54 protein-coding genes (2 of these 54 running past the window's edge) are annotated in these 57,671 nt (G+C 40.0%); 34 read left to right on the top strand and 20 right to left on the bottom strand.

Going from position 1 to position 57,671, the window contains the following annotated elements:
* Positions 1-498 carry the 3' end of a DUF5117 domain-containing protein gene (locus ED557_09410; protein ID RNC83977.1) on the top strand. 1,914 nt of this gene lie to the left of the window's left edge, so 498 of the gene's 2,412 nt are visible here — the last part of the coding sequence; its start codon lies off the left edge, out of view; it ends in the stop codon at positions 496-498.
* A gap of 97 nt (positions 499-595) precedes the next feature.
* A complete protein-coding gene (locus tag ED557_09405) occupies positions 596-1,186 on the top strand; it encodes a leucyl/phenylalanyl-tRNA--protein transferase (protein RNC83976.1) in 591 nt (196 codons plus the stop codon).
* Here the strand turns inward: ED557_09405 and ED557_09400 are convergent.
* The 4 genes from ED557_09400 to ED557_09385 all read right to left on the bottom strand — a co-directional run bounded on the left by ED557_09400 (position 1,170) and on the right by ED557_09385 (position 4,287).
* A complete protein-coding gene (locus tag ED557_09400) occupies positions 1,170-1,700 on the bottom strand; it encodes a class I SAM-dependent methyltransferase (protein ID RNC83975.1) in 531 nt (176 codons plus the stop codon). The two genes, ED557_09405 and ED557_09400, sit on opposite strands and share 17 nt — an antisense overlap.
* A gap of 143 nt (positions 1,701-1,843) precedes the next feature.
* Entirely contained in the window at positions 1,844-3,031 is a 1,188-nt protein-coding gene (locus ED557_09395; protein RNC83974.1) for a hypothetical protein, read from the bottom strand.
* Between the two features lie 19 nt (positions 3,032-3,050).
* Positions 3,051-3,725, bottom strand: a complete 675-nt coding sequence (locus ED557_09390; protein ID RNC83973.1) for a hypothetical protein — start codon at positions 3,723-3,725, stop codon at positions 3,051-3,053.
* Positions 3,718-4,287 (bottom strand): RNA polymerase sigma factor, encoded by a 570-nt coding sequence (locus ED557_09385; protein RNC83972.1) that lies wholly within the window; start codon positions 4,285-4,287, stop codon positions 3,718-3,720. The genes ED557_09390 and ED557_09385 overlap by 8 nt, the downstream gene beginning before the upstream one ends.
* Before the next feature lie 172 nt (positions 4,288-4,459).
* Here ED557_09385 and ED557_09380 point away from each other — a divergent pair, with 172 nt between their 5' ends.
* Entirely contained in the window at positions 4,460-4,861 is a 402-nt protein-coding gene (locus tag ED557_09380; GenBank protein ID RNC83971.1) for a four helix bundle protein, read from the top strand.
* 23 nt (positions 4,862-4,884) lie between these two features.
* Here ED557_09380 and ED557_09375 read toward each other — a convergent pair whose 3' ends face one another.
* Positions 4,885-5,970 carry a DNA polymerase IV gene (locus ED557_09375; GenBank protein ID RNC84048.1) on the bottom strand — a complete coding sequence of 362 codons (1,086 nt, stop codon included), beginning with the start codon at positions 5,968-5,970 and terminating at the stop codon, positions 4,885-4,887.
* 142 nt (positions 5,971-6,112) lie between these two features.
* Here ED557_09375 and ED557_09370 point away from each other — a divergent pair, with 142 nt between their 5' ends.
* From ED557_09370 to ED557_09360, 3 genes are all read left to right on the top strand, one after another.
* Positions 6,113-6,511: a hypothetical protein gene (locus tag ED557_09370; GenBank protein ID RNC83970.1), complete on the top strand. Its 399-nt coding sequence runs from the start codon at positions 6,113-6,115 to the stop codon at positions 6,509-6,511.
* A gap of 49 nt (positions 6,512-6,560) precedes the next feature.
* Positions 6,561-7,313, top strand: a complete 753-nt coding sequence (locus ED557_09365; protein ID RNC83969.1) for a hypothetical protein — start codon at positions 6,561-6,563, stop codon at positions 7,311-7,313.
* An 81-nt stretch (positions 7,314-7,394) separates the two neighbouring features.
* Positions 7,395-8,801 carry a Glu/Leu/Phe/Val dehydrogenase gene (locus ED557_09360; GenBank protein RNC83968.1) on the top strand — a complete coding sequence of 469 codons (1,407 nt, stop codon included), beginning with the start codon at positions 7,395-7,397 and terminating at the stop codon, positions 8,799-8,801.
* A gap of 41 nt (positions 8,802-8,842) precedes the next feature.
* On the opposite strand, the gene ED557_09355 is transcribed toward ED557_09360, so the two are convergent.
* Together ED557_09355 and ED557_09350 are read right to left on the bottom strand one after the other, a co-directional pair.
* Positions 8,843-9,301 carry a DoxX family protein gene (locus ED557_09355; protein RNC83967.1) on the bottom strand — a complete coding sequence of 153 codons (459 nt, stop codon included), beginning with the start codon at positions 9,299-9,301 and terminating at the stop codon, positions 8,843-8,845.
* Between the two features lie 135 nt (positions 9,302-9,436).
* Positions 9,437-10,543 (bottom strand): MRP family ATP-binding protein, encoded by a 1,107-nt coding sequence (locus ED557_09350; GenBank protein RNC83966.1) that lies wholly within the window; start codon positions 10,541-10,543, stop codon positions 9,437-9,439.
* 231 nt (positions 10,544-10,774) lie between these two features.
* Between ED557_09350 and ED557_09345 the strand changes: the two genes are divergently transcribed.
* On the top strand, positions 10,775-11,287 hold the full coding sequence (locus ED557_09345) for a hypothetical protein (protein RNC83965.1): 513 nt from the start codon (positions 10,775-10,777) through the stop codon (positions 11,285-11,287).
* On the opposite strand, the gene ED557_09340 is transcribed toward ED557_09345, so the two are convergent.
* A complete protein-coding gene (locus tag ED557_09340; protein RNC83964.1) occupies positions 11,277-11,912 on the bottom strand; it encodes a flavin oxidoreductase in 636 nt (211 codons plus the stop codon). The genes ED557_09345 and ED557_09340 overlap by 11 nt on opposite strands.
* 125 nt (positions 11,913-12,037) lie before the next feature.
* Here ED557_09340 and gcvT point away from each other — a divergent pair, with 125 nt between their 5' ends.
* The 16 genes from gcvT (at position 12,038) to ED557_09260 (ending at position 32,222) form a co-directional block, all read left to right on the top strand.
* On the top strand, positions 12,038-13,138 hold the full coding sequence (gcvT, locus tag ED557_09335) for a glycine cleavage system aminomethyltransferase GcvT (protein RNC83963.1): 1,101 nt from the start codon (positions 12,038-12,040) through the stop codon (positions 13,136-13,138).
* Positions 13,139-13,150: 12 nt separating this feature from the next.
* Positions 13,151-13,888: a 2-phosphosulfolactate phosphatase gene (locus tag ED557_09330; GenBank protein ID RNC83962.1), complete on the top strand. Its 738-nt coding sequence runs from the start codon at positions 13,151-13,153 to the stop codon at positions 13,886-13,888.
* Positions 13,881-16,424, top strand: coding sequence for a DNA translocase FtsK (locus ED557_09325; GenBank protein ID RNC83961.1), 2,544 nt, complete (start codon positions 13,881-13,883; stop codon positions 16,422-16,424). Before ED557_09330 ends, ED557_09325 begins: the two co-directional genes overlap by 8 nt.
* Complete coding sequence (locus tag ED557_09320; GenBank protein RNC83960.1) at positions 16,411-17,028, top strand: outer membrane lipoprotein carrier protein LolA; 618 nt, start codon at positions 16,411-16,413, stop codon at positions 17,026-17,028. Before ED557_09325 ends, ED557_09320 begins: the two co-directional genes overlap by 14 nt.
* A 2-nt stretch (positions 17,029-17,030) precedes the next feature.
* Positions 17,031-18,050, top strand: coding sequence for a UPF0104 family protein (locus ED557_09315; GenBank protein ID RNC83959.1), 1,020 nt, complete (start codon positions 17,031-17,033; stop codon positions 18,048-18,050).
* A 108-nt stretch (positions 18,051-18,158) separates the two neighbouring features.
* Entirely contained in the window at positions 18,159-19,871 is a 1,713-nt protein-coding gene (locus ED557_09310) for a TonB-dependent receptor (protein ID RNC83958.1), read from the top strand.
* Positions 19,872-19,873: 2 nt separating this feature from the next.
* Complete coding sequence (locus ED557_09305; GenBank protein RNC83957.1) at positions 19,874-20,062, top strand: hypothetical protein; 189 nt, start codon at positions 19,874-19,876, stop codon at positions 20,060-20,062.
* A 9-nt stretch (positions 20,063-20,071) separates the two neighbouring features.
* The gene (locus tag ED557_09300; GenBank protein RNC83956.1) at positions 20,072-21,910 is read left to right on the top strand and encodes a hypothetical protein; all 1,839 of its coding nucleotides are present in this window, start codon (positions 20,072-20,074) and stop codon (positions 21,908-21,910) included.
* 8 nt (positions 21,911-21,918) lie between these two features.
* Positions 21,919-22,623 carry a MotA/TolQ/ExbB proton channel family protein gene (locus ED557_09295; GenBank protein ID RNC83955.1) on the top strand — a complete coding sequence of 235 codons (705 nt, stop codon included), beginning with the start codon at positions 21,919-21,921 and terminating at the stop codon, positions 22,621-22,623.
* Positions 22,624-22,626: 3 nt separating this feature from the next.
* Positions 22,627-23,043 (top strand): biopolymer transporter ExbD, encoded by a 417-nt coding sequence (locus ED557_09290; GenBank protein ID RNC83954.1) that lies wholly within the window; start codon positions 22,627-22,629, stop codon positions 23,041-23,043.
* 3 nt (positions 23,044-23,046) lie between these two features.
* Entirely contained in the window at positions 23,047-23,865 is an 819-nt protein-coding gene (locus tag ED557_09285; GenBank protein RNC83953.1) for an energy transducer TonB, read from the top strand.
* Complete coding sequence (locus ED557_09280) at positions 23,865-25,235, top strand: hypothetical protein (GenBank protein ID RNC83952.1); 1,371 nt, start codon at positions 23,865-23,867, stop codon at positions 25,233-25,235. Before ED557_09285 ends, ED557_09280 begins: the two co-directional genes overlap by 1 nt.
* A gap of 97 nt (positions 25,236-25,332) precedes the next feature.
* On the top strand, positions 25,333-26,178 hold the full coding sequence (locus ED557_09275; protein ID RNC83951.1) for a hypothetical protein: 846 nt from the start codon (positions 25,333-25,335) through the stop codon (positions 26,176-26,178).
* Positions 26,179-26,317: 139 nt separating this feature from the next.
* The gene (locus ED557_09270; protein RNC83950.1) at positions 26,318-29,509 is read left to right on the top strand and encodes a glycosyl hydrolase; all 3,192 of its coding nucleotides are present in this window, start codon (positions 26,318-26,320) and stop codon (positions 29,507-29,509) included.
* A gap of 6 nt (positions 29,510-29,515) precedes the next feature.
* Positions 29,516-30,160 carry an NAD-dependent epimerase/dehydratase family protein gene (locus tag ED557_09265; GenBank protein ID RNC83949.1) on the top strand — a complete coding sequence of 215 codons (645 nt, stop codon included), beginning with the start codon at positions 29,516-29,518 and terminating at the stop codon, positions 30,158-30,160.
* A gap of 268 nt (positions 30,161-30,428) precedes the next feature.
* Positions 30,429-32,222, top strand: coding sequence for a DUF4062 domain-containing protein (locus ED557_09260; GenBank protein RNC83948.1), 1,794 nt, complete (start codon positions 30,429-30,431; stop codon positions 32,220-32,222).
* A 136-nt stretch (positions 32,223-32,358) separates the two neighbouring features.
* On the opposite strand, the gene ED557_09255 is transcribed toward ED557_09260, so the two are convergent.
* The 3 genes from ED557_09255 to ED557_09245 all read right to left on the bottom strand — a co-directional run bounded on the left by ED557_09255 (position 32,359) and on the right by ED557_09245 (position 37,185).
* Positions 32,359-34,836: a glycogen/starch/alpha-glucan phosphorylase gene (locus ED557_09255; protein RNC83947.1), complete on the bottom strand. Its 2,478-nt coding sequence runs from the start codon at positions 34,834-34,836 to the stop codon at positions 32,359-32,361.
* A gap of 61 nt (positions 34,837-34,897) precedes the next feature.
* On the bottom strand, positions 34,898-35,773 hold the full coding sequence (gene ispE, locus ED557_09250) for a 4-(cytidine 5'-diphospho)-2-C-methyl-D-erythritol kinase (protein ID RNC83946.1): 876 nt from the start codon (positions 35,771-35,773) through the stop codon (positions 34,898-34,900).
* The gene (locus tag ED557_09245; protein ID RNC83945.1) at positions 35,773-37,185 is read right to left on the bottom strand and encodes an HD domain-containing protein; all 1,413 of its coding nucleotides are present in this window, start codon (positions 37,183-37,185) and stop codon (positions 35,773-35,775) included. Before ED557_09245 ends, ispE begins: the two co-directional genes overlap by 1 nt.
* 98 nt (positions 37,186-37,283) lie before the next feature.
* Here ED557_09245 and ED557_09240 point away from each other — a divergent pair, with 98 nt between their 5' ends.
* Together ED557_09240 and ED557_09235 are read left to right on the top strand one after the other, a co-directional pair.
* A complete protein-coding gene (locus ED557_09240; GenBank protein RNC83944.1) occupies positions 37,284-37,685 on the top strand; it encodes a universal stress protein in 402 nt (133 codons plus the stop codon).
* 224 nt (positions 37,686-37,909) lie between these two features.
* Positions 37,910-38,224, top strand: coding sequence for a hypothetical protein (locus ED557_09235; GenBank protein ID RNC83943.1), 315 nt, complete (start codon positions 37,910-37,912; stop codon positions 38,222-38,224).
* Between the two features lie 402 nt (positions 38,225-38,626).
* Here ED557_09235 and ED557_09230 read toward each other — a convergent pair whose 3' ends face one another.
* Together ED557_09230 and ED557_09225 are read right to left on the bottom strand one after the other, a co-directional pair.
* Positions 38,627-39,841, bottom strand: a complete 1,215-nt coding sequence (locus ED557_09230; protein ID RNC83942.1) for a hypothetical protein — start codon at positions 39,839-39,841, stop codon at positions 38,627-38,629.
* Positions 39,842-39,886: 45 nt separating this feature from the next.
* On the bottom strand, positions 39,887-40,891 hold the full coding sequence (locus ED557_09225) for a glucose-1-phosphate thymidylyltransferase (GenBank protein ID RNC83941.1): 1,005 nt from the start codon (positions 40,889-40,891) through the stop codon (positions 39,887-39,889).
* Between the two features lie 202 nt (positions 40,892-41,093).
* Here ED557_09225 and ED557_09220 point away from each other — a divergent pair, with 202 nt between their 5' ends.
* Entirely contained in the window at positions 41,094-42,692 is a 1,599-nt protein-coding gene (locus ED557_09220; protein ID RNC83940.1) for a UDP-N-acetylmuramoyl-tripeptide--D-alanyl-D-alanine ligase, read from the top strand.
* Positions 42,693-42,750: 58 nt separating this feature from the next.
* Here the strand turns inward: ED557_09220 and ED557_09215 are convergent, their stop codons facing one another.
* Entirely contained in the window at positions 42,751-43,977 is a 1,227-nt protein-coding gene (locus ED557_09215; GenBank protein ID RNC83939.1) for an ABC transporter permease, read from the bottom strand.
* A gap of 101 nt (positions 43,978-44,078) precedes the next feature.
* Here ED557_09215 and glgB point away from each other — a divergent pair, with 101 nt between their 5' ends.
* The 8 genes from glgB to ED557_09175 all read left to right on the top strand — a co-directional run bounded on the left by glgB (position 44,079) and on the right by ED557_09175 (position 54,799).
* A complete protein-coding gene (glgB, locus tag ED557_09210) occupies positions 44,079-46,283 on the top strand; it encodes a 1,4-alpha-glucan branching protein GlgB (protein RNC83938.1) in 2,205 nt (734 codons plus the stop codon).
* Positions 46,284-46,289: 6 nt separating this feature from the next.
* The gene (malQ, locus tag ED557_09205; GenBank protein ID RNC83937.1) at positions 46,290-47,804 is read left to right on the top strand and encodes a 4-alpha-glucanotransferase; all 1,515 of its coding nucleotides are present in this window, start codon (positions 46,290-46,292) and stop codon (positions 47,802-47,804) included.
* A gap of 51 nt (positions 47,805-47,855) precedes the next feature.
* Positions 47,856-48,674, top strand: coding sequence for a phosphosulfolactate synthase (locus ED557_09200; protein RNC83936.1), 819 nt, complete (start codon positions 47,856-47,858; stop codon positions 48,672-48,674).
* A 13-nt stretch (positions 48,675-48,687) separates the two neighbouring features.
* Positions 48,688-49,485, top strand: a complete 798-nt coding sequence (locus tag ED557_09195) for a hypothetical protein (protein ID RNC83935.1) — start codon at positions 48,688-48,690, stop codon at positions 49,483-49,485.
* A gap of 22 nt (positions 49,486-49,507) precedes the next feature.
* Positions 49,508-50,698 (top strand): hypothetical protein, encoded by a 1,191-nt coding sequence (locus ED557_09190; GenBank protein ID RNC83934.1) that lies wholly within the window; start codon positions 49,508-49,510, stop codon positions 50,696-50,698.
* A gap of 3 nt (positions 50,699-50,701) precedes the next feature.
* Positions 50,702-52,009, top strand: coding sequence for a hypothetical protein (locus tag ED557_09185; GenBank protein ID RNC83933.1), 1,308 nt, complete (start codon positions 50,702-50,704; stop codon positions 52,007-52,009).
* A gap of 66 nt (positions 52,010-52,075) precedes the next feature.
* Positions 52,076-53,410, top strand: a complete 1,335-nt coding sequence (locus ED557_09180) for a hypothetical protein (protein ID RNC83932.1) — start codon at positions 52,076-52,078, stop codon at positions 53,408-53,410.
* 159 nt (positions 53,411-53,569) lie between these two features.
* Positions 53,570-54,799 carry a transcription termination factor Rho gene (locus tag ED557_09175; GenBank protein ID RNC83931.1) on the top strand — a complete coding sequence of 410 codons (1,230 nt, stop codon included), beginning with the start codon at positions 53,570-53,572 and terminating at the stop codon, positions 54,797-54,799.
* 169 nt (positions 54,800-54,968) lie between these two features.
* Here ED557_09175 and ED557_09170 read toward each other — a convergent pair whose 3' ends face one another.
* The 6 genes from ED557_09170 to ED557_09145 all read right to left on the bottom strand — a co-directional run.
* Complete coding sequence (locus tag ED557_09170) at positions 54,969-55,289, bottom strand: rhodanese-like domain-containing protein (protein ID RNC83930.1); 321 nt, start codon at positions 55,287-55,289, stop codon at positions 54,969-54,971.
* Positions 55,290-55,291: 2 nt separating this feature from the next.
* Positions 55,292-56,047: an LPS export ABC transporter ATP-binding protein gene (gene lptB, locus ED557_09165; GenBank protein ID RNC83929.1), complete on the bottom strand. Its 756-nt coding sequence runs from the start codon at positions 56,045-56,047 to the stop codon at positions 55,292-55,294.
* Between the two features lie 19 nt (positions 56,048-56,066).
* Positions 56,067-56,765: a phosphoribosylformylglycinamidine synthase subunit PurQ gene (purQ, locus tag ED557_09160; protein ID RNC83928.1), complete on the bottom strand. Its 699-nt coding sequence runs from the start codon at positions 56,763-56,765 to the stop codon at positions 56,067-56,069.
* Between the two features lie 4 nt (positions 56,766-56,769).
* Positions 56,770-57,099 (bottom strand): ATP-dependent Clp protease adaptor ClpS, encoded by a 330-nt coding sequence (locus ED557_09155; GenBank protein RNC83927.1) that lies wholly within the window; start codon positions 57,097-57,099, stop codon positions 56,770-56,772.
* Positions 57,100-57,101: 2 nt separating this feature from the next.
* Positions 57,102-57,344: a phosphoribosylformylglycinamidine synthase subunit PurS gene (gene purS, locus ED557_09150; GenBank protein RNC83926.1), complete on the bottom strand. Its 243-nt coding sequence runs from the start codon at positions 57,342-57,344 to the stop codon at positions 57,102-57,104.
* 66 nt (positions 57,345-57,410) lie between these two features.
* Positions 57,411-57,671, bottom strand: partial view of an alanine:cation symporter family protein gene (locus ED557_09145; protein ID RNC83925.1) — the end only. Its footprint extends 1,074 nt past the window's final position; only the last 261 of its 1,335 coding nucleotides appear in the window; the start codon falls outside the window, past its right edge; it ends in the stop codon at positions 57,411-57,413.

Below are 57,671 nucleotides of genomic sequence, written 5' to 3'. Positions count from 1 at the left end.
TCAACTCGGGAATTATTTAAGGGAAATACCGGTCCCTCATTAGACGCCTTGGCAATAGCAGAAACGGCAGCGAATGTACCTATTAGCTTGATATTGAATCCATGGAGAGCTAATCGACTTGTAGAATATGGTGCAAGAGATAACAACCTATCCCTTCAGGAAACCATTGATGAGTTAATCGAAGCATCTTGGGGTAAAAGAGCTGGAGACGATTACTTAGGTTCAATCCAGCAAGTTGTAAACCATCTGGTAACAGTAAACCTGATTAGGCTTCATGCTTCCAATCAGGCAAATCCTCTTACTAAAGCGATTGTATTCAATAAGCTTCAGGAGTTGGAAGAAATGTTGAGCGAGAATGGTTCCGCTATGGCTCAACAATCTGCAGTTATGATTGATAGCTACCTGGATGACCCGGAGGAATTCGAAATGCCTAACTCTTTGTCTCCGCCTCCAGGATCACCTATTGGCTCTGGTGGTTTACACTATTGCGGTTTTTAATTCAGTTTGCCATTTCGAACGAACGTGAGAAATCTAAACAAACACGTTAGATTTCTCGGTACCCTCGAAATGACAAGCTCTTAAATAGATTCAAATCTTGAAAATCATTCCTTCCGAAACCTTGCTGAATGCCTATGCTCAGGGAATTTTCCCTATGGCAGAAAGTCGTTCTTCGGAAGGAATAAACTGGTATTCAGCTTCAGAACGGGGAGTGATCCCTATTGAAGAATTTCATATCTCGAAAAACGTTTTAAAGCTCATTCAAAAAGGACAGTTCGAAGTACACATCGATAAAGCCTTTCGTAAAGTAGTACAAGCATGCGCGAACAGGGAAACTACCTGGATTAATGATCTGATTATCAACTCATATGATGTGTTAAATCAGTCTGGATATGCGCATAGTGTGGAAGTATATCTGGATGAGGAATTGGTTGGGGGACTTTATGGGGTTCATCTTAAGTCAGCCTTTTTTGGTGAAAGTATGTTTAAAAATGTACCCGAAGCAGATAAGGTAGCGCTGTACTTTTGTCATCAAATTTTAGAGAAAAATAAGTTTACTCTCTGGGATACCCAGTTTTTTACTGAACACCTCGCCCGATTTGGTTGTATTGAGATTAAAGCAGCTGAATACCATAACATGCTTGAAAAGGCATTAATGGAAGAAGCAGAGTTTATTTTTTCAACCTGATGGTCATCATTCCAGCTGGAAATATTCCGGATAAAAAAGAAGCCTCGTAAATGGTTTTAGTCTTTCTTGAAAGGTTAACAAAAGCTTCCAGAAGATGATTATAAATCAAAACCCCTTTTTCAAAATGGATATGGGTATACATCACTTCTTCAAAATGAAAATCGAAATAATAGTCCCTGTTGAATGAAGAGCCCTTAACAAAGAACTCAAAGGTTTTATGAGAAAATCTTTTTTTATGGGTTGGGTCGATAAAGTTATACCTGGAAGTGTAATGAGGCACCCGTATTTCTATAATGCCAGCTGGTTTAAGAATTCGGTGAATGTCTTTTAGTAAGGGAATGTATTCAAGATGTTCCAGCAGATCTTGAGCAAGAATAAAGTCGAATTGATTTTCTTCGAAGGGTAAGGGCAGGTTATTTACATCATGCACCACATCTATCCCGGGCAGTTCAGCTATATCCAGGTTTATCCAGCCTTCACGAATATCATTTCCGCAACCAAGATTTAATTTCATGCGCCGAACTTATGAAATAAAAACCCCCGCTAAAAATATTAGCGGGGTCAGTAATCTTATGCGTGATTGGTTATTCGTTAATGATTGTTATTGGTGATTCACCTTTCCAATAACCATTAACGAATAACAAATAACTAAATAAATTAATACTCAGTAACTACTACCTGGCTGATGGCTTGTTCACGACTTATTTGTCCTCGATCTAAATCCTGGAACAGAGATTTTTTAACTTGAATATCCATTCGTTCAGGGATTTCATCAGGGCTTCCGCTAACAGTAATAGAAAGCAAAAGGTATTGGTCATTGGTAACTGAGCTTAAAGTTCGGCCATAGTCAATTACATACTCTCTTAGGTTGTCTTTCAGTTCTTCAAAAGCGGTAGCCACTTTTTCGAGGTATTCTTCATACTCTTCCTGCTCTTTCTCTTTATCAAAGCCACTTTGAGCCAATGCGAATTCTCTGGCAAGAGAAATAGCCCAACGATTGTTCTCATCAGAGTATCGAACATTTAAAGAAAAGATAGCGCCAAAGTTATCCAGGTACAGGTAATCAACATTACTAGCGCCATGAAGTTTAAAGCTGTTAGTAGGTTGATTACTAAGCGCTGTCTTAAAGATGTTACCCATTACTTTAAGATCAAGGTATTCCTTCTCTTCAGAGGTAGCTACATCTACCTTATTGTCAAAAGCAGATGCGTTAAGTCTGCCGGATCGATAGTCATTTAGATCCTTAACTGTTGTTGAAACGGAGATGATAGGTAAAGGCTCTGGCTTGTCCTCGTTGTCATTACTTTGAGTGTTTTGCCCTCGCACAGTAGACAAAGTATAGAACAAGTCTCTGGAGGTACTTTGATTGGAGCCGTATATCACCATGATTTTTTCATCATTTCCAAGCTGACCTATGGTTGTACCATAGTCTCTAAGAAAAGAAGTGATACGATCTACCACGGTTTCCTGAGTAATCTCTCCACTTAGCTTAGGGTCTCCATCTCCATCATAATAGAAAGAATAGGAGGAATATCTAGTTCCAGATGAGGTCATATATATATTTCTGGATGGGCTATTAATCTTAAAGATGATACCATAACCCGGTAAATAAGTGCCTTTAACAGATCGGCTTGAAAAAGATGTGGAGACAACACCATTAACAACAATCGTTGGCTCATTGGTACCCGTACGTAATTGTTGGGTTTTGAATAATTCACCGAGAATGTTTTCCATGATGCTTATATCGCGGTTCATGCGGTTGGCATCAATAGTTTGAGCAAATGCGGAAGTTGAAAGGCTAACACCCAACAATCCGATCAGTAGATATGTGTGTATTTTTTTCATGGTTCTAGTAGGTATGATTTTAGTTTGTGCTTACGGTTTGTATGATTTCGCCTAACACCTGATCGGTTTGCCGAAAGCGGTTATCTGTAGCTTGTTGAAGGTTTGAAATGCCATAGGTAAGGAACTCAAGATCAGACTCTCTCTGATTATATAAGTAATTAGCAAAGGTTGAGAGTGTTTCTTGAAACTGGATTTCTTGCTGTTCCTGAGAAGCCAGTATGAATTCACCAATCATAGCCGCATTCTCTTGCTGCACCTGATTTATTATCATATCAACCTGGGCCGCAGTATATCCTGTTTGCACAGGAGGCTGCTCTCCAAAGGTTATGCTAAACTCACCATTACCGGCTGAAACGTTCAGGTCGGTTACGGCTCCGGTTACAACAAACAATAGTAGAAGCGAGGCCATGGCAAGGCCTGTTCTAGCCATTGTATTCCGTGGTATTAACGCATTGGACAGTTTTGACCAAAAGGAATCTGTTGTTGCTGTTTTAGGCTCCATAATCACTAATTGCTCTACAGGGCTTTGTACCGGTAGATGATGGAGTACCGACTTTGCGTCAGTGAGTTCTTCAAATTCTCTCTTTAATTCTTCATCAGTTTCGATGAATTGGAGAAGCTCTTTGGAAGTAGCTTCATCTAGTTCACCATAAAGGTGATCCATGAAGAGAATTCTTGCTTCTTCTTTAGTCATAATTAAATACCTCTTTATTGATATTCCAGGAGTCAAAGGTTTTTTTAAGGCCTTTTAGCCCATAGTACATTCTTGATTTAACAGTGTTCTCAGATTCATTCAGGATTTCTGAGATTTCCCTGAAGGTCAATCCTTCATATTCTTTCATTATCACTACCATCCTTTGTTCATTTGGCAGTTGAAGTAAAGCCTTATGCAATAAAACAAGGGCTTCATTCCGAACAAGTCCGCTGTCTGCCGGGCTGGCTGTTTCAGTTTGTGGAGCCGTTTTCAGAGCCTCCAGCGAAGTAGCTCTTTTTCTGCCAACACGTTTTAATTCATCCAAACATAGATTGTTGGCAATACGGTATAACCAGGATCCAAATTTAGAGGCGTCATCAAGGGTGTCTAGTTTTTGATAGGCCTTAACAAATGTTCTCTGAGTAATCTCAGCAGCATCATCACTACTTGCAAAGTAGCGGTACGCGAAGTGGTGGATTTTATCTTGCCAGCGTTTAATCAATACATTAAACGCCTGGTGATTCCCACCTAAAAAATCATGTACAAGTTGAGCGTCTTCCATTTGTTCCTGGTTCAATCGTTCTCCATAATACTGGTTTCAGGGCTAAGACGATGGAGCTCGGAGAATAGTTTTAAATTGAATGATAAGTGATTAAGTGAAGAGAGATAGATGATAAAAGCCAAAATAAAATTGTAAGGCAGACCGGAAATATTGGTCTTAAAGAGAAAAGACCATGAATTTTGAAGAATGGCAGGCTAAGGTTCATAAAGTAATGATTGATGACCCATCCTGGAGAATGGAAGCTTACAGGTTGAGTTTATTTCTTTCCGACATATGTTGGACTGATACATCAAAAATCGTAGAAAAAAGAATTTATTCCTTAGCAGACCAACTTTATAGAAGTGTGGATTCTATAAGTGCGAACATAGCTGAGGGATACTCTAGATTTTCAAACAAAGAAAAAGCCAGATTCTATGAGATATCACTGGGATCTGCTAGAGAAGCTAAAGACTGGTATTTCAAAAGTAGACACATTTTAGGAGAGGAGGTGTTTTTGGATAGAGCTAATCTTATTACTTCAATAATAAAATTACTAAACCGGATGATTGTTGACAGAAGAAGAGTAGGCAGCTAAACTCACCTTTCTCCTATCACTTATCATACCGGAAGTTCAAGCTGCTCGTAATATTCTTTCTTGATTAAATTTAGATTAGAAAGCGAAATACCAAGTAGCCGGATTTCTCTGGTTCCGGCTTCAGTTTGCTCAAGAAGCTGGCGGGCAATAGAAGAAATTTCTTCTTTTTTATTGGTATGATGAGTGAGAGATTGGCTCCTGGTGATGGTATCGAAGTTTTTGTACCGAACTTTAAGAGTAATGGTTTTACCTGCGGTTGGGATTTTTTGCATTCCCTCAGAGATGCTTCCTGCAAGCTCATCCAGAAAATTATTTACCCAGTTTAAATCCCCCACATCTTCGGAAAAGGTTCTTTCCTTACCATAAGATTTCCTGGTTTGGTGAGGTTTAACCTCCCTGTTATCAATTCCACGAACAATTTTATAATAGAATCGACCAGGCTTTCCAAAAGCTTTGACTAGATCTATTTCTGTCCATTTCTTTAAATCAGCGCCTGTTTTAATCCCTAATGCATGCATCTTTTTTTGAGTGGCTTTGCCTACACCAAAGAACTTTTTGATATCCAGCTCTTCCAGGAAAGCCTCAACCTTATCGGGGGTAATTACGGTGAGTCCATTAGGCTTATTAAAATCGGAAGCCACTTTGGCAATAAACTTATTCGGTGCTACACCAGCTGATGCGGTTAATTGTGTTGCTTCAAAAATACGTTGCCGGATTTCTTTAGCAACCAAAGTGGCAGAAGGGTTTCCTTTATGGTTATTAGTTACATCCAAAAAGGCTTCATCCATTGAAAGAGGTTCGACTAAATCGGTGTATTCAAAAAAAATATTTCTGACTATTTCTGAAGCTTCTTTATAAGCGTCGAATCGGGCACCAACAAAAATTCCATGGGGACATAAACGATAGGCTTCGTTGGTCGGCATTGCAGAACGGACTCCATATTTTCTTGCTTCATAGCTACAGGTAGAAACAACTCCTCTTCCGCCGGGTTTCCCGCCAACTATTACAGGCTTGCCTCGAAGCTCAGGATTATCCCGCTGTTCAACGGCAGCAAAAAAAGCATCCATGTCAACATGGATAATTTTTCTGATATGTCCCTCCTTTTTCATAGACATAAATTACACATATAAGTTCGGGAATCCCATTTTTTATTTCTCAGGATTTTATTCTACCCGGTTAATAGTCAGGAACAAACTCATTAGATATGGTATAAGCATTCACAAAAACAATACAATTATGATTGAATAGGTAATGAATAAGAAAGAGCGGCAAGTTCATTTTTTACTACAGTTTTTTTTCCTGTTGGCAGGATTATACATCATTGGTTTTAATAGTTGGTTGGTAAATACATCTTCTTGGGAGGAGGGATTGTTTGAATTCTATAACCAACAGCTTCCGGTTTTTAAAATCATTGCAGGTTTTGTGGTTAGCCTTGGCTGTTTTGTATCCTCGTTTTTGCTATGGATTAGAAGCAGCTCAATGTATGGTGGCGCTCTGTTCTCTTCGGGTATATTATTCATGTATGTTTTAATAGCCCTTGGGGAAATAATCTATTCTTATCCAACACATGCGGTTCCATTTTCTGTTATTGCCATATTGGTTCTCCAAAGTCTTCCCTTTTTAATAAGAAGAAACTCCCGTCAGTATTAATTCAAATTAGCTTCGAAACTCCCACTTTTTTGTGCCGTGTAAAGCCGGCATGGAAAAAGTAAGCCAAAAGGATATCGATTGGCTTTTAAATCTTGGAGAAGAATTAAAAGCCCCTAAGCCTGTTCAGGAGCAGACTGTTCGCAAAGAAACGGTTAAACGCCTCTCCTTTAAGAGAAAATTATTCAAACTGATATTCTCACTTCTGTTGATTCTTGTTATGGGTATCGTTCCTTTTTTCCTGCTTATCAGAACAGCGGTTTTTTTAAATGTTGCTGAAGCCTGGAACGGATGGGCTGCATTATTGGGAGGTATAGCTGCTTCATCGCTCTTTCTTGGATTATATGTGTTTTTCCTTTTTAGAAAAGTGAAGAACAAAAAGTTGCTCGCACAATTTGGTTTTGGGGGAGTGGCTGCACTAGTGGGAGGTTTTTGCATTTATGGGCTGATGTATCTCTCAAGTGTGAATGCAAAAAGTGATGACGTTCGGGAAGTATATCGATCACTTCATCCTATTTTAAGAGTAGCCGTAGCGACAACTACACTCGCAGAAAATGATTTGGTGATTACCGATATCAAGAGAACCCCGGAAGACTACATTTCATGGGGATTAACACCACACCAAAGTTCTCTTCATTATCAGCAAGAAAATGGTTTTGTACATGCCATTGACCTGAGAACTATTGGCCATTCTGAATTCAGAAATAAGGTTTTGGAGCGGTCTTTAAGTACAATGGGCTTTCAGGTAATCCGCCATGTTGGTACTGCCGACCATCTCCATGTGGCTCTTCCGCTCTCTGAATAAAAAAGCGCTTTTTTATTGTATCTAAATAAGAATATCCCGACCATTGGTAGCGGTAAAATCAGACTTAAGTAAACCGACCTTATGGCAAAGTATAAATTCTTCGAGCAGGTAAATAAGAATTTCGATAAAGCAGCAGCATATACCCGATTTGATAAAGGGATTCTCAGCCAAATTAAAATGTGTAATACGGTATACCATGTGTCATTTCCCCTCAGGAGAGATAATGGATCAGTTGAGGTAGTTGAAGGATGGAGGGTAGAACATAGCCATCACAAAACACCAACCAAAGGTGGTATCCGCTACAGCCATAAAGTAGATGAAGATGAAACAATGGCATTGGCTGCATTAATGACTTATAAATGTGCCATCGTGGATGTACCTTTTGGAGGCGCAAAAGGCGGTGTTAAAATCAGCCGAAGAAGTTATTCTGATGGTGAGCTGGAAAGAATAACTCGTCGCTATACGTTCGAGCTGGTTAAAAAAGGATTTATCGGCCCTGGAGTCGACGTACCCGCTCCTGATTATGGCACCGGAGCCAGAGAAATGGGTTGGATTCTGGATACCTACCGTCAGATGAAAGACGATATGAATGCAGAGGCTTGTGTAACCGGAAAACCTCTTCAGAATAGCGGGATTAGAGGCAGAACTGAAGCCACAGGGCGAGGAGTATATTTTGGAATCCGGGAAGCTTGCAATGTCAAAAAAGACATGGATGCGTTGGGATTAAATACTGGTGTTGAAGGAAAGACTTTTGTAGTACAAGGTTTAGGAAATGTAGGATACCATGCATCCCTATATATGACCCAGGCCGGCGCAAAATTGATAGGGGTTTCTGAGCTTGAGGGTGCAATCTACGATCCGAACGGTATCGATTTACAGGCTCTGGTTGATTTCAGGAAGGAAACAGGGAGTATTATGGGTTTTGGTAATAGCATCGCCCTTCCTTCGAATAAAGACATTTTTGTACAAGAGTGCGATATCATAATCCCTGCAGCTCTGGAAAGCCAGATAACAGGGGAGAATGTTCATAATGTAAAGGCAAAGATTATCGCAGAAGCTGCAAACGGGCCAACTACTGCTGACGCTCATGAAATTCTAACTGACAGAGGGGCTCTTGTTATACCTGACTCATACCTAAATGCTGGTGGTGTGGTTGTTTCCTACTTCGAGTGGTTGAAAAATATTCAGCATGTTCGCTATGGAAGAATGAATAAGCGTTTTGACGAGGAAAGTTTAACCCGGATCGCCCGAGAGTTAGAGTCAATTTCGGGAAAGAAATATTCAACTGAGGCTCTGGAAAGCTTAACTCACGGAGCCGAAGAAGCAGATCTTGTTGATTCCGGACTTGAAGAAACAATGATCACGGCGTACCAACAGATAATGGATATTCGTGATGAGCACAACATGACCGATCTTCGAACGGCGGCTTTTGTTAATGCGATTAATAAAATCGGCATTATGTATGAGCAGATGGGAATTTTCCCGTAAGTTCGTTAATGGTTATTGGTTAGTAGTTAATCCAATAACCATTAACTACTAACCAATCTCCCTCCTCTTACCGTAGCTCCAAGTACCAATCCGGCACTTACAAGTACCAGATTCTTTATGATGTACTGACCTTCAAGAGTTAACCCAAATGGAAAGTTCGTCCAGATTACATCAGGTAATACAACAATGGGTAAAGCAGTGCCAGGCATTTGAAGGAAGAGCAAAAGAAGTGTGAACCGCATAAATTTTCCAGCTATTAAACCAAAGCCAATCAACACTTCCCAGGTTGCCAGAATAGGTATGAAAAAGTCCGGGTTAACAAAATAGACGGTATTCCTAACTAACTCTTCAGCGGGGCTTAACCCAGGGAAAAATTTTAAAGCTCCAAACCAGAGAAAAATAATCCCCAAACCTACTCTCATAATGAGTAAGCCATTCTTTGCCATCCAATCGGTGATGGTGATATCGATCCTCTCGAACTCTTGATGTTGTAAAAACATGATTGTCTCCTCTATTAACTGGAAACAAGCTAGCTCAGGAATGTGAATAGTTTATGAATGATCAATATTCTTAATTGAACATTGAACATTGAACATTGAACATTGAACATTGAACATTGAACATTGAACAATTGATCAAGATCTGAACGTAATTTCCACCTTTGGTTTTGCTTCCGAAGCACGGAGTTCTAATTGCTCTATCATTCGTTCAGTAGAAGCAATCAGCTCTTTAGAAGCATTAGAATCCGAATCAGAAATAACAATTGGAGCTCCGTTATCTCCGGCTTCTCGTACGGGCTGCTCAAGTGGAATTTCACCGAGTACGGGCACGGCGAGCTCATCAGCTAAACGGGATGCCCCACCCTCTCCAAAAATGTGATATTTCTTTTCTGGCATGTCAGGAGGTATGAAGTAAGCCATGTTTTCGATCACTCCAAGAACTGGAACCTTCACTTTTTGAAACATAGCTACCCCTTTTCTCACGTCGTCAAGTGCAACCGTTTGAGGAGTAGAAACGATAACAGCACCACTTAACGGAACAGTCTGTACAATGGTAAGTTGTATATCTCCGGTTCCTGGGGGTAAGTCAAGTACCATATAATCCAATTCTCCCCATTCTACGTCGGTCATAAATTGCTTGATAGCACTTGTTGCCATAGGGCCTCGCCAAACCATAGCTTGATTAACATCAACCAGAAAACCCATACTTACCATTTTGATTCCATACTTCTCAAGCGGAATCAACTTTTTTTGAGTAGTTACATTTGGACGATCGAATAAGTCAAACATAGTGGGAATACTAGGACCATAGATATCGGTATCCATTAATCCAACTTTAGCACCTGTTCTGGCTAACGCCGAAGCAATATTTACTGCTACCGTTGATTTTCCCACCCCTCCTTTTCCGGAAGCCACAGCAATAATATGCTTCACACCGGATAACACCTGTTGCTGAGCTTGGGGTGCTTGAGTTGGTGGTTGTTTTCTCCTGGAAATATTAATACCAACCTGAATATCCACTACCGCATCCTTATCAATAAATTTGTGAATAGCACCTGTACATCGTTGTTTCAAATCTGTAGCTAGTGACTCATTTTGCTCAGGCATTTCCAGGGTAAAAGAAACATACTTGTCCTGAACAATCAGGTCCTGGATCATATCCAGGGAAATAAGATCTTGTTTTTCGATTGGGTGAAGAACGTGAGCAAGCGCTGTTTTTATCTGCTCTTTATTGATAGACATGAGTTTTCAGAATGTTTTTTTTCAAAATACCAACTTTCAACAATAATGATTGAAAGATGATTTCTTAATTTGGAATCTGTTTTAAATCATCTAGATTAGGTTTCAAAGAGTGGGAATTTCATAGATAAAAAATATTCACGTTTCTTTTTCCGATTTAAATACAGATAAAGTTTTAGTGCCTATAGAATAGTTGATACCATCTTAATTAATAATCTAATCTTGATGTGTATTATGGTTAAAAGGTCAAAACTTCTACTTCTATTCTTTCTATTAAGCCCATTACTGGGATATTCCCAATCTAATTTCAAATTCAGTTCAACTTTCCTGGTACAACAGGAGTCAGATTTTAATAGACTCAATCCAATTGTAGAATCCTTTGATCAAAAAATGATTTCAAAAGGAGCTGAGAAATCAGAAAATGAAGGACTTGTCTTTTTAATTGGAGCAAGTGATGTGGATTTAGAAGGAAATATTGTTTTGTCAATTACAGTCTTTTCCAGGCTACCAGAGAATATCATTCAAAGCGGTAAAATGGGTCAGGCTTTTTATCTGGCAGTGGATACAGAGCCTCTTCAAAGGCTTACAGAAGGGGGGGCAAGGATTAGGGAAGAATTAAGTGAAGACTACCTACGTCAATTTATGATGGTTTTGGAAAATGAAATCATCTTAACTAATACCAAAACATTAGACAAAGATTTGGATAAGTATATTCTTCGATATCAAAAAAGAAGAATTACAAAATAGAGTTTAAATCCTTTTCAGGTTCCGCATAACTAAACCGATCTAATAGTGAGGGAAGAGCGTACCCATCGAGACCAGTTGCGGTAATAGTACCTGCTTTTGTGAGATCTATAAAGCCATCATTCATTTGGAAATTTTGATCAATAATGAGATGCTCGATCCTGGCGACAATGAAAATGCAGTCATTCTCTTTTAGGAAATATTCATTTTCATAGGAACAGCCGATTTTGATCCGGCTTTCTTTTACAAAAGGAGCTTCAAATCCATCTTGGTACTCCTCTGTTAAACCTGTAGCTCTAAATTCAGAAACTCCTTCAGGGTATTTAGCGGAGGTTTGATGAGCTTGTTTTATCATGCCAGCATGGACATGATTCACAGTAAAAACGCCGGTAGATTTCAAGTTATCATAGGTATTTCGAGTAACAGTTCTGGGGCGTAGCACAAAACCGAGTAATGGAGGATTACTTCCCAGGTGTGTTATTGAGCTGAAAATTGCAAGATTTGTGCTGCCATCTTTTGAGCAGGTTCCCAATAAATTGGAAGACTTATATCCTGTTACACTATTGATACAATGCGCTCTGTATCGGGAAGGCATTTGCTCAAAGTCTTTTATAGATAAATGAGTCATAGATTTTTTTGACTCAGTAACTCTCTTCTTGTAGTTAAAGTTCGACCTTCTGGCTTCCAATCCTTTTCTTTATCTAAAAATCACTAACTTGATGCGCAATAAAACTAGCTACAGAGACTAACTTCATGTCACAAAAAACTCCGTTCTATTCACTTCATCAAGAAGCAGGGGCTAAACTTGTCGATTTTGCAGGATTTGAAATGCCTGTACAGTATAAAGGTATTAAAGTAGAACACGTAGCGGTAAGGGAAGCGGTAGGTGTGTTCGATGTTTCGCATATGGGTGAGTTTTTTATTTCGGGCCCCGAGGCTTTTGACCTTGTTCAAAAAGTGACGGTTAACGATGTCTCTAAACTGGTCCCAGGAAAGGCACAATATTCATGCATGTGCTATGAGGATGGGGGTATTGTTGATGACCTGATCGTATATCATCTATTTGATGATTATGGATATATCCTGGTAGTTAATGCTTCTAATATTGAAAAAGACCTGGCATGGATTAATCAAAATAACACCTTCGATGCCCAGGTACACGATAATTCTCCTGACACTGCTTTGCTGGCTGTGCAAGGTCCAAAATCAATTGAAACACTTCAAAAACTTACTGACCTGGACTTGAGCGGTATTGCCTTTTACAGTTATAAGATGGGAAATCTTGCAGGTCTTGGAGATGTTATTTTTTCTGCTACCGGGTATACTGGCGAAAAGGGGTTCGAACTTTATTTTGACAAAAACACGGTTGACCCAAAAGCGGTTTGGAATGCAATTTTTGAAGCCGGTGAAGAATTTGGGATTGAAGCATGTGGACTTGGAGCTCGTGATACACTTCGCTTAGAAATGGGATATGCCCTTTATGGAAATGATATCACCAAAGATACACATCCACTTGAGGCTCGGCTAGGCTGGATCACGAAATTTGACAAAGGTGATTTCATTGCTAAAGAAACACTGCTTAAAAAGAAAGAAGAAGGAATTACCCGCCAATTGGTTGGATTTGTAATGGAGGATGAACGATCAATTCCCAGAAACGGGTATGAAATTGTTGATGAGTCAGGCAACATTATCGGGGAGGTATCCAGTGGAACAATGTCCATTACTTTAGGTAAAGGAATTGGGATGGGATACGTGAGCAAAGAGTACGCAGCTGAAGGGACAGCGATACAAATTGCCATTCGTAAAAAAACAGCACCAGCAACGGTGGCAAGGCCACCATTCATAAAAAAATAAATAAGAGAGAATATGCCAGACTTACGCTATATCGATGTTTTCTTTTCTGTTCATGCTTTTCAGGAAGAGGACCTAAGAGGAAAAAGTGCAGTAATTATTGACATCCTGCGAGCTTCTTCATCTATAGTAACAGCTATAAATAGTGGGGCTAAAAAAATTATCCCTGTTGAGGATATGAGTGATGCCGTTAAAATAGCTCGCACAATGGATGCAAATGATTATCTGCTTTGTGGCGAAAAAGATGGGTCAAAAATTGAAGGCTACCATCTTGGAAATTCCCCTCTGGAATACACTAAGGAAGCAGTAGCTGATAAGACCCTGATCTTTAACACAACCAACGGCACAAAAGCTATAAAGAAAGCCAGTCTTGCAAACCGAATTTATATTGGTTCCTTTTTGAATCAAAAAAGCATTCTAAAAGCACTAAAGGAACATGATGATGAAGTTGTTCTTATTTGTTCGGGCTGGAGAGGAAGACTGGCACTTGAAGATACTATGTTCGCGGGGTCACTTATACATGCTCTTTGCAAAGGAAACCTTCCCGATAACACAAAAGATGGAGCAAAAGTAGCTTTTGGTCTTTTCGAACGATTTGGAGATACTCTAGAGGAAACTATTCAGAAAAGTGATCATGCTTTTCGTTTAAGAAATCTGGTTCCTGAGGATGATGTTCCTTTTTGTTGCCAGGTAGATAAATTTAAAGTACTCCCCGGGATGAAGGACGGGATCATAACAGACTTAAATGGCTAAGAAAAAGCTGAATACTGCTACTAATCAACGGTTGAATTCGGGTAGAAAAAAAGAGATTGCCGGAATTATTGTGATAGCCATAGCTGTGTTGCTTGGATTAAGTATCATGTCTTACACATCCAGCGACTATCAGTATGCAAGAAGTATCACATTTACCGACTTATTTAATCCTGATGCTAACTCCAGGTTAGTCCAAAACTGGTTAGGACCTGTTGGGGCTTATATATCTCATTTTTTGGTGTACTCCCTGTTTGGATATACCAGCATTATTTTTGCGCTTATTGTTGGGTATAATGGATGGCACATCTTCAGAAGAAGAGAGTTTAAAGAAAATAATTGGCTGAATATCCTGTCCGTCTGGGGGATGATATTGCTATCTACATTTATTGGTTGGCTAAATACCAATGCTAATTTCCCCGACGATTCTATTTGGAGTGGAGTATCTGGAGTAGCAATTTCCCGCATCCTCCAAAACATTACGGGGGTAGCTTCTATTTTTATTCTTTCAGTGTCGGTGATAGTAACTTTGCTGTTGCTTTGGGATCGTGATCTCCAGAAAACCATTGATAGTGTTAAAATCTGGATGGATAATTTGCGGGATAAGATGGAGCAATCTCGGATCGCCAGAGAAGAAAAGAAAGCCCAGCGAATTGCTGAAAGAGAAGAAAGAGTTGCAGCTAAAAAAGCTGAAATTCAATTACAGAAAGAAGAAAAGGAAGTAGAGGCAGCAGCTAAAAAACGAGAAGAAGCAATACAAAAGCGACAGATTGCAGAAGCGAAATCAAAAGAAGAAGCGGTAAAGCCCAAGCCAAGTATTGAAGATATCGTAGAGAAGTCGGAAGAAGAAGATCGAAAGAGAATCGAGAAAGAAAAAGCAGAAGTTCAAACCCTCGATACTCGTCCAAGGGCAATTATTGAAAAGCCTGATTCCGAGCCAGAAGAAGGAAGCGAGGAAGACGTTGAAGTCGCCATCTTTAAAGGAGAAGGTGATGAGGAAGCAGGAGAAAAAGATTTAGATAAACTGAATGCCGATAAAGCTAAAGAAGTACCGGTAATCAAGTATAAGTTCCCTACTATTGAGCTTCTTAATACTCCTCCCAATGAAGGAAATGAAGTTGACCTGGAGGAGATAAAGGAAAATAAGCGCATCATTCTCGACAAGCTGAGACGTCATAAAATCGAGATCGTTGGGATTAATGCCATTGTTGGCCCCACGGTGACTTTATATGAACTTGAGCCGGCGCCGGATGTGAAGATTAGTAAGATCGAGAGCTACTCCAACGACTTGAAAATGGCCACAGCTTCGAAGGGCCTTCGAATGCTAGCTCCAATTCCTGGGAAATCTGCGGTAGGGATTGAAGTTCCAAATAGCACACGGGAAACGGTATACATAAAGCAGGTAATTAATACCAAAAAGTTTGTAGAAACCAGCATGACTTTGCCGGTTGCATTTGGTAAAACCATTGAAAATGAAGTATTCATGATGGATTTAACCAAAATGCCACATCTCCTGGTAGCAGGAGCTACAGGTTCTGGTAAGTCAGTGGGTATAAATACCATCATTACCTGTCTTCTCTACAAGTGTCACCCTGACAATCTTAAATTTGTGATGATAGATCCAAAGAAGATTGAACTTTCTTTGTATCGAAATATCCAGAATCATTTTTTGGCCATGTTGCCAGATGCTGATGAGCCTATTATCACTGATACCACCAAAGCACTGGAAACACTAAATAGTGTTTGTAAAGAAATGGATGATCGTTACGATCTCCTCAAAATGGCTATGGTTCGGGATATCAAGGCGTATAATGCCAAGTACAAGGAAGAGGAACTTGAGGAAGAATTAGGGCACCGTCATCTGCCATATATCGTAGTAATTATTGACGAGCTTGCCGATTTAATGATGACTGCTGGAAAACAAATCGAAGAACCGATCGCGCGGATTGCTCAATTAGCACGAGCCGTTGGTATTCATCTCGTAGTAGCCACTCAGCGGCCATCTGTAAATGTAATTACCGGTACCATTAAAGCGAACTTCCCGGCTCGGTTGGCTTACCAGGTTGCTTCAAAAGTGGATTCCAGAACTATCCTGGATGTGGGTGGTGCTGATCAGTTGGTTGGAATGGGGGATATGCTCTTTACAAATGGCGCAGGAATGACACGTATTCAGAACGCTTTTGTATCAACAGAAGAAGTGGAAGCAATAAATGCATTTATTGGTCAACAGGCTGGGTATAAAGAACCATTTCATCTGCCAATTATCCAGGAAGACAATGCGGGAGTTCCGGATCCGTTAGAAGACATTGACGATATGTTTGAAGCAGCAGCCAAAGTGGTGATGCTTCATCAACAAGGTTCGGTTTCACTACTTCAAAGAAAATTGAAAATAGGGTATAACCGGGCTGGAAGAATTATAGACCAATTATTTAATGCAGGGATTGTTGGACCATATCAAGGAAGTACAGCCAGAGATGTTCTTATCCAGGAAGAAGAAGAACTTCGCGAAATTATGGATGGACTTAATGAGCTCGATTAAGCTACTCGCAGTGATTTTCTCAGTATTGCTAATCTTTTCAGAAACGGGGAAAGCTCAGAGCCCGGCCTTTGATGAACTTCGAGGGAAATTTGCTGATAACCAGGTGTTCACTTCATCATTTGAGCATACCTATATCGATTCCTATACCGGAGAAACAAGCACTTCAACGGGAGTGATATGGATAGATCAGGTTGGATATAAGTTGGAGGGTGATCATCAATTAATTCTTGTAGACGGAGAACTTTCTAAAGTATATGATGAACTTAGAAACAGGTTAATCATCAGCGAATATGATCCCGATGAAGATGATTTTGCTCCATCCCGAATGCTTAGCGGATTGGATGATACCTATACCCCTGCTCAGGAAAGTCTTGATAACGGAAATACTTTGATAGTACTTACTACAGAAGATGATTTTGAGGTATTTGTAAGGGTGGAGATAGAGGTGGATTCAAACTTAGAGCCCTTGAAAATAACTGCGTACGATTTTGCAGAAAATGTGATCATTACCACTTTTGAAAATGGTGAGTTTATATCCAGAGATGAAAATCTTTTCACACTGGATTATCCTGATGATGCTGAAGTGGTAGATATGAGGTTTTAAGATTGAATAAGATTTTAAAAATAGGGTTAAGTGTAGTTTTTGCTGCACTTTTTTTATGGTTGGCCTTCAGAAATGTCGAGTTTTCCGAAATCATGGAAGCCTCAAAGGAAATGAGTTGGGGATGGACTTTCCCCTTTACCTTATGTTTGATCCTTTCGCACTATTTACGAGCGGAACGCTGGAGAATGCTTTTTAATGACGGTGGTGTGATTCCTCATCGCTTTACTTTATTCACCGGCGTTATGTTTGGCTATCTCTCTAATATCCCTGTTCCGAGGTTAGGAGAAGTTACACGTCCGATTTATGTAGCAAGACAAGTTGGAGAAAGTAATTCCAAGATCATTGGCACTATAGTACTGGAAAGAATTGTCGATGTATTGAGTATGCTTATAATCATGGCCTTTGTTGGAATATTTCTCATTTCGGATGCAGAAATACTGAATCGACTTTTTGGGATAGACTTTACCAATTCCGATGAGGTATCCTCAATAGTTGGGAGCCTTGCATTAGTTGGTGTTGCGGCTCTAATAGTTGGGGCAATGCTTTTCTTTATGGTAGTAAGGCTAAGCAAAGGAGACACAGCTTTTGCTCGTTTTATTAATAAAGTAAGGGAGGCCTCAAAGAATTTTTTTGCAGGTGTGCTTTCAATTAGAAAGCTTAAGAACTGGCCCCTCTTTTTATTTTATACCTTCGCCATTTGGGGATTCTATATCCTGATGATCTACTTCCCATTTTGGATGTTCGATTTACACATCAGCTTTGAATTATCCTTAGCAGATGCTGTGGTACTTACTATGGTCTCTGCTGTGGGTATATCAATCCCAACACCCGGAGGCATAGGAAGCTATCACTATTTTATTACATACAGCCTTTTTGTGTTATATGCAGTTCCAGAAGTCACCGGGTTAGCTTTTGCCACAATAACACATGCTGCTACACTCCTGTTAGTAATGCTTATTGCCCCTATCTGTCTTGCCATCGACAAATTTGTAGTACTGAGAAAAGAGGCGGTTGAGAAATAAGAAGTTCGCTTAAGGAACCCAAAACTGTAAATACAGTACACTTTTTCGGTTACCTGCGGGTTAAACCTTGGTTTAAAAATTAGTACATTCCCCAAACCCCGTTTTTAGATGCGATTCGTTAAAGGATTTATTTTTATTGCTACCCTTTTTGTTTGGTCTGATATTCAGGCTCAAACCGGCACCAATCCCCAAAACTCCCTCCTTCCTGAGATTAATCCCCAGGATATTGAGATACGGAGTGAATTCAGGGCTCGTTTTCCGGGGCTAAGACGCCAACCCATTCTTGGATTCAATCCCAAACCACGAGTTTTTCGGATTAACCCAAACCGAATGCCGTTTATGGAAACCCGTGATGAGGCTGTAGCAAGTATTGCCATTACGCAACTAGACCGTCCTGCACCGCCTTCAAAATCAACATTAAAGACACCAGACAGAACCATTGGTTTACTACGCGCGGGGGTAGGCAGCTTTGTGACACCCGAAGCTGAACTATATGCATTCCATTCTTTTAATGAGCGAACGGCTGCTAAGGCCAATATTAACTACCAGTCGACGGATGGTCATCTTGATGACCATTTAAGTAGTTTCCGATTTTTTGACGGGAGTATAGGGTTACGTAATCAGGTTAGTGAGGACCTTTCGGTTTCCGGAGATATAGGCTTTTTAAGTGATTTTAACCGGGTGTTTGACCTGGCTCCTATATTTCAGGCTGGAATAGGGGAGACCGCAAAAAAGGAGTATTTGGGATTTGGAGCGGAGGTAAACGTTACCCAAACTAAGAATGCCTTAGAAGGTTGGGAGCTAAATGTTGGAGTAAATACTGTCAATATTGATTTGTTGGCAGGGGCAACCCGATCTGGCGAGGTTAACGAGCAAAACTTCAATGTTGATTTTGGAAAGTATTGGGCAGGAAGAAAACTCTATGAAACATTCAAAGTTGAGGGCTCAGTACGAGGTGGGAATTACCAGTATTCCGGTATTTCTTCAAGACAATGGATTGACGCCAGGGGTGGTTTAGAATATCGGAAGATGCTCAATTTTAGTGCTCACATCTCAGCTAAGGGAGGAATCGCTTATGTATCAGATGGGCTTTCAAGTCAATTATATATAAATCCGGAATTGAAATTAAGGTACAATCTAAGAGATGCTGTTATTATTACAGGGAGTTTATGGGGGCGCCCTGAAATGAATTCAGTATATGAGCACCATCAAATTAATCGATTATTAAACACTCAAACAGATTTACAGCATAGCTATAACTCTGGTGTTTCAGGAGAAATAGCGTTTCAACCTCTTGAAGGCAACCGGATTTTCGGTGGTATGACCTATCAGATTACTAAAGATTATGCTTTCTATTCCAGGGATGTTGAAACACAGGGAGGTACGGACTTCTTTACCTTTTATAATGTGGATTATGGAAAGGCAAACATATTTGAGTTTTATGGAGGTATCACTCAACAATTAGTTGCAGAGAAATTCTGGTTCGATGCGAAAGTATACGCTCGCAGACTAAAGCTTTCAGCAGGTGGTGACATTCCTTTTGAAGAACGGTTTGGCTTGAATGCTTCACTTTCATACAAACTGGCTGATGACCTAACGATCTCGGGATGGTCGGAATACACAGGAAAAAGAGAAGCACCTTCTTCAGATGAAGATTTAAAAGCATTTGTGCTTGTTAACGGAAGTGCAGAGTATCAAATAACAAACCGATTTGGGGTTTATCTCAAAGTGTTGAATATTTTAGGGCAAAAGTATGAACTTTGGGAAGGCTACGAGGAACGCCCATTTCAGGTCTATGGAGGATTAACCGTAACTTTTTAGCTATGACAAAAGATTTTTTAAAAGCTTTTGGTATTGTAATACGTGATCAGATTATCATGAAAAACTCAGTCCAGGTAAATGGACTGGGTACATTCAAAGCCACACATCATACTCAAAGCCAGGAGAAAAGAGCTGATGGCAAAACGGTAATGCTTCCCCCGAGGGATGCTATTGAGTTTAATGCTGAATAGGGGAACTGTATGCATATAGATCACAAACAACTACTCGATTTACTGATTGAAACTTCTGGTCAGGATCAGGAAAAAATTGAAAAGCAGATTGCTGAACTTATTGATGAGATAAATCAGGCTGTGGCTGATGGTGAAGCATATGAAATAGAAGGCTTTGGAATTTTTAGTGGCTTGGGTGATAGAATTCTTTTTATTCCGTCAAAGGAATTAGAAACAGAGATCAACTTTAAATATGTGGGGATGGAGCCCATCGAACTAGATGAGGATCAGGTAAGTCCGGCTCCCGAACTTGAGGAAGATCCATTTGAATCATTACAGGGGGAATCATCCGCTAATTCAAGAGATCCATTTGCGGGATTGGTAGAAGATTTTGATGAAGAAGAAAAACCTGAGGGCACCGAAGATTCTATTGTTTTTGGGGTGGAATCTGAAAAGGACTTGGGTACCGAAAGTGATGCCGAAGCTATAGAAGAAGAACAAGTTCCAGGTCCTGATTCTTGGGGGATTGAAGCACATAAAGAGGGCTCAGAATCAGCAAATAAGCTGATTTCAAGTTTGATGGGAGAAGAGTACCTGGAACAGGAAAATGCAGATCAGGAATCAGCAGAGGAAGAAAGTGTTGAGGAGGATTCATTTGAGGATATCTTTGGTGAAGAAGAACAGGAAGTAGAAGCGGATGAGTCTCATACACAAGAAGAAGCATCTGTAGGTGGTCTAGATGCAGAACTCGCGAGTTTGATGGGCGATGATACTACGGTTACCTCTTCGGAGGAATTAGAAGCGGGTCTGTATGAAGAAGATATTATGGATGTATTCTCTGAATTAGAAAGTGAGGATGAAGAGGCTTCAGAGCTGGCTGAGCCAGAGCCTAGCCTTGAAGAAAGAGAAGAAGAAACGCTTGATGAGATTATTGATGAAATCAGCACAGAAGAATTGGAAGAAGTATTAAGCGAATCAGAATCAACAGAAAGCGTTGAAGATGTTATTGAGGAGGAAGAAACGGAGGAAACTGCACAAGAAGAAATAACTGATGTAGAAGAAGAGCTCGAAGATGAATTTGATGACTTCGACGACCCATTTTTAGATTTGGAAGAAGATGAGGAAGAAGAATTACCTCCTGCCAATGTTTCTCATTCTGAAGAAATTATTCCTGTAATAAAAAATATTACCTCAGGAGTTATTTCTAAAAAAGAAGAACCAGGGGAAAAAGAAGAAGCAAAGCCAAAAGTTAAACCACCAAAAGCGCCTAAAAAAGAAGCAAAACCAGCTCCCGTTTGGCTTTGGATTATACTATTCCTAGTTATTTTTGTAGGTGGAACGGCCGGTTTAGGTTATTATGGTATTGTGAACATTCCAGGTATAACTCCAGGCTATGAAGTAGCAAGTAATACCTCTGAGCCAGTTACTCAACCACCCCAACAGCAAACACCCCCTGCTGAGGCTCAACCTCAGCAGCAAGAGGAAACAACTACTCAGGCAGAACAACAATCCCCGGTACAGGAACAGGCAGCTCCTCCTCCCGTTCAACAACCAATAAGTACTCCACAGAATGTACCAGAGGGACAGGAACTATACGGATTAACCGGAGTAGTATCAGAAGCTGCCAATGATGGTTATACCATTGTTTTATTCTCACTAAGTATAGAACAAAACGCCTACGCTAAGCAGCAAGAGCTAAGCAATGCAGGGTATAGAGCATTCGTTACTCCAGTGCCTTCAACACAATATGGTACCTTATGGAGGGTTAGTATTGGGCAGTTTGCAAGCTTAAGAGATGCGGCTATAGGGGCAGAAGAAATGCCCTCAGAATATCAAGAAAGTTATTTTATAAAAAGAATTACAAACTAATCATCTACATGAACTTAGCGTTTTTATTTTGGCAGGATTCTACGGCTATCGACTCCCTGTCACTTTCACTTCAAACCGATCAGGTAACGTTTTTTGACTTAATGGTAGAAGGAGGAATCTTGATGATTCCCATATTTCTTCTTCTGTTAATATCCATTTATGTAATTGTAGAACGATGGAGCGCACTTTCAAGATCCCATACCGATACCGAAAGGTTTTTAGGTTCAATCGAAGGTATGCTTAAATCAGGGCTTCAAAGTGACGCTATTGCTTACTGTGACGATTTCGATAAACCCCTAGCTCGGATTATTAAGGCAGGAATTAAACGATTGGGACGTCCAATCAGAGACATCGAAGATGCTATCGACAATGCAGGTAAAAAAGAAATTTTCTTCCTCGAAAAAAGGATGAATTGGTTAGCCACCATTGCCGGGGTTGCCCCCCTATTGGGTTTCACCGGAACAGTAACGGGTATGATAGAGGCCTTTATGGATATTCAATCACTTCAAGGAAATGTAAACCCAAGCGCATTAGCTGGGGGTATATGGGAAGCCTTGATTACCACAGCGGCAGGTCTAATTGTAGGTTTGATTGCTTTTGGTTTTTATAATTTCTTGTTAGGTCGAATCAACCGATCCATTTTTGAGCTTGAAAATGCTTCCGCTGATTTTATTGATTTACTTCAATCCCCGGCACCTAAAAAACAGGCATAAGAAATGGCAAGAGATTTCAGACGAGGAGATAAAAGACTTACTCCCCTTACTCTTTTTTCACAGTCCTCTTTGACTGACATTGTATTGCTGCTTCTAATTTTCTTCCTGCTAACCTCCTCCTTTGTGACCAATTTTGGAATAAAGGTAGACATCCCAAGGGCAGAAAGTAGTTCAGTTACCAATAATGAATTTATTTCTGTAGCAATCACACGAGATGGCCAGTTTTATGTAGAAGGGGAACTAACGGCTGCGGGGTCTCTTTCGGGAGCGATTAGGCAAGCAAAAAATAATAAATCGGCCAGCACAATCGTATTAAGAGCGGATAAAAATTCAATCATTGACAATTCCGTAAGGGTGTTGAACATTGGGAAAGCTTTAGATCTTAGATTGGCAATAGCAACTGAACAAGGCTCATTCTAAACTATGAAACCTACTTTCACAAAGGATGATCAAAGAGCATTAGGGGTAACCCTTTCAGTGGCAGTAGTACTGCTCGCTTTTTCTTTGTGGTATACCATTGATATGGGTAAAAATCTTCGCCCATCCTTTATTGAAGTAGAATTTGGAGATTTTCAAACAGGTCAGCTCACCCAATTTTCAGAAGTTCAGAATGAGCAGGTGGCTACACGCCAAAATCCTTCAGAAGTAGAAGCCGAAGAACCTGTTGAAGAAGCTCCGGAGCCAGAAGAAGCTCCTCAAACTCCCGCTGAAGAAAATGTAAAGCCTGTTGATTTACCCGACGAAGTAGAAGAAGTAGAAAATGACCCGGTAGAAACCCCTGATACTGAGGTAATTGATCCAACTACTACTGTAGAAGAACAGGCCGAAGAACAAATCGAAGTTCCTCCTCAAGCCCAGGTTGATGAGGAGCAAAATGAGGGTGCCGAAGAAAGCGGTGATGTGGATGGAGCTATTGGTGAAACCAACTCCGATCAGGGTATTGGAACCGATGAAGAAAAGACTTCTCCTTATGAGCTTAAATGGGAGGGCGATATTGAACGTGCCCCTATGGTTCAGCCTTTACCAAGCAATAATGCTAATACAGAAGCAGTTATTACCGTCCGTTTTGAAGTACGACCAAATGGTACCGTTGGAAGAATTATTCCTTTAAGAAAGATGAATCCGGAATTAGAAACAGAAGTAATGAGAACGTTGCGAACATGGAGGTTTTCGAGACTTCCAAGTGGAGTTCCGCAACAAGCTCAGTGGGGTACTATAACCTTTAGATTTGTATTTGATTAATGAAAAAACTGATTCTGATCCCTGTACTTATAATCATTGCCTTCATTTCTTGTAAAGATAATCCAGCCGGGATATCCGGAGAATATGGTGAAGTGAACAGCTGGATACGTACTCAAATGGACTTCTATTATTTCTGGGATCAATATGTACCGGATGAAGCAGATGGGACAGTAGCTCCGGAGGTGTTTTACGAGAGTATCCAGGAGCCAAATGATAGGTTCTCTTTTATCAGCGATGATGCCCAGGCATTGTTGGATGATTTAAGTGGAAATAGTGTTTCAGCGGGGTATTCTCCCGCCTTTGGCCGTATTAGCAGTACCGATGAGGTATTTATTGTAGTCGAATTTGTATATCCGGGAACCCCAGCTGCAGATGGAGGCATGGAGCGTGGTGATATTATCCTAGGTATTAACGGCATCCGATTAGATACCTTGAACTACCTTGATCTTTTTTACACTGAGGGGATGTCAACCTTTACTATGGGTGAAGCTAATTTTAGTGAAGAAGAACAGCGATACATTCTTACTGAAACGGGTGAGACTATTACAGCAGATGTAGGTCAAATCGAGTTAGATCCTGTAGTTTATACTAGTATTATTGACACCAGTGCACACAAAATCGGGTATATGTTTTATTCCAGGTTTGTAGATGGTGATGAAGATATATTTGTAACCAGCCTGATCAATACACTCACCGATTTCAATAACCAGGGGGTAACGGAGCTGGTGGTTGATCTTCGATATAACCCCGGGGGACAGGTATCGGTAGCGACCGAATTTGCTAATGCACTAGTTCCATCCATTAATGCTCAGAACGAAGATATTTTTATTCAATATGAATACAACGAGGAATACACAAATGCCTTGATCGATCAACAAGGCCTGGATTCTCCAAACCTTTCCACTCGTTTTTCTGAAGGCGATGTAAACCTGAACTTGGATAAAGTGTATTTCCTGGTAACAGGAGCCTCTGCTTCAGCCAGCGAATTAATCGTAACAGGGCTAGAGCCTTATATGGATGTTTATACTATTGGTACTCCGACGGTAGGTAAGTTTTATGGGGCCTTTGTGCTTGCAGATGATGTAAGCAACTACGCTATTGTTCCGGTCAGCTTTAAATACCTGAATGCAGATGGTTTTACCGATTTCGCGAGTGGCCTGGATCCTGATTTCTCAACATTCGAAAGCCTGTTTGCGACTGTGCCAATTGGTGACCTTAATGACCCGCTATTTTCTACAGCCATTGAGCATATAGTGAATGGAAGTGTGGTTACCAAGCCACTTCCTTTTACCCGGGAATTTATACCCCTTCGTGACCCGATTGAGCTGAAGAACGGCAATGTTTTGCTTGATTTTCCTGAAGAGTTCTAGTCAATTACTTTTAGCCCCTGTAAAACAGCTTCTGATTTTAATAGACTATTTACGTATCTAAAGTTCAAGTTAGGAGCAAATAATTCTAAGAACTAGCATGCATAGCAAAACTAGCTTTGATAAAAATCAATTGAGCGAAATAATAGTCTCAGCCATATCTAATCAAGGTTTGGTAAATGATAAAATTCGAGAAACCCTTAGAAAAGAGAGGGGCGATAAAAAGATTGTTGTTTTAGCAGCAGCTCCTAAAACAGGATCTACTTTTTTATTGAATACTCTAAGTTCTTTGACCGGGTATATTTGTACCAGATTAAGTGCTGCCTATGCTACTAACGAACATGATTTATATTTACCCGCATTATGCTTGCATAATAAAGATGGTTGCGTCTCTCAAATGCATATGAAGGGGACCTTCCATAACGCGCATTATCTTAACGTTTTTGATATAACACCCATAATTCTTGTAAGGGATATATTCGATATAATTATTAGCCTAAAAAAAGACTTGAGGGCTAAAGAAAAATTACCCTACTTCGATTTAGGTCTTAATGGATACTCTTTTTTATGGCAGGATAAAGCAACAAAAAAGTTAGATAGTGAACAGTTTATTGATCTAATTATTGATTTAGCAATTCCTTGGTACATAAATTTTTATGTGTCTTGGTATCGTCTTTGTGAACAGAAGATCATAAATACTAAGTGGGTTACTTACGAAGAATTATTTAGTGATAAGGAAAAAGTACTTAGGGATATAATGCGTTTTCTTGGTTTTGGTGAGATAGGAACAATAGATAAAAATATCTTATCAAAGAAGTACAGTACCTATAATTCCGATAAGAATCGTGAAACTAGCAGGTCGTTACTTACAGATTTACAAATCGAAAAGGTTTATGACTATACCTCTCACTATAAGGATATAGATTTTAGCAAATTTGGGCTTTGACTCATCCTATCAAAATACATTTCTAAGCAATGTAACAACATGAGATACCTTTCTATCTACTAACAATCTTTTACCCTCCTCTTGCTTCTGTTTAGTTACATTCGGTAATTCAAAAGCCTAATTAACTAATCCAGGATTTATGAAAAGAGTGGTCACTTTTTTTGCAGCCTTAATAGTCTGCGCACTAATCAATTACCAAGCAGAAGCTCAAATTTTTGGGCATGGTACTGAAACTGATTCTCCAACCTATAGTGAACAGGATCTCAAAGATTTAGCATTCAGAAATATTGGCCCCTTTCGCGGGGGGCGTTCAGTAGCTGTTGCAGGTCATGATGACGAGCCTTATACCTATTACACCGGCTTCACAGGTGGAGGAGTATATAAAACCACAGATGGTGGTAATACCTGGATAAATATTTCAGATGGATACTTTAAAACGGGTTCAGTTGGTGCGATCGATGTAGCCGATTCCGATCCTAATGTGATTTATGTGGGAATGGGTGAAACGGATATTCGTGGAAATATGAGTGCCGGAGATGGTATGTATCGTTCTACTGATGCAGGTAAAACCTGGACTTATCTTGGATTAGGTGAGAGCAGATTCATTGGAGATATCGAGATTCACCCTGAAAATCCTGATGTAGTTTGGGTTGCTGCAATGGGTAAGCTTTTTGGTGGAGAAGGAAATCCGGAGCGAGGAGTGTTTAAAACTACCGATGGTGGTAAAACCTGGAATAAAGTGCTCTTCCGCAATAATCAAACCGGTGCTGTTGATATCGCTGTTGATCCGAATAATTCTCGGATACTTTTTGCGGCTATGTGGGAAGCCTATCGAAACCCATGGGAAATGAGTAGCGGTGGAGAAGGAAGTGGGCTATTCAAAAGTACCGATGGTGGTGAAACCTGGACAGAAATCACTAAGAACCCCGGTCTGCCAAAAGGATTAGTAGGAAAGATTGGAGTTTCTGTTTCTCCTGTTAACTCGAACAGAGTATTCGCCATTGTAGAGAACGCAAGGGGCGGTGGTCTATTCCGATCAGAAGATGGAGGAGATTCCTGGACTCGAGTAAGTGCAGATAGAAATCTTCGTCAAAGAGCTTGGTATTATTCCAAAGTAATTGCCGATACCGGAAACGAAGATGTAGTATATGTACTGAATGTAGGATTCTGGAAATCTACTGATGGTGGAAGAACCTTTAGCAGAATTGGAACACCACACGGCGATCATCATGATTTATGGATTGCTTCCAATGATCCACAACGAATGGTAATTGGGGATGACGGTGGAGGCCAGGTGACTTTTAATGGTGGTGAAGGCTGGTCGAGCTATTACACATCGGCTACAGCACAGATTTACCAGGTTGCTACCGACAACCAATTCCCTTATATGATTTATGGCGCTCAGCAGGATAACAGCACCTTTGCCATTCGAAGCAGAACCGGAGGCTTTGGTATTACCGAAAGAGATTGGTGGCCAGTTGCTGGTGGTGAAAGTGGATACATCGCACCAGATCCAGAAAACCCTGATGTTACTTACGGTGGAAGCTACGGAGGATATCTAAATAGATATGATGCTAAACTTGGATTAAGCGACAGAATTGATGTATGGCCGGATAATCCCATGGGAGCTGGAGCAAAAGAACTTAAGTATAGATTCCAATGGACTTTCCCGATCATTATTTCACCTCATAATCCTGATGTGTTGTACGCTACCTCACAGCACGTGCATCGCTCAACGGATGAGGGAATGAGTTGGGAAACTATTAGCCCGGATCTTTCTAGGAATGATACCACTAAGCAGGATGAATCAGGTGGGCCAATCACAAAAGACGATACTTCGGTTGAATACTATAATACTATTTTCACCTTTGTTGAATCAGCTATCGAACCTGGCCTGATGTGGGCAGGTTCAGATGATGGCTTAATTCATATCAGTCGTGATAATGGAGAAACCTGGGATAATGTGACACCAAGAGGATTGCCAGAGTCAATGATTAGTATTCTGGATGCTTCACATCACGATGCCGGAACCGCTTATTTTGCTGCTACTCGTTATAAGTTCGGCGACTTCCAACCAATGATATATAAAACCACGAATTATGGAAGGAACTGGAGTAAAATCACCGATGGAATTCCTGATGGAGATTTTACCCGTGTAGTAAGAGAAGACCCAAATAAAGCAGGCTTGCTTTATGCCGGAACAGAGACGGGTCTATACATCTCATTTGATGCCGGAGATAACTGGCAACCTTTCCAATTGAATTTACCAGCAACTCCAATTACGGATTTAGCGGTACATAAAAGAGATAAGGATTTGATTGTGGCTACTCAAGGGCGCTCCTTCTGGGTTCTTGACGACCTTCCTGTGCTACATCAGATCACCGAACAGATAACAGATGCAGATCACCACTTATTTGATCCCGAAGATTCATATCTATTCGGACGTTCAGGGAATATCGCTCCTGGAAGAACGATAGGGCAAAATCCAACCTCTGGCGCGGTAGTGTACTATATGCTAGGAAGTGATACAGAGGAAGAAGTTAAGCTCGAGTTCCTGGATATGAGAGATAATGTAATTCAGACGTATTCAAGCAAAGAAGATTCCAGAGGACGGGCGGTAAGAGAATCTCCGTTATTCTATGAAGAAGAAGACCGTGTTCGTCCATCGGTGGTATCCAACAAAGCCGGATTAAACAAATTCTCGTGGAACCTTCAATACAAAGGGGTAACTAACCTAGATGGTCGTCAGATTCTTTGGGCTGGAAATACTTCGGGGCCACGAGCAGTTCCGGGTACCTATAAAGTGCGTATGCATATCGGTGATGAGATGGTGGGCGAACAGGATTTCGAAGTAAAGAAAGACCCACGTTTAACGTCTATCTCTCAACAAGACCTTATTGCTCAATTTGAGCTCGTTCAGACCATCAATGCTAAGTTGGACAGTACCCATAAATCCATTAATAGAATTCGTGAAGTACGAGAAGAAATCAATGAGATGATGGCAGAGGCTAAAGACAATAAAGAGCTTCAGGATAAAGCGAAAGCGATGCTTGCTGCAATGTCTGATATTGAAAACGAGCTGGTACAAACCAAAGCTGAGGCAACTCAGGATGTACTTAACTTCCCAATCAAGCTGAACAACAAACTGGCTGCGCTTAAAGGAACCGTAGCAACAGGCTATGGCCGTCCAACAGCTCAACAATATGCCGTATTCGAAGACCTCGGAGCCAAAGTAGATGTACAGCTCAATAAGTTGAATACAATTTGGAATGGGGAGTATGAGACGGTGATGGAAGAGTTCGAAAACCCAACAGGATCTATTCAGAATTAATAACAAATGAACATACTTGTACTTGGAGCCTCAGGAGGTTGTGGCTCCTACGTAGTAGCGCAAGGGGTACAGCGAGGCCATAAGGTCACGGCCTTAGTTCGGGAAGAAACTTCTTTTGCGGCTTCGCCGGAAGTGGAGGTGATCAGAGGTAGTGTATTAGATTACAGTACCCTGGAAAAGGCTACCCGAAACCAGGATGCGGTGATCTCTTGCCTTGGGTTGAAACGAAAAAACAAGCTCAACCCCTGGTCTTCGATTACTTCACCACTAGATCTTACTACCAAAACGGCAGAAAATCTTATGAAGGCCCTTCCTGCTGATTTTCCAGTAGCTGTAATAAGTGCTGCAGGAGTAGGGGAGTCTTTTGACCGAACTAATTCCGTACTTCAGTTTCTAATTCGGAAAAGTAACCTTGGCCCTGCTTACCAGGATTTAGAGAATATGGAAGAGCTTCTTAGCTCAGGCGAATTAAACTGGCATGCAGTACGTCCGGTAACACTCACTAATGGTAAGCAGAGTAAAAAGACCTCGGTAAACAGCTCATATGGCCTTTTCGATATGATCTCCAGAGCAAGCGTAGCCTCATGGTTATTGGATGTAATTGAGCAGGGCGGTTATCCGCAATCACGAACACCGATTATTAAGGGGTGAACCCAATTCCCATCTCTTTCCGTCACCCTGAACTTGTTTCAGGGTCTGTTGTGAAGAAATTCTAGGAACTAGAGAGATTTAACTAAAGCCACCCTTTACAGATCCCGGATCAAACCTGCCTGTCGGCAGACAGGTCCGGGATGACTATTTAGTAGATTAGCTGTGTGTAATCTCTACCCCTAACTAATTAATATTTCATATTAAGCGAGTTATTTGTATATCTACCGTTGGGAAAAACAAAGAGACTAAACGCAAAAGAGGGTCAGAAATGGAAAAAAGAAAAATTGCCGTATTTATAGCTTCGCCAGGGGATTTAGCAAATGAGCGAAGATATTTTAGAGAAACTATTGATCAATTGAATGATGGTTTTGGAGATGGAGCAGGCGTAGAATTCGAGCCGCTTGGCTGGGAGGATACCCTAGCAACCACTGGTCGGAGAAGCCAAGCAGTAATAAACCAGGAAGTAGATCGGTGTGATGTTTTTATTCTCACACTTTTTCGAAGGTGGGGACAAGAAGCTCCAGATTCAGACTATTCCTCTTACACAGAAGAGGAATTTCACCGGGCTTTTGAGCGATGGAAAAAGGAAAAATCACCCGAAATTTTTGTGTTTTTCAAAAAGGTAGACTCAGACTCAGAAGCCGATCCGGGTCCACAACTAAAGAAAGTAATGGCATTTCGAAGACAACTAGAAGAAACACGCCAGGTTTTATACCACTATTTCTACGATAAAGAAACTTTCGTAAAAGAAGTAAACCGTCATTTAAGAGCATATTCAAAAGGCGATCTACCTAAACCTGAAGATCAGAGAGAAACGGTTATACTACCCTCATCAGTGCTAGAAGAAGTAGAAAAAGCCAAGCAAGTTGCCAAGGAGAAAATAAAAGAAGCACAAAAAGCTAAAGATGAAAAAGAAGTAGCATTACTAAAGTTAGAAGCTAAGCAATTAGAAATGGCAGAAGATGCAGTAAAACTTTCCAAGGAGGGAAAAATTGAATTCGCCAGGCAAAAGTTTTCTGAACTGATAGTGGAATCAAGTGACTTAAGAATCTTGTCTTTGGGATTTGAGTTTTACTATCGAGTAGGTGATTTAGAGACTTCTTATAGAGTATTAGAAAAGTGGTTAACTATTAGTGGACCAGAAGAACAGTCGGTAAATACTGCAATCGCATTTGCGAATCTCGGTAAGCTATTTCGTATTCAAGGTGACTTGGAAATGGCAGAAGAGTTGTACAAGAAAGCATTAGAGATTAGTAAGTTTTTAGGGGATGAAGAAGGAGTGGCAGCTCAATTTGGAAGTTTAGGGGCTCTTTATCAGACTAAAGGTGACTTAATAAAAGCAGAAAAAATGCAAGAGAAAGCATTAAAGATCAGTGAATCTCTAGGAGACAAAGTAGGAATGGCTGTAACATATGGCAATTTAGGAATTTTGTATCAGATTCGAGGTGATTTGGATGATGCAGAAGAGACGTACAGAAGAGCATTAGAGTTAAACAAATCCTTTAAAAATAAAGAAGGAATTGCAATTCAGTATGGTAGTTTGGGAATGTTATTCAGGATAAAAGGGGAATTGGAAGAGGCTGAAAAGTTTCTCAAAAAAGCACTCAAGCTAAACAAATCATTAGGAAGCAAAGAAGGTATGGCAAGTCAGTACAATAATTTAGGGAATGTATATATGGACTTGGATCAAGGAAATTCAAAAAAAGCGGAAAAAATGTATAGAAAAGCACTAGAATTAAATAAGTCCCTTGGAAATAAAGAAGGAATAGCGGCTCAGTACAGTAATTTAGGGAATGTTTTTTGGGAAAGGGGAGATTTGCAAGAAACAGAAAAGATGTATGTAAAATCTTTGGAGCTTTATGAAGTCATTGGAAGTAAAGAAGGATTAGGTACTCAACTTGGTAACCTGGGTTTATTGTATCATTTTGTAGGGGAGCTGCAAAAAGCTAAGGAGTTTTACAATAAATCTATAAATCTTCTAAAAGAACTAGGGTCTCCCAAAGCAGCTACAGTTTCGGAGTGGTTAAAGGAGTTAGGAAGTGGAAAAAAGGATGAAGATTAAGTTTTATACTCTCTTGTCATTTCGAAAGATCCCGAATGCTTTCGGGAGATTGAGAAATCTAAAGGTTGCCGTTTACAACGATCTCTAGATTTCTCGCTACGCTCGAAATGACAAAGGGAGAGGGAAATGACAAACCCTACCCCTTAATCACCACGGGCTCAGTCTGCCAGATTTCGTCGTTGTAATCTTTGATGGTTCGATCGCTGGAGAACTTACCTACTTTAGCCACATTTAGAATAGCCTTTTTATTCCACTCAAATTCATCGCGGAATACTTTATCTACTTCTTCCTGTGATTTCACATAAGCCTCATAATCAGCGAGTACCATGAAGTAATCCCCTTCATAAAGAAGAGCGTTAATGATCGGATGGAAAAGCTCTTTATTGTCAGGAGAAAAGAAGCCATCTCTAATCTGATCCAGCGCCCGCTTTAATTCCGGGTTCTTGTGGTAATAAGTTTGAGGATTATATCCGGCTCTTCGAAGCTCATCCACATCCTCTACTTCTAATCCAAAGATGAAGATATTATCATCACCAACTTCTTCTTTGATTTCCACATTCGCACCGTCCAGCGTACCGATGGTAAGCGCTCCATTCAGGGCGAACTTCATATTACCGGTACCGGAAGCTTCCATACCTGCCGTAGAAATTTGCTCAGATAAGTTTGCAGCTGGAATCATGATTTCTGCAAGAGTAACCCGATAATTCTGTAGGAAGATACACTTTAGCTTGTCCTTAGTCTGTGGATCATTATTGATCTTTTCACCAATAGCATTAATTAGCTTGATATGGTGTTTCGCCATGGCATAACCCGGCGCCGCTTTACCACCAAAAATGACCGTTCTTGGAACAGCGTCCAGATCCGGATTTTCCTTTAGGCGGTTGTACAAAGTGATTACATGCAGGGCAGCCATCAACTGGCGCTTGTATTCATGCATCCGCTTGATTTGGATATCAAACATAGAAGTTGGATCAACTTCTATACCCATATCTTCCTGTATATAATCAGCCAATCGCTTCTTGTTGTTTAACTTGATCTCAGCGAATTTCTTTTGGAAAGCCTTGTCTTCAGCAAAGTCAGCGATTTTTTGTAAGTCGTCGAGGTCAGTAATCCAGTCGTCACCAATTTTGTCACTTATAAGTGCGGAAAGCTCCACATTACACTGCTTCAACCAACGACGTGGAGTAATCCCATTCGTTTTGTTGGTGAATTTCTCCGGATACATCTCATCGAAATCGCGGAACATAGATTCTTTAAGTAGACGCGAATGGAGTGCAGCTACTCCGTTTACCTTCTTAGCTCCCACTATTCCCAGGTGAGCCATATGAACTACCGGGTTTTCTCCTTCCCCAACAATGCTCATTCGGCTCATTCTGTTTCGATCATCACCAAACTTAGCTTTAATGCTATCCATAAATCGGCGATTGATCTCAAAAATGATATTGAGATGTCTTGGAAGCAGGCTTCTAACTAAGGATACTGGCCATTTTTCCAGGGCTTCGGGAAGAAGTGTATGGTTAGTGTAAGCCATCGTTTCAACGGTAAGATCCCAGGCTTTATCCCACGGCATATCCACCTCATCCAGCAACACTCTCATCAATTCAGGGATTGCTAAATTCGGGTGGGTATCATTACACTGAATGGCTACTCTTTCAGGAAGTTTAGTCCAATCATCAGTCTGACCTTTAAATCTTCTTAAAATGTCCTGCATAGATGCCGATACCAGGAAATATTCCTGCTTAAGTCTCAGCTCCTGCCCAACAAACATCTTATCGTTTGGATATAGAACACGAGTAATATTCTGCTCCAATTGGTTATCTCGAACAGCATCAATGTATTGACCCTGGTTAAAGCTTTGAAGGTCGATCGCTGTATCAGACTCTGCTTTCCAAAGGCGCAGGTTATTTACAATGTTATTGTTGTATCCAGGGATAGGAGTATCGTAAGCAACAGCAAGTACTTTTTTGGTGTTCTCCCACTGGTATTCCAGTTCACCACTTTCTTTAGGAGTAATATGCTGGTGTCCATAAAACTCTACCGGGTACTGAATTTTTGGACGAACGATATCCCAGGGGTTTCCATAGCGTAGCCAAAGGTCTGGTTTTTCAATTTGGAAACCGTTTTCGATAGTCTGGTAAAAGATGCCATAGTCATATCGAAGTCCATAACCCGTTGCAGGGATTCCAAGTGTAGCCATAGAATCCAGGAAACATGCAGCTAATCTTCCAAGCCCCCCATTCCCTAATCCGGCATCCCATTCTGCATTTCTTATTTCATCATAATCGAGGCCTAGATCAGCACAGGCATCGGCTACTTCCTGTTGAACATCCAGGTTAACCACCATGTTATCTAGTAAGCGACCGATCAGATATTCCATAGAGAGATAATAGGCACGCTTAACTCCGGTCTTATGATAGGTTTGCTGGGTGGTAATCCATTTATCATGCAGGCGATCCATTAATGTGAGTACAACACTGCGATAGTTATCCCAGTTAGTTCGTGAGTACTCATCCTTTGCCAAGGTATGGCGAAGGTGTAGTTTAATGTCTTCTCTTAATGAATCTTTATTTAAGCCGGAGCGAACGGCTATTTCATTCGATACTTTTTTGCTCATCTAGTAAAAATTTCTTGTTATCCGGGGAAGATAATGATCTTATGTTAACTCAGTTTCAAAGTCAGAATTCTTTTTTATACACCCCTTGATCCGGTTTGAATAGTGGTCGGGTAAGGTTAGCTAAATAACCGAGGCTATGAAACGACTCATAGGCATTAATAGCAACAAAATCCTGAGAAAAAATCCCAAATACACTGGAACCGCTTCCACTCATTGATGCGTACATAGCTCCAAAGTCATAAAATTGATCCTTCAGATTTCCGACCAACTCATGTCGAGGGAATACAGAGCCTTCTAACTGATTTTGAAGTAAAAAGTGCCAGTCTTCAATATCATCCTCAAGAAGTACATTTTTTAGCGAAAATTCAGGTAACCCACGGGGAATAGAATCTTGATAAGCCTCGGGTGTTTTGCTTTCAATATTTGGAAAAACAGTAACGATATAAGCATCGGGTTGAATAGGGAGTAGTTCAATTTCATCTCCAAGTCCTGTTCCTATTCCGGTTTCTCCATGAATAAAGAAAGGCACATCGGCTCCAAGAGATTTCCCTATTTCAAGGAGATCATTTGTTGAAAGGCCGAGATTAGCAATCTTATTAATCATTCGCAGTGTAGTTGCTGCATTACTACTTCCACCACCTAGCCCAGCACCCGCAGGAATATTTTTTTGAACATTAATTTTGAACTCATCTCTTAACCGGGCCTCTTGCTGTAATAGATTTACAGCCCGTACAATTAAATTAGTTCCGTTTGCTGGAATTCGTTCATCACTCATCATGAGCTCGGTTCTTGAGGAGGGAGAAATTTCAAAACGATCGCTCCACTCTATAAAGCAAAAACCAGTTTCAATGGTATGGTAACCACTAGGCAATCGTTCGATCACATTAAGGCCAAGATTTATTTTGGCGTATGAATTGGAGATCCAGGTTTCGCTCATTATAGAAATTCGTTTTTATGTTTAATCATATAATCGAAGGCAGCATCATGATCATTTGGAATATCACCATTAAGAATGGCTTCCCTAACCGCATCCTTGATGATGCCAACAGTTTTGGAAGGAGCAATATCCAAAGCTTCCATAATCTCCTCTCCGGAAAGAGGGTTTTTCCAGTTTCGGATATGGTCCTTGGCTTCTACTTCTTCAATCTTACGTTCTACCTTATTGAAATTTTGCTGGAACCGTTCCACTTTGTATTCATTTTTACTCGTGATATCTGCACGACACAAAAGCATCAGGTCATCAATATCATTTCCGGCATCAAAGATTAGTCGCCGGATTGCACTGTCGCTAACTATATCGGAAACGAGAGCAATTGGCCGGAGGTGCAAACGAACCAGTTTCTGCACATATTTCATCCGTTCGTCCAGGGGTAAGCCAAGATTTTTGAATATTCTTTTCGTCCACTTTGCTCCAAGGGCATCATGCCCATGAAAAGTCCACCCTACCGTTTCATCAAATCGTTGTGTGGGAGGTTTTGCGATATCGTGAAGAATAGCCGCCCATCTTAACCATAAATTATCGCTAGCCTGTGCTACATTATCCAGGACTTGAAGTGTGTGCCAAAAATTGTCCTTATGACGCTGACCATTAATTTCTTTCACACCGTGTAAATCCACCATTTCGGGTAAAAAATATTTGAGTAGCCCGGTTTTGAAAAGCATGGTAAAGCCAGAGGAAGGCTTCTGTGCCATAATTATTTTATTGAGCTCATCTACGATTCTTTCTTTAGAAATAATGTTTATTCGATCGGCCATGTTAGTAATAGCCTGAAAGGTTTCCTCGTGGATATGAAAATCAAGCTGGGTCGCAAACCGAATAGCTCGCATCATACGAAGAGGGTCGTCACTAAAGGTTTGTTCGGGATCGACAGGGGTTTTAATGATCCCAGCTTTTAGATCGTCCATTCCATTGAAGGGATCAACCAGAGCTCCAAAATCTTCTGCATTAAGAGACCATGACATCGCATTAATGGTTAAATCTCTCCGATTTTGATCGTCTTCCAGGTTGCCATCCTCAACAATGGGCTTACGGGAATCTCTTCGGTAGCTTTCTTTTCTTGCACCAACAAATTCAAGCTCAATATCCTGGTATTTTACTTGTGCTGTTCCAAATTGCTTGAAAACAGCTAGGGATGAACCATTTAGAAGGAGATGGACTTCCTGAGCTAGTTTTATCCCGGAGCCTAGTGTAACAAAGTCGATATCAGGTTGCTCTTTCAGTCGATTTAGATAGTAATCTCTTACATAACCACCAACTACATATACAGGTTGTTTAAGCGAAGCAGCGGCTTCACTTATAAGGCCGAAAACGTAAGTATGTTTTTTGGGGATATTATGTTGCAAATCCATAAGCAATAAAGATAGGAATGTTGGGGATGGCTTTCAGATGGATTTTAATTTCAACTAAGTGTTCTATACATTAATATCGACCAAAAAGAATCTTACTTATGAGTTTTCCAACTAATTGGCTTATAGCTACAAATGGAAGTATTTACGCAAGTGAAGCGGTAAAGTATGCTGGTTTACTTAGTACAGAACTGACAAATAAACCTGAGGTAACCATTTTAGTGGTTGCCTATGAAAAGGACGCAGAAGATATAGCCCTTGGAATAGTAGAAATGGCCAAATACTTATTTGAGGAGGAGGGTAAAAAAACCGTTGAACCCAGATTGGAAGTTCGTATTGGTGAGCCTGGACAAACCATTGTCGAAACTGCTAAAGAACTCGGTTGTGATCATATCTTGATTGGGGGTGCGGATTTTAAATGGGATATCAATGACAAAAATCCAGGGGGGATAAGCAACTACGTGATTTCAAATTTTGATGGGGTAATAACTGTAGTTAAATAATTTTTTAATAAAATATGTACCTCACTCTCAGGGCATTTTTAAGCTCTTTCGAAAAAAGGTTAAAATAGCCTAAGTACTATTTCTCATTAATTCAATAAAATCAATATTTAACTAGAATGGGAATATCGAATTTGTGGATAAGTCAGTGGAAAACGAGTTGAAAAGTTGTGGGAAAGTAACGCTTTTTTTTCTTGTTAAGCGCTCCATAAATCCTGTACATCTAGATGAACACTGACACCAAGGACACTACGGTGAAATTGATGAGAGGCCACAAAAATCTTGAGGCCAGTTTGTTCGAAACCTCTCAACTCGAGAATTTGGACAAAAGGTATTCCAAGTGCTTTCGTAAGAAAGCTAAACCCCCACGTTTCGGCGCTGGGGGTTTTTTTATGCTTCGAAATTCAGCAGCGAATCTGAGTATCCTAAATTCTCCACCTGCACTCTTCTCTTTCAATAGTCATCCTGAACCCGTCTTCCGTATGAATACTTCGGAAGCCGGGCTTGTTTCAGGATCTGCAAAGATTAACTCTATTTTCTAATTGGAATTGGATCAAAGAAAAATCCCATTCGCGCACAGGTGAATTTTTAGACTATTCAAAAAGACCCTAAATACGGAACTATAATAATTCTCATTAGCCATTAAAAAACAATAACTAATGATTTTTTAAAAAGTCAGTTTGTGGATAATTCCGTGGAAAACGGGTTGAAAAGTTGTGGGAAAGTAGTGCTTTTTTTTCTTGTTCTACGCTCATGAATTGTAGTAATTATATGTGAGCACTGGCATTAAGGACACTACGGTGAAATTGATGTAAGGCCGACAAAACCAGCGGCCTATTTGTTCGAACCTTCTCAAATCGAGAAATCAAACAAAGGTACTTCAGGTGTTTTCGCAAGAAAACAAAAACCCTCACGTCTCGGCGATGAGGGTTTTTTTATGCAATTCAGTTCTTGTTTTCTATCTCCTCGATAAGCTTATCAGTAGCCTTTTCATAAGCAAACACGAGTGATTTAGAATAAGAGTCAACATATAATTTGCCGAAAGAAGACTCATAGAGTTCCGATATACGATTAATCTCATCATTGCTAAGTATTTCTAAAGCCCATAAGAAAGACACTGCAGTACCAAACTCATATTGTTGAATTTTTTGTTGGCGCTCAGCTACACTCATTGCAGTACTCGAAATTTCATTTCCCTCAATCGAAGCCCTTATTCTTTCAACAGATCTGGCATTGGCTTCTTCCAGTTCCAAGAAAAAGCTCCCAGCATTGTTTGCCCTCACAAACCTTAAAATAGTTAGTACCCGTAACTGCTCAGGAGGAGAATTTTCCAGTGTTGCAGCGTACTCTTCAATGCTAAGCTCAGGCGTATAGTCATCCATTCTATATTGTACCTCGGAGAACCATTCCTCAAAAAGAAACTCACTAATACCTTCAAATTCTATTTCGCTAATATTTTCGTCTAGATATTTTTTACTGTATGAAAAAAGTGCGATATCCTTAAAATTAGCCTTTATTAAATCAAAGATACGAGAGGAATCTTCAACTTCGACAAATGAGGAAACTCCCATTTTTAACCCTTCATCGATACCTCCAATAATACTCCAGATTTTTGAAGTAGCTAGCAGATCATACATATCCGGGTCTTTTCTAAACTTTTTTAAATATTCATAGCTCCTAGTTTGGAATCGATTCGAGTTGCTTAAGGATAGGATAGAGTAATTGAGTGTATCCCCATTTGAAAAGCTGCTAAGGACGTCAAATTTTGTTTTTTGATCCCTCCACTTATATGTGATTAAATCATCAGACTCGACAACCTCGGGCTTTCCAAAATCATCAATATACCCCTTGAGTGTTCCTTTGAATTCAAAGGTACTTTGATAAGTAAATAATAAATCAGTAATGATAGAGTCTTTAGAAAAGAAAGTAGTAATGGATTCAACTCCGGGGTACGAGATGGGGATCCGTATACTTTGAGCATCGTAAGAATTCCCAAGTTCTGTTAAGCCAATTATAGTTTTGCCAAGAACAAGACTGTCTTCTTGATTGAAGTAGGCATAATTAAAGAGGTCAATTTCTGGAGTATTGTCTAAAAATTCCTCACTGCTTTTACAACTGACTAAAATAAGCAGGAATAGTAGGTAATAGGTTACTTTCAAGGGTGAATAGAGGTTTAAAGTATTATATCTAAAGTCGGTTTGAAGTTAATCCATAGTTATGGAAGAATGATCTCCTAAATCCACTTTTCCAGAGACATTCTTCAAAGTTGTATGAGCGCCAATTGTGGAACCGGATGTAGTCACATCCACAATGTTTGAATTTTCTCTTATGATTGAATTTTCAATAGTTGAGCTTTTGATAACAGTTCCTGCTTCAATACTTACTTTAGGGCCGATAGTGCTATTTTCAATAGTTACACCTTCAGCTATAAATACCGGTGGAATTATATTTGAGCCAGGGTACTTACTGGGGTCAAACGAGTGGTTTTCTTTTGCTACTATTTCTCCGGTGGTCTCCAGCCAAGCCGGTAGCGTTCCACAGTCTAACCATTCGTCTACAGTAGCTGTTTTAAATAGCTTGCCTTCATTAATCATATTATCCAAAGCTTCGGTCAAAAAGTACTCCCCTCCCGGACCTTTAATGTCTTCATCAATTACCCTGTTTACCTGACGCTTAATTTCCTCACCATCTTTAAAGTAGTACACTCCAATTATGGCCAGGTCTGATATGAATTCCTGAGGTTTTTCAACAAAACCGGTAATCCTATCTTCTTCGTGAACGGCTACTCCAAAACGAGAAGGGTCGTCAACTCTTTTTAGCCAGATTACACTATCTGCTCCCTCAATGTTAAATTTTTCTTTACTATCAAAAAGGGTATCTGCAAAAGCAACGATTACTTCTCCATCTAAGTCTTCACTTGCGCAAGCTACAGCATGTGCGGTGCCAAGAGCCTGTTCTTGAACCCTAAATGTTGCTTTAGCATTATGTCGCTCACTCATCGCTCGAAGTTGATCTTTTATCGATTGCCCAAAATCAGGGCCCAGAATGTATACTACTTCCGAAATATCCCTATCCAAGGTTCGAATGAATGTTTCTACCAGTCGTTCGATGATCATTGTTCCCGCTACAGGTAGCAAAGGTTTTGGTACAGTATGTGAATGAGGCCTTACGCGGGTACCCCTTCCCGCCATAGGGATGATTAATTTCATATTTTAGTAAATAATTGAAACATTAGGCTGATAAGTGGGTGAATATACCCCGGAGTATTAATAAATTCGAGCAATATATTGCTCCCTTAACTATCACTTAATCTTAGAGCGTTTTCATTTGTACTATTACATTCTAGATGCCCTGTCCGTACTAATTTGCATACTTTTTGCACGCTTCTTTTTCTATCGTATCCGCTTTTTTTTGCATGTATTTCAACAAGTAGGATACAAGCATAATGAGTATTGGAGCTGGTTAAGGCAGCACTGGGAGAAAAAAGTAGTTCCATTAGATCTTTCGCTCTTTATCATGTTATTATTTGTTGGGTCGGTAGGTCTGGAATTTTTTGATATTGAGGCGACAAACTCTAGCAAAGCAGTAGCTTTTTTTACTCTTTCAATTTTTTGGTTTGGTAGCGTAAAAAAGTATCGCCATCAAAAAGTTAAAAAGCCCCTTGTTTTTACCCCCAGGGTGAAGCGACTTACAGTTCCGGTAGTAGTATTCTCACTGGCGCTTCCCATCTTTTTTGGAACGTGGGCTTATACAGGTTTTATTCCCATTATATGGGTACCTCTTCCAACTTATGATGCGGGACTACTTTCATTTGATGTAATTCTATTGTTCTTCGGGTGGATACTTGGAGCTATTCTACTTCCTTTTTTAATTCTATTGGGTAGTGGCCTTACCAGACCAATTGAGAGAAGTATTCAAAATGGATTTAAAAAAAAGGCACGGCAAAAACTCGCCTCAATGCCTCATCTAAAAATAATTGCATTAACGGGCAGCTATGGCAAGACCAGCACTAAGTTTATGGTCCGTGATTTATTAAAGGAGAGGTATAGTGTTTGTTCTACTCCAGGTAGTTATAACACCCCTATGGGAGTTTGTAAAGTAATCAACAACGACCTTCAATCTCATCACCAGATATTGATTCTGGAAATGGGCGCCCGATATAAAGGAAATATCCAGGAGCTATGCGATATTGCGAAGCCTGATATTTCAATTATTACAAATGTAGGAGTGGCACATCTGGAAACCTTTGGTAGCCAAGATATAATCGCAAAAGAAAAAGGAACGTTGGTTGACAATCTTACTTCTGGAGGTGTAGCTATACTAAATGCTGATGATGAACGGGTACAGAAAATGGGTGAAGGTAGAGCGGAGATTAAGCGAATAATGGTAGGCTTGAATGAGGGGCAAATTCAAGCAGGTGATATATCTTATGATACCAGTGGTTCAACTTTTGAAGTTGGTTTTCCGGATGCAAGAGAAACATTTCAAACAAGATTGCTGGGAGCGCATAACGTTCAAAATATGCTTTTAGCTATTGGGACTGCTTATCATTTGGGAATCCGTCCTAAGACAATGGCCCTGGCTGCAAAAAATATTGAACCGGTTAAGCATCGTTTAGAATTGAAGCAACAAGGAGAATTGTTTGTGATTGATGATGCGTTTAATAGTAATCCAGTTGGGGCAAAGAACGCAGTAGAAATTCTGAGCGAGTTTAATTCCGGAAAAAGAATAATCGTTACCCCTGGAATGATTGAACTAGGTGATCAGGAGTATGAAGAGAACAAAACATTTGGAAGAGCGATCGGTCTGGCCAATCTTGATGCGGTTATTTTAGTAGGAGAAGAAAGAGCCAAACCTATTTTTGAAGGCATAAATGAAGAAGCTGAGTCAACAGATCATGTAAGGATCGTAAACAGTCTTTTTGAGGCAAATGATATTGTGAAAGAAATTGCTACTCCAGGAGACGTAATTCTGTATGAGAATGACCTTCCGGATGTATATAATGAATGAAGAACGTCCTTTAATTCTTCCTTCTTAAATCCTTGTTCTTTACTCTTACTTACTGCTATTACTCGTAACGAACTGCTTCAGCAGGCTGAATTTCTGATGCACGTTTTGATGGAAACCAACTTGCAGCAAGACAAAGTAATAAACTACCCACCAGTACTAGAGTAACATCAAAAAGCTGTACGTCAACCGGATATGCATCTATGATAAAGGCTGAGGATAGCTTTATAATCCCAAATTCCTGTTGAATCCAACACAGTAAGAACCCAAGAGTTCCTCCGATACCACACCCTATAGCTCCGATATAAAGACCTTGTTTTCTGAAGATGTTTTTTATGGCCGATTTTCCATATCCCATCGATATCAAAATACCGATGTCTCTTCTTTTTTGGATTACGATCATTGTCAGAGAGCCGATGATATTAAGTACGGCAACTATCACAATGATCATCAAGATGACATACGCTCCCCATTTTTCAAGGTACATAACGTCATAAAGTGGTTTTTGGAGATCATACCAGGTAGAAATCTTATACCCATCACCCAGAGCTACCTCAAGGTTTTGCTTCACATATTCCGCGTCTTCATTATTCTCCAGTTTAACATCTATACCTGATATGCTGTTTCGTGAATTAAATAATCGCTGAGCAGCATTGAGGTCTATAAAAACCTGTGGCCCACTGGCTACTTGTTGCAAGAAATAAGTGCCTCTCACATCAAAACGAAATGACCGAGGAACAGTAATCTGGGTTAGTGCTTTCTTCATCCCATTTGCACTAAGTAATACAATTTCATCCCCGGGAGTAAGCAATAGTTGATTTCGGATTTCTTCAGGAATAACAGAGCCGGGTTTTCGGTTCCGGACTTCTACCTCAAATACACCAGAGGTAACACTCTCTTCAATATTTACCATTTTGAAAAAGTTCTCTATTTCAATGCCTTTTACATTAACAACGGCGCTTCTATCATTTCGATAGCTGAGCAAGGCTTTTCCTTCCACATACAGGGAGTAATTTTTTATTTCAGGAATAGACTCAAGTTCATCAATAAGAGCCTGGTTTTGCTTAAAAAGAGTAGCTGAAGAAGATTCAATGCGGATATCCGGATCATAAGAGAGTAATAGATTCTTAATAACATCAAAAAAGCCATTAAATACGGAGAGAACTACAATAAGCAGAGCGGTACCAATAGTAACTCCAACGATGCTTATGTAAGTGAGGGTAGATATTAAAGAGACATGCTTGCGCGAAAAAAGATATCGGCGAGCAATAAATCCGGTATGATCCATGGCTAAAAATAGAGATTAAGTGTCTTCAAAACACCTTCAATTCGTTCATAACGGTTTGTAGTAATTTTATTATATTTTTGCCCCTTCTAACCCAAGCTGTTATGAGTGCTACACTAACTACTGATGTTATAGAATCAATATCTAATGGAATGCATGGTGATCCATTTTCCGTGCTCGGTCTACACTCTATTTCTCAAGAGAAAAAGGAGAAGTTAGTACTCCGCACTTTTTGGCCAGAAGCGAAAAGTATTCTTATAAATGCAGGAAACATAAAGCCAGTAGAAATGGAGAGGATATCTCCTGAAGGGCTTTTTGAATATGTTTTTCCAAGGAGAAAAAATAAGTTCTCATATTCTCTTACTATTGAGACATTAAGCGGAGATTCTTTTTCGATTGATGATCCCTACTCTTACGAGCCCTTGATTAATGAATTCGATTTGCAGTTATGGGGTGAGGGGAATCATCACCAGGCTTACCACTTTATGGGAGCTCATCCCAAAGAGATTGATGGAGTAAAAGGGGTTCACTTTGTAGTATCTGCACCAAGTGCATCCAGGGTTAGTGTTATAGGTTCTTTCAATAACTGGGATGGCAGAACGCATAGGATGCGAAAATTTCACGATCAGGGTATTTGGGAGCTGTTCATTCCCCAGGTTAGCGCGGGAGATCAGTATAAGTTTGAGATTAAAACCCCGGTTCAGGATTCTCCGCTAAAAAAATCTGATCCTTTTGCTTTTGCTTCAGAGTTGCGGCCCGCAACGGCTTCAGTGGTTTTTGATCTTGAGGGTTATAAATGGGGAGATTCTAAATGGGTAAAAAAACGCTCAGAAAACCAGGCACATAACAAACCGCTATCAATTTATGAGATTCACATTGGCTCCTGGAGAAGAAAGGTTGGTGAAGAGCCAGGCTTTCTAAACTATAGGGAATTGGCTGATCAGCTTGTGCCTTATGTAAAAGAGATGGGCTATACTCATATTGAACTTCTTCCCATAGCTGAGCACCCTTATGATCCTTCATGGGGGTATCAAATTACAGGGTACTTTGCTCCTACAAGCAGGTTTGGAAGCCCACACGATTTTATGTACTTCGTTGATGAATGTCACAAAGCCGGAATAGGTGTAATTGTTGATTGGGTACCAGCACATTTTGCAAAAGATGAGCATGGATTAAGAAGATTTGACGGTACCGGATTGTTTGAACATGAAGATGCTAGGCAGGGAGAGCATAAAGATTGGGGCACATGCATTTTCAACTTTGGAAGAACGGAGGTTAAAAACTTCCTTATTTCAAATGCATTGTATTGGTGCGATAAGTTCCATATTGATGGTTTAAGAGTTGATGCAGTTGCCTCTATGCTATACCTCGATTATTCAAGAGAAGAAGGAGAATGGATTCCAAATAAGTATGGAGGTCGAGAAAATATTGAGGCGATTGAATTTTTAAGAGCCTTCAACGACTCTGTCCATCATCACTTTCCTGGAGTTGTTACTTTTGCAGAAGAATCAACTTCGTGGGGAGGAGTCTCAAGGCCTACACAAACAGGAGGTTTAGGGTTTGATTACAAATGGAATATGGGCTGGATGAATGATACTCTGGCTTATATTGAAAAGGATCCTATTTATAGAAAATACCATCAGGGTGAGCTAACCTTTTCTATGATTTATGCTTTTAGCGAGAATTTCACTCTTCCATTTTCTCATGATGAAGTAGTGCATATGAAGCAAGCGATGCTTTCAAAAATGCCTGGTGATGATTGGCAAAAGTTTGCTAACCTCAGGCTACTTTACACTTATATGTATGCCCATCCTGGAAAAAAGCTTCTTTTTATGGGTTGCGAGTTTGGTCAATGGGAAGAATGGAATGAATCGAAGTCATTGGACTGGCATTTGCTGGATTGGCAAAATCATCAGGGAATACAACTTCTGGTAAAAAACCTGAATGAAATTGTTAAGAAAACCCCGGCTCTTCATGAAGTAGATTTTGACTGGCGTGGATTTGAATGGCTTGATATTAATGATGCGGATAATAGTATTATTTCATTCATCAGAAGAGCTAAGGATCCAGAGGATTTTATTATTACAGTATTGAATTTTACACCAACTGTGCACCATAACTATACAATCGGTGCTCCAATCCCCGGGGAATACGAGATAATAATGAATAGCGATTCATCATTTTATGGAGGTAGTAACGTAGGAGACACTGTACTACATGCCACGCTGAGTGAATGGCAAAATCAGCCTGCAAAACTTAACCTTACTATTCCTCCTCTGGCAGGGGTAATATTAAAACCAAAGAAATAGAGATATATGAGATTTCCTCGTTCGTGTGGTACACTAGTTCACCCAACCTCATTTCCCGGAAAATATGGGATCGGAGATTTTGGAGATGAAGCGAGAGTATTTATTGATTTCCTGGAGCGCACAAGTCAAACTATTTGGCAGGTTTTGCCCTTAACCCCAACAGGGTATGGAAACTCACCATACGCCAGTTATTCCGCCTTTGCTGGAAATGTTTATTTGATTAGTCCTGATATACTTATTTCAAAAGGCCTTTTAACCTCTAAAGAAGCAGCGAAAGCAGAGCTTCCATCAGGCGTAGAAGTACAGTATGATGCCGCATTTGCAAATAAGGACACCCTTTTCATGCTTGCATGCGAGCGATTTTATAAAACTCTTACTGAAGAAGAAGAGAAGAAGTTTAAGTCTTTCAAGAAAGCAAATAAGCACTGGCTAGATGACTATGTATTGTTTATGGCTTGTGCGCTTCATTATGACAAACGGCCATGGAATACCTGGGATAAAGATATAGCCCAACGAAAACCAGAAGCCTTAAAGGCTCACAAGAAAAAATTCAAAAAAGAAATTGAGCTACAGTATTGGATGCAGTATGAATTTGAAAATCAATGGATGAGCCTGAAAGAATATGCTAACTCAAAAAGCATTCGGGTTGTAGGAGATATTCCGATTTTCGTGGATCACAACAGTTCCGATGTATGGGCTAATCCAGAATACTTTGAAGTAGATGAGGAAGGAAACCGAGTACTAGTAGCAGGTGTTCCCCCAGATTATTTTAGCGAAACGGGTCAACTTTGGGGTAATCCTCAATACAATTGGGCAGCTCTGGAAAAGGATGGGTTCTCATGGTGGGTGGATCGATTTAAGCACATGTTCAAAATCTGTGATGCAATTAGGGTAGATCATTTTCGAGGTTTTGACGCCTATTGGGAAGTAAAAGCAACAGAAGAGACAGCAATAAATGGACGCTGGGTTGATGGCCCAGGTGAAAAGCTATTTGATACTATATTAGAGGAATGTGGGGAACTTCCAATCATTGCGGAAGATCTTGGCTTTGTAACAGAAGGAGTAGAAAAGTTAAGAGATAAATATGCCTTTCCAGGTATGAAGATTATCCAATTCGCATTCGATTCTGATGCAACTAATGCCTTTTTACCACATAACTATCCTCAAAACAGCGTTGCATATACCGGTACACATGATAATGATACTTCCATTGGTTGGTATAATAGCGCTCCGGAAGTAGAACAGCACAGAGTAAGAGTGTACACACGTTCAGATGGTTCTTCTATCAGTTGGGAGCTAATTAGGTTAGGAATGCTGTCTGCATCTGACCAGGCTATTTTCCCGATGCAAGATTTCATGAACCTTGATGGTGCTCATAGGATGAATTTTCCCGGTACATCGTCAGGAAACTGGCTGTGGAGATACACTCAAGCTATGTTTGAGGAACTCAATGAGGATCAGCTCTCCTTTCTTGTAGAGCTAGGAAACAGGAATTCTAACTCGGAAAAAGCCGGGATTTAATAAGTTAGCTTATTTTAGTATATTTAAAGCTTCGATTCAGGACACAAATACATGCCGTTTTCTCTTAATAATCTCCCTCAGAGATCTCAAAAACCAAGACAAGAAGGAATTACACTGGTACTCGACAAAGGGTATAGTGTGCGACAAGCTGAGGATTTTTGCGAAACTTCCGCAGAATATACAGATGTCGTAAAGCTAGGTTGGGGCACTTCTTATGTGACTCCTAATCTTGAAAATAAGTTGAAGGTATATGCTTCAGCGGGTATTCCGGTCTATTTCGGAGGTACCCTTTTTGAAGCATATCTTGTCAGAGATCAACTTAAAGCCTATCGCAAGCTTCTTGAAAAATATGAGATAAAACACCTCGAAGTTTCTAATGGTACAGTCTGGATTTCAGATGATAAAAAACAAGCTATCATCAAGGAATTAAGCAAAGACTATGAGGTATACTCAGAAGTAGGCAGCAAAAACCCAAACGAAATTATACCACCTTATAAGTGGGTAAATATTATCAGACAAGAGCTTGAGGCCGGAGCAAGTAAAGTTATTTGCGAAGCCAGAGAAAGCGGTACTGTGGGTGTATTTCGGCCAAACGGAGAGGTTCGGTCCGGGTTAATTGAGGAAATAACCGACCAGGTACCTGTCGAAAATTTGATTTTCGAAGCTCCTCAAAAAGAGCAGCAAGTTTGGTTTATAAAAAAATACGGCAGTAATGTTAATCTTGGGAATATTCAACCGGAAGAAGTAATACCTCTTGAGACTCTTCGACTTGGACTTAGAAGTGATACACTAATGGATTTCTATTCGCTCGATGAGAACAATGAACTAGATCAAGTAATGAAAGAGAATAAAATCTCTAACAAAGAGTAAGAAAAAAATATCTATGAAAATTTTATACGCGGCTGCAGAGATTTCTCCTTTCGCAAGAATGACTTACACGGCAGATCTTTTAAGATTTTTGCCAGCTTCTCTACAGGATAAAGGATTCGAGATCCGAATTTTACTGCCTAAGTATGGTACCATTAACGACCGAAGAAACAGGCTTCATGAAGTAATAAGGCTATCCGGAATTGAGGTTGAAGTAGGTGATACCAAAGAAAGTATGAAGATAAAAGTAGCTAGCATTCCTAATGCCAAGCTTCAGGTTTATTTCCTTGATAACGATACCTATTTCAAGCGAAAGGGTTTATTTAAAGACCCAAAAAACGAAAGTTTTTATTCTGACAATGCAGAGCGTTTGGCCTTCTACAATAAAGGGGTGCTGGAAACAGTTATGAAGCTTGGTTGGGAGCCGGATATTATTCATTGCCACGATTGGCCGGCAGGTTTAATTCCGTTGCTCGTTAAAACCAAATACAAGGATGAAAAGATTTTCCAAGGAACTAAAGTGATTTACAATCTTCACCATCCTGAGAACGAAGGTACAGCTGATACTGCAAAGATATTAGAATTACTCGGCTTGCCTGAAGACGTAGATATAAACAAGCTAACCGATAATGGTAAAGTTGACTTATTGAAACTAGGCTTAATGTATAGCGATTACGTTGTTACTGGAAATTACCTGAAGAATGAATTTGATGAAGTATTCAACGAGTTGGGTATTTCTCCAAAACAAATTCAAGGTTCACCTGAAGATGTATCTGCTAAATTCGCCGATTACTATAGAGTGTTAGCTGAATAAAAAACATCAAGACGAATTTTTAATGCACACAAATACGAAAGCTGCCAAAATCTGGCAGCTTACTTTTTCTGTATCTCTCCTGTTTTTATTTTTTGGATGTGAAGAGCCTGGTACAATTGGGGGTGAATTTGTTGATCCTATCGAAATAGCAATTGATACTCTTTTTGTAACTGATCTTACAACTGAAACCATTGATCCATACTTGGGTAAATTAACTCTATCTGCTGTTGGATCTTTTAATGATTCAGAATTTGGCCAGGCTACAGCCTTTAGCTTTGTTAAGCCTGAAATATCAAGAATAAGCGAAGACGACACTCTAAGGAGTACCTTTAACTTTTTCCTTAATTTAAATATGGACTTCAATGATGCGTTTGGAGATACATCCACTGATAATTCATATTCAATCTACAGGGTAATCAACCCGTGGAGAGGTTCTACATTTAGAAAGAGTGAAACAATTACATATTCAACTGCAGAAGTTATCGGATCTTTTGATGATAGCATGATAGATTCGCTTGGGTTTGTTGAAACACGGCTAACCGGAACCTGGAAGGATGATTATATCAGGATATTTAATCTCCCTGATTCTATAAGAGAAGACGAATACAGAGAAACAGATTTTGGATTGGCTATAGTGCATAATGGGGTAAGTAATAAAATCTCTGTTATCAATAATACTCAAAGTCAATTAACTGTAATTGGTGCAGATACTACCTATCAGTCTTTTCTTGATTGGGGGTATGATATTGATCAGGCAATACCATCAAGTTCGGGTAGCACGGTAGCTTTGCCATCTACTTATGACAACTTCTTATCCTTTAATCTGGCAGAACTAGCAGATCAGGTTTCAAGTCAGGATTTTATAAGGGCAGAACTAGTCTTCAATGAAGATACTCTCGCGTTAAGTAGTTCATTATCTGATTCTGAAATTCGATCGTCATATTTAGGGTTGGCACTTATCAATGATCAGGTTGATGATCTGGGTTATCAGTTTGTTATAGGGGCGTTCAATGCCAATGCAGTAAATGAAGACGGTGCGTTTGTTTTTAATATGACTACTCTCATTAATAACTACTTTTTTAGTGATACTTCATTAGACAAAGTTTACGTTTACTTATTCAGTAATCAGGGAGCACTTAGCTATACCTCTCTCTTTAATGAGTCTTCATCCCCGGATCTTGCTCCTAAATTGATTATTTATTCGGCGAATTAGCATATGAGAACTGTAAGAATTTTATTACTCGCTTTTTTTTCAATACTATCGGCACAAGCCTTAGCACAGGATGATGAATCATCTCAAAGCAGCAACGGTTCATCTTATTCAGTGCTTGGAGTAGGTATCCCTCAAGACTTGGTATCAGATAATTTTAGGGCGCATGGGGTATTAGGTGTTTCTGGTATTGTTTCTGAAACTACTTCTCTAAACAATCCAGCACTATGGAGTAGAACCTTTTATACTCAGGCTACAACTAGTTTGAGGCTCAGTAGCTATAAATCTACGAGCGGAACTTCTGCAGAGCAAAGTAATACGAACTTTTCAGCTGGATATCTCCAAATGCTTTTTCCCGTGTATCCTGGAAGACTTGGTTTATCTCTTTCCCTGGCTCCTGTGTCAAGGTCAAACTTTCGAATTGTTGAATCCGGGACTTTCTCAAGTGCATCTATCGATACCGTTACGTTTAGTAACGATGTCCAAAGCTCAGGGGGGGTAAATAAATTTGAAGCGGGTTTTGGGCTGAAGCTTACAAAAAATATTTCCGTTGGTTATGCGCCATCTGTCGCGTTTTTGACTCTTGATAATAGTGAAGCCTTGTCTTTTAACTCGGCTTCCTTTCAATCTCAGAATCAAATTACCTCTATTACTGGTACTGCTTTTTCACAACGATTTGGTCTGGCGGCTAATTTTTCAAACATTTTTAGTGAGACGGATAGAATAGCATTTGGTGCAACTTTATCTCTTCCTTATACCATTGGAGCTAAATCGAAGCGTACCGCCGATAAAATTATAGATGGTACAGAAGAGAAAATAGATATTAGCTCTACACTGGCTAATACAGCAGGTGATATAAATATGCCTCTTGAAGCAGCATTTGGATTAGGCTATGCCCCGTCTCAATTTATGCAATTCGCCGTTGAGGGCTCCTATCAAAAATGGAGTGATTTTAGAAATGAAATTAATCCAGATGAAGAGGCATTTTTCTCCGACAGACTTAACATAGGGTTTGGCGGTCAATACCATCCCTATAAAAATAACCGTGATAGCTTTTTTTCAAGATTTAAATACTCTGGTGGAGTATCTTATGATTCTGGACACTTGACCATTGATGGTAATGACATAAATACTTTATGGCTGCATACCGGGTTAGGGTTTCTAACAAGGCGAAGTGTGTCGTCGGTTGATTTTAGTTTTCAGTATGGGTTTAGAGGTACCACACAGAATAATTTAATTGAAGAAAGGATATGGCAACTTGGTTTCTCGATCAATCTCGCAGAAATTATGTTCATTCGCCCAAAGCTTAGATAATTTTATAGTAATAATTTATTGAACTGACGAGTTTATATAATCGTATTAGTAACGAATAATGGAGAAATGAAAAAAATAGCTACAATTTTAGGGATTTTATTCGTGAGTACGTCACTTGTGTCTGCTCAGGACTGTAATTCTTCTATTCCCTTTAATATGCCCGAAATACAAGCATATTCCGTATTCCAAGGAAATTATACAGGTGGTGATTATCCAATGGCGCTTCAATACGGCAGGTGGATAGCGTGCAAAAAGCCTGAGCAAATAGATGGAATACCAGAGGGACGCTTTAAGCTTTCTGTTCAGTATACAAAGCTGATTAAAATTTATACTGAGATCGCGAAAACAAAAAATGACCCTAGTATAAGAGAAGCGTATGTAGATACTGCATTACATCTTTATGATGAAAGTTTTGAGTTATTTGTGTCTACTGAAGAAGAGCGGTATGAGCTTTATCAGAGAAGAGGCCGCTACTTCCTGGAAAATTACAGCATGATAGATGACGGTCTTCAAAAAGCTTATTCAGATTTTGAAGAAATGTTCAAACTTGATGCTGAGGAAACCACTACACTTGCGGGTGGTTATTATATCAAAGTGACGATTGATAATATGGTTCGTCAGGATCGTAAGGATGAAGTAATTGCAAAGATAGAGGCAGCTGCTCCATTTGCTGATGCAGAACTAGAGTCTTATTTCGATGACACGCTAAAGAAGCTGTTTGATGACCCAGAAGAGCAGGTAGTATTCTACGAGGGAAAATTAGCGGATAATCCGAATGATCTCGAAGCTTTACGAGCATTAGTAAATGCTTATGAAGATTTAAACATGCTGGACGATCAAATTAGAACCTTAAGAAAGATTCATGAATTAGATCCTACCTACGAAAGCGCGTTGGCTTTGGCTGATATTGAGCAAGGAAATTCTGAATATGAAGAGGCGGCTCAGTTCTACAAAGAAGCCCTTGAAAACGCTCCTGATGATCAGGCTAAAAAAGAGATCAATATTGATCTTTCGGATGTTTACACAAGCATGGGACAGTTACAAACTGCGAAAGGGTATATTAATGATGCATTATCTATCGATAGTAATTATGGACTTGGATACCTTAAGTTAGCCTCTGTGTATGGGCAGGCAGTAAGTTCATGTTCTGATGGGCGAAAGCTTGAGGCAAAAGACAAAGTAGTATACTGGGTAGTAGTTGACCTGCTTAACAAGGCGAAGCAGGTAGACGCATCTGTAACCAATACAGTTAATTCACAATTGGCTACGTATGAAGCAGTAACTCCTACTACTGAAGATAAATTCTTTACCCTTGGATATGAGGATGGTCAAAGGGTAACCGTCGATAGTTCATTAATGAGCTGCTATAGCTGGGTTAATGAAACCACTACTGTTCGGTAGTTTGCTATCGGTTAAAACATTTGTATCTTTTCACATCTTCTGAGATTTGATGCGGACACTGAAGTCCGCATCACTTTTTTTAGCTCTCCTTTTTTACCCACATCAAAATTTAGAATTAGGTACTTCCACTAAAGGAGAATAATCAACACTTACGATTTAATGACACGGAAAAAGAATTATAAAAACCGTAACAATAAAAAGAGAAATAACAACAAGAACAGGAACCGCAACCAGGGCGGGAATGTATTTATCCCAAAATTTTTCTGGAATAATAGCCTTGGAGTAGCCGGAAGGTATGCGGGTGTTTTAGAGATCAATACAAAGGGCTGGGGCTTTATCAGGAAACTGGACTATGAGTTTAGTTACAATCCAAAAGATCCATTTTTGAAACCAGAAGAAGTGAAAGCTCTTGAACTTAGACAAGGCCTGGTACTCGAGGGTGAGTTTGAAGAAGACAATCAGGGTAATAAGCATGTAGTATCGGTTGAAGTTGTAAACGGGCAACCTGTTAAAGGCTGGACGAAGAGCTCAAGATTTGAACGACAGACACCTATTATGCCTGTTGATTGGATTCGGTTGGGTGAATTACCTGATGATACTGAAATGAGGGTGATCGACTTAGTGGCTCCTATTGGTAAAGGGCAGCGCGCGTTAATCGTAGCGCCTCCCAGAACAGGTAAAACCGTATTGTTGAAACAGATTGCGAACTCTTTATCTGCGAACCACCCTGATATACATTTGAGCGTTCTACTGGTAGATGAGCGTCCTGAGGAGGTAACTGATTTCATTCGCTCAACGGATGCAGAAGTCTTTGCTTCTTCAAATGACAAGAAAACTCAAAGCCATATCAGAATTACTGAAATGGCTCTCGGCTACGCTAAGCGTAAAGCCGAAATGGGACAAGATGCTATCCTATTAATAGATTCATTAACCAGATTAGGAAGGGCTTATAATGCGATCCAAACTAACAGTGGAAGAACTCTTTCAGGTGGTTTGGATATTCGAGCACTCGAAATCCCCAAGAAAATCTTTGGATCAGCCAGGAAGATTGAAGGCGGCGGGTCACTAACGATTATTGCTACTTGCCTGGTTGAGACAAATTCGAGGATGGACGACCTTATCTTTGAGGAATTTAAAGGTACTGGTAATATGGAATTGGTCCTTGATCGAGAATTGGCGAATGATAGAATTTATCCTGCCATAAATATTACTGCTTCCGGCACGAGAAATGAGGAAAAGTTTATCACCGATTCCCTGGAAGAAAGAAATATGGTGAGGCGTTACCTCCTCAAGAAATCTCCAAGAGAATCGATGCTTGGGTTACTCAAGGTGTTAAAAAACACAGAGAGTAATCAGGAATTGCTAAATCAAATAGCAGCGATAGCTTAACGCGGTTAGAGGTAATTCGTCCTGTAATTTTCTGAGAACAAGAGCTTAGGGATGTTAAAATAGCTGTCCCTAATGGAGGTGTTTAAGTTAGTTTTAGCCACAAAAAACACGAAAACTCAGAATTAGTGTTTTTGTGATTTAGCGGCGATCAAAACAACCGTCTAATTGCTTAAGCTACTGGCATAGAGGGATCTATTTCCTTCGACCAGGCAGTGATACCACCTTTCAGGTTATAAACATTGGAAAACCCTTTGCTGATCAGAAACTGGCACGCTTTTCCACTTCTTCCTCCTGAACGGCACATTATCACGAATTCGGCGTCACGTTTGTCTTCTAATTCAGAAAGCCTTGATTCTAGATCGCCAAGCGGAATGTGTTCTCCATCTAGGTTAGAAACCAGGTACTCGGTCATTTCTCTAACATCAAGCAGGAAAAAGTCTTCCCCATTATCCTTTTTTTCTTTCAGCTCTTGTACAGTTATTTCATTCATGATTAGTCGGTTTGATATCTGTCTAGTTTAAAAGTTTCTCCAAGGTATAACTTTCTTGCCTTTTCATCATTGGCAAGTGATTCAGCGTCACCTTCCATTAAAATCTTACCTTCAAACATTAGGTAGGCGCGGTTAGTGATAGCTAATGTCTCGTGAACATTATGGTCGGTAATTAAAATTCCAATATTCTGATGCCTTAATTTGGAAACAATTTCCTGTATATCCTCCACGGCAATAGGATCTACGCCAGCAAAAGGTTCGTCAAGCAGGATAAATTTCGGATTAGTAACCAGGGCTCTTGCAATTTCTGTACGCCGACGCTCCCCTCCTGAAAGGCTATAACCTTTATTGTTAACTACTTTTTGTAAAGAAAACTCTTCAATAAGTCGATCACAGCGTTCAGCGATTTCTTTTTTTGAGAATGCCAGGAATTGAAGCACGCTTTCCAGATTTTGGCGAACGGTAAGGTTTCTGAATACACTAGCCTCCTGAGCTAAATAGCCAATTCCTTTTCGGGCTCTTTTGTACATGGGCACCTGTGTGATATTTTCCTCATTCAAGAAAATGTCACCTGCATTTGGGGTCACAAGACCCACCATCATATAAAAGGTGGTAGTTTTACCAGCTCCATTTGGGCCTAGAAGCCCTACAATTTCCCCCTGTCGTACCTCAATTGAAACCTCATCTACTACCGTTCTTTTGCGGTATCTTTTTACAAGACTATTACTGTGCAGCTTAAGTGGGATATCGTTGCTCATGCACAGAAGGTACTAAATCCTAAGCAACCGACAAGGAATGGAGGATTGACTCAAAAATAGGTTTACCATCTTCGGAACCCAGTATTTTTTCCATGGCACGCTCGGGATGAGGCATCATTCCCAAAACATTTCTTCCGGTATTGGTAATACCCGCAATACTATCAATAGACCCATTAAAGTTTGATTCTTTTGTCAGCTGTCCTTGAGCATTAGTATATCGGAAAAGTACTTGATCATTATCCTGCAATGATTTTAACCCGTCCTGATTGATGAAGAAGTTTCCTTCTCCATGTGAAACGGGAATATCAAATACCTGTCCTTTTTCTAGTCCTGATGTAAATAAAGAATCTGTAGTTTCACATCGGATAAATACGTTCTTACATACAAAACGCAGTTTGTGGTTATGCATCATTGCTCCAGGTATTAACCCAGCTTCCAACAAAATTTGAAATCCATTACAAATACCCATTACAGGTCCACCAGCCTGTGCGAATTTTATGACTTCCTGCATGATGGGTGAAAAACGGGCAATGGCACCTGAACGGAGATAATCTCCATAGGAGAAACCTCCGGGGACGATCAAAAAGTCGATACCAGAAAGGTCGGTATCCTTATGCCAGAGAAATTTGACTTCACAGCCCATTACATGTTTCATTGCATGATAGGCATCATGATCACAATTAGAGCCAGGGAATACAATTACGCCAAATGTTGCCACTGATTTATCCTTTAATTTCGGTAACTAGTTGAATTTCTTTTAGAACACTGTCAATTCGAAGGCACTCTTCGAATTCTCCTTCGTGAACAAGGGCTTTTCCCTCGTTATGCACTTTCCAAGTAACTGACTCAGCGTGCGAATAAGCACATCCTGTAGCTTTTATCAATTGTTCAATAACCTCTTCAAATGTGTGAATATCATCATCATATAGAATAAGGCGCCATGGAGTTGCTACTTCCTCCTCAAGGGCTTCTTCCAGGCTGGTTTCGGTAAGCTCACTAACATCGGCAAGTAAGAATTCATCGTAACGCCTATGAGTGGAGCTTAGCTTCATGCCTAGTTAATTTCTATTTCAAAATCTTCCATCACTTCGTTAGCAAGTAGTTTTGAGCAGGCTTCTTGCACTACTTCTTTAGCTGCAGCTTCTGATTCTGCATTAACGTCCAGTTCTATAAATTTGCCGATTCGAACTTTTTCAACCTGATCAATTCCCAGGTTTTGAAGAGCATGATGGGCGGCCTTTCCCTTTGGGTCAAGGATGGAAGGGCGAAGAGTCACATTGACTTTAGCTTTAAACATATTCGATGTTGTTTTGAGGAAAGCCTAAAGTTAAAGCTTATCAGGCTTAGCTGCTAAATGAAATCCCTAAAGAATTTCCTTCTTCTGCATTCTCTCAAAATAATCCCTGGCTGCACTCATAACCTTTGGTGAAAGTAATAGCGCCACGGTCATCGTTGGTATAGCCATTACCGCATACATCCCATCAATCAGGTTAATAATTGCAGATATACTTGCCGTTGCCCCCAGAAGTATGGAACCCACATAAAATAAGTTATACCATTTCTGACGGCTTGCCCCGACCAAGAAACCAAGGCACTTTGTGCCATAATAAGAATAGGTGAAAAG

Source organism: Balneola sp. (assembly GCA_003712055.1).
Lineage (GTDB): Bacteria > Bacteroidota > Rhodothermia > Balneolales > Balneolaceae > RHLJ01.
The sequence above is the reverse complement of the archived record's forward strand: the minus strand, read 5'-3'. Positions and strand labels throughout refer to the sequence as shown.

Excerpts from the sequence above, each read along its gene's own strand:
- ED557_09190 (RNC83934.1), top strand. The coding sequence starts at position 49,508 with ATGCACACAAATACGAAAGCTGCCAAAATCTGGCAGCTTACTTTTTCT.
- glgB (RNC83938.1), top strand. The coding sequence starts at position 44,079 with ATGAGTGCTACACTAACTACTGATGTTATAGAATCAATATCTAATGGA.
- ED557_09370 (RNC83970.1), top strand. The coding sequence starts at position 6,113 with ATGAATAAGAAAGAGCGGCAAGTTCATTTTTTACTACAGTTTTTTTTC.
- ED557_09385 (RNC83972.1), bottom strand. The coding sequence starts at position 4,287 with ATGGAAGACGCTCAACTTGTACATGATTTTTTAGGTGGGAATCACCAG.
- ED557_09175 (RNC83931.1), top strand. The coding sequence starts at position 53,570 with ATGACACGGAAAAAGAATTATAAAAACCGTAACAATAAAAAGAGAAAT.
- ED557_09320 (RNC83960.1), top strand. The coding sequence starts at position 16,411 with ATGAGCTCGATTAAGCTACTCGCAGTGATTTTCTCAGTATTGCTAATC.
- ED557_09360 (RNC83968.1), top strand. The coding sequence starts at position 7,395 with ATGGCAAAGTATAAATTCTTCGAGCAGGTAAATAAGAATTTCGATAAA.
- purS (RNC83926.1), bottom strand. The coding sequence starts at position 57,344 with ATGTTTAAAGCTAAAGTCAATGTGACTCTTCGCCCTTCCATCCTTGAC.
- ED557_09280 (RNC83952.1), top strand. The coding sequence starts at position 23,865 with ATGAAAAAACTGATTCTGATCCCTGTACTTATAATCATTGCCTTCATT.
- ED557_09260 (RNC83948.1), top strand. The coding sequence starts at position 30,429 with ATGGAAAAAAGAAAAATTGCCGTATTTATAGCTTCGCCAGGGGATTTA.
- ED557_09155 (RNC83927.1), bottom strand. The coding sequence starts at position 57,099 with ATGAAGCTAAGCTCCACTCATAGGCGTTACGATGAATTCTTACTTGCC.
- ED557_09375 (RNC84048.1), bottom strand. The coding sequence starts at position 5,970 with ATGAAAAAGGAGGGACATATCAGAAAAATTATCCATGTTGACATGGAT.
- ED557_09340 (RNC83964.1), bottom strand. The coding sequence starts at position 11,912 with ATGACTCATTTATCTATAAAAGACTTTGAGCAAATGCCTTCCCGATAC.
- ispE (RNC83946.1), bottom strand. The coding sequence starts at position 35,773 with ATGAGCGAAACCTGGATCTCCAATTCATACGCCAAAATAAATCTTGGC.
- ED557_09225 (RNC83941.1), bottom strand. The coding sequence starts at position 40,891 with ATGAAATTAATCATCCCTATGGCGGGAAGGGGTACCCGCGTAAGGCCT.
- ED557_09350 (RNC83966.1), bottom strand. The coding sequence starts at position 10,543 with ATGTCTATCAATAAAGAGCAGATAAAAACAGCGCTTGCTCACGTTCTT.
- ED557_09235 (RNC83943.1), top strand. The coding sequence starts at position 37,910 with ATGAACACTGACACCAAGGACACTACGGTGAAATTGATGAGAGGCCAC.
- ED557_09295 (RNC83955.1), top strand. The coding sequence starts at position 21,919 with ATGAACTTAGCGTTTTTATTTTGGCAGGATTCTACGGCTATCGACTCC.
- ED557_09400 (RNC83975.1), bottom strand. The coding sequence starts at position 1,700 with ATGAAATTAAATCTTGGTTGCGGAAATGATATTCGTGAAGGCTGGATA.
- ED557_09300 (RNC83956.1), top strand. The coding sequence starts at position 20,072 with ATGCATATAGATCACAAACAACTACTCGATTTACTGATTGAAACTTCT.
- ED557_09255 (RNC83947.1), bottom strand. The coding sequence starts at position 34,836 with ATGAGCAAAAAAGTATCGAATGAAATAGCCGTTCGCTCCGGCTTAAAT.
- ED557_09285 (RNC83953.1), top strand. The coding sequence starts at position 23,047 with ATGAAACCTACTTTCACAAAGGATGATCAAAGAGCATTAGGGGTAACC.
- ED557_09330 (RNC83962.1), top strand. The coding sequence starts at position 13,151 with ATGCCAGACTTACGCTATATCGATGTTTTCTTTTCTGTTCATGCTTTT.
- gcvT (RNC83963.1), top strand. The coding sequence starts at position 12,038 with ATGTCACAAAAAACTCCGTTCTATTCACTTCATCAAGAAGCAGGGGCT.
- ED557_09185 (RNC83933.1), top strand. The coding sequence starts at position 50,702 with ATGAGAACTGTAAGAATTTTATTACTCGCTTTTTTTTCAATACTATCG.
- lptB (RNC83929.1), bottom strand. The coding sequence starts at position 56,047 with ATGAGCAACGATATCCCACTTAAGCTGCACAGTAATAGTCTTGTAAAA.
- ED557_09200 (RNC83936.1), top strand. The coding sequence starts at position 47,856 with ATGCCGTTTTCTCTTAATAATCTCCCTCAGAGATCTCAAAAACCAAGA.
- ED557_09180 (RNC83932.1), top strand. The coding sequence starts at position 52,076 with ATGAAAAAAATAGCTACAATTTTAGGGATTTTATTCGTGAGTACGTCA.
- ED557_09310 (RNC83958.1), top strand. The coding sequence starts at position 18,159 with ATGCGATTCGTTAAAGGATTTATTTTTATTGCTACCCTTTTTGTTTGG.
- ED557_09245 (RNC83945.1), bottom strand. The coding sequence starts at position 37,185 with ATGGATTTGCAACATAATATCCCCAAAAAACATACTTACGTTTTCGGC.
- ED557_09355 (RNC83967.1), bottom strand. The coding sequence starts at position 9,301 with ATGTTTTTACAACATCAAGAGTTCGAGAGGATCGATATCACCATCACC.
- ED557_09195 (RNC83935.1), top strand. The coding sequence starts at position 48,688 with ATGAAAATTTTATACGCGGCTGCAGAGATTTCTCCTTTCGCAAGAATG.
- ED557_09395 (RNC83974.1), bottom strand. The coding sequence starts at position 3,031 with ATGAAAAAAATACACACATATCTACTGATCGGATTGTTGGGTGTTAGC.
- ED557_09290 (RNC83954.1), top strand. The coding sequence starts at position 22,627 with ATGGCAAGAGATTTCAGACGAGGAGATAAAAGACTTACTCCCCTTACT.
- ED557_09215 (RNC83939.1), bottom strand. The coding sequence starts at position 43,977 with ATGGATCATACCGGATTTATTGCTCGCCGATATCTTTTTTCGCGCAAG.
- ED557_09345 (RNC83965.1), top strand. The coding sequence starts at position 10,775 with ATGGTTAAAAGGTCAAAACTTCTACTTCTATTCTTTCTATTAAGCCCA.
- ED557_09240 (RNC83944.1), top strand. The coding sequence starts at position 37,284 with ATGAGTTTTCCAACTAATTGGCTTATAGCTACAAATGGAAGTATTTAC.
- ED557_09305 (RNC83957.1), top strand. The coding sequence starts at position 19,874 with ATGACAAAAGATTTTTTAAAAGCTTTTGGTATTGTAATACGTGATCAG.
- ED557_09325 (RNC83961.1), top strand. The coding sequence starts at position 13,881 with ATGGCTAAGAAAAAGCTGAATACTGCTACTAATCAACGGTTGAATTCG.
- ED557_09275 (RNC83951.1), top strand. The coding sequence starts at position 25,333 with ATGCATAGCAAAACTAGCTTTGATAAAAATCAATTGAGCGAAATAATA.
- ED557_09265 (RNC83949.1), top strand. The coding sequence starts at position 29,516 with ATGAACATACTTGTACTTGGAGCCTCAGGAGGTTGTGGCTCCTACGTA.
- ED557_09270 (RNC83950.1), top strand. The coding sequence starts at position 26,318 with ATGAAAAGAGTGGTCACTTTTTTTGCAGCCTTAATAGTCTGCGCACTA.
- ED557_09380 (RNC83971.1), top strand. The coding sequence starts at position 4,460 with ATGAATTTTGAAGAATGGCAGGCTAAGGTTCATAAAGTAATGATTGAT.
- malQ (RNC83937.1), top strand. The coding sequence starts at position 46,290 with ATGAGATTTCCTCGTTCGTGTGGTACACTAGTTCACCCAACCTCATTT.
- ED557_09365 (RNC83969.1), top strand. The coding sequence starts at position 6,561 with ATGGAAAAAGTAAGCCAAAAGGATATCGATTGGCTTTTAAATCTTGGA.
- ED557_09390 (RNC83973.1), bottom strand. The coding sequence starts at position 3,725 with ATGACTAAAGAAGAAGCAAGAATTCTCTTCATGGATCACCTTTATGGT.
- ED557_09170 (RNC83930.1), bottom strand. The coding sequence starts at position 55,289 with ATGAATGAAATAACTGTACAAGAGCTGAAAGAAAAAAAGGATAATGGG.